General features: G+C 45.9%; 53 protein-coding genes, 1 tRNA gene, 1 rRNA gene, 1 pseudogene and 1 riboswitch. Of the genes and pseudogenes, 18 read left to right on the top strand and 38 right to left on the bottom strand.

All coding sequences use genetic code 11. The features are described 5' to 3' along the window. A 16S ribosomal RNA gene (locus tag ABMY42_RS24385) occupies positions 1-64 on the bottom strand; the annotation flags it as partial. Between the two features lie 597 nt (positions 65-661). On the opposite strand from ABMY42_RS24385, the gene ABMY42_RS24390 reads away from it, so the two are divergent. Beyond that, positions 662-1,117: an RNA-binding protein gene (locus ABMY42_RS24390; protein WP_005451980.1), complete on the top strand. Its 456-nt coding sequence runs from the start codon at positions 662-664 to the stop codon at positions 1,115-1,117. Here ABMY42_RS24390 and murI read toward each other — a convergent pair. The 3 genes from murI to ABMY42_RS24405 all read right to left on the bottom strand — a co-directional run bounded on the left by murI (position 1,080) and on the right by ABMY42_RS24405 (position 4,546). After that, positions 1,080-1,886, bottom strand: a complete 807-nt coding sequence (murI, locus tag ABMY42_RS24395; protein WP_005451981.1) for a glutamate racemase — start codon at positions 1,884-1,886, stop codon at positions 1,080-1,082. The two genes, ABMY42_RS24390 and murI, sit on opposite strands and share 38 nt — an antisense overlap. Before the next feature lie 40 nt (positions 1,887-1,926). Continuing rightward, entirely contained in the window at positions 1,927-2,610 is a 684-nt protein-coding gene (locus tag ABMY42_RS24400) for an ATPase (RefSeq protein ID WP_349266885.1), read from the bottom strand. An 82-nt stretch (positions 2,611-2,692) separates the two neighbouring features. Beyond that, positions 2,693-4,546 (bottom strand): TonB-dependent receptor, encoded by a 1,854-nt coding sequence (locus tag ABMY42_RS24405; protein ID WP_349266886.1) that lies wholly within the window; start codon positions 4,544-4,546, stop codon positions 2,693-2,695. A 57-nt stretch (positions 4,547-4,603) separates the two neighbouring features. Next, positions 4,604-4,805, bottom strand: a riboswitch (cobalamin riboswitch). Between the two features lie 184 nt (positions 4,806-4,989). On the opposite strand from ABMY42_RS24405, the gene trmA reads away from it, so the two are divergent. Continuing rightward, complete coding sequence (gene trmA / locus ABMY42_RS24410; protein WP_272759084.1) at positions 4,990-6,099, top strand: tRNA (uridine(54)-C5)-methyltransferase TrmA; 1,110 nt, start codon at positions 4,990-4,992, stop codon at positions 6,097-6,099. A gap of 65 nt (positions 6,100-6,164) precedes the next feature. Here the strand turns inward: trmA and ABMY42_RS24415 are convergent, their stop codons facing one another. Together ABMY42_RS24415 and fabR are read right to left on the bottom strand one after the other, a co-directional pair. Further along, positions 6,165-6,530, bottom strand: a complete 366-nt coding sequence (locus tag ABMY42_RS24415) for a YijD family membrane protein (protein WP_005430908.1) — start codon at positions 6,528-6,530, stop codon at positions 6,165-6,167. After that, positions 6,530-7,171, bottom strand: coding sequence for an HTH-type transcriptional repressor FabR (fabR, locus tag ABMY42_RS24420; protein WP_005430912.1), 642 nt, complete (start codon positions 7,169-7,171; stop codon positions 6,530-6,532). The genes ABMY42_RS24415 and fabR overlap by 1 nt, the downstream gene beginning before the upstream one ends. Before the next feature lie 261 nt (positions 7,172-7,432). On the opposite strand from fabR, the gene sthA reads away from it, so the two are divergent. Continuing rightward, positions 7,433-8,863, top strand: coding sequence for a Si-specific NAD(P)(+) transhydrogenase (gene sthA, locus ABMY42_RS24425; protein ID WP_012126563.1), 1,431 nt, complete (start codon positions 7,433-7,435; stop codon positions 8,861-8,863). A 68-nt stretch (positions 8,864-8,931) separates the two neighbouring features. Here sthA and dinF read toward each other — a convergent pair whose 3' ends face one another. The 3 genes from dinF to lexA form a co-directional block, all read right to left on the bottom strand. After that, a complete protein-coding gene (gene dinF / locus ABMY42_RS24430) occupies positions 8,932-10,275 on the bottom strand; it encodes an MATE family efflux transporter DinF (protein WP_050932463.1) in 1,344 nt (447 codons plus the stop codon). A 307-nt stretch (positions 10,276-10,582) separates the two neighbouring features. Next, complete coding sequence (locus ABMY42_RS24435) at positions 10,583-11,377, bottom strand: class I SAM-dependent methyltransferase (protein ID WP_005451992.1); 795 nt, start codon at positions 11,375-11,377, stop codon at positions 10,583-10,585. A 234-nt stretch (positions 11,378-11,611) separates the two neighbouring features. Beyond that, on the bottom strand, positions 11,612-12,232 hold the full coding sequence (lexA, locus tag ABMY42_RS24440; RefSeq protein WP_005438488.1) for a transcriptional repressor LexA: 621 nt from the start codon (positions 12,230-12,232) through the stop codon (positions 11,612-11,614). A gap of 368 nt (positions 12,233-12,600) precedes the next feature. Here lexA and plsB point away from each other — a divergent pair, with 368 nt between their 5' ends. After that, a complete protein-coding gene (plsB, locus tag ABMY42_RS24445) occupies positions 12,601-15,027 on the top strand; it encodes a glycerol-3-phosphate 1-O-acyltransferase PlsB (RefSeq protein ID WP_069686701.1) in 2,427 nt (808 codons plus the stop codon). An 84-nt stretch (positions 15,028-15,111) separates the two neighbouring features. On the opposite strand, the gene ubiA is transcribed toward plsB, so the two are convergent. Both ubiA and ABMY42_RS24455 read right to left on the bottom strand, forming a co-directional pair. Further along, positions 15,112-15,966, bottom strand: coding sequence for a 4-hydroxybenzoate octaprenyltransferase (ubiA, locus tag ABMY42_RS24450; protein WP_005451994.1), 855 nt, complete (start codon positions 15,964-15,966; stop codon positions 15,112-15,114). Beyond that, positions 15,967-16,506, bottom strand: coding sequence for a chorismate lyase (locus ABMY42_RS24455; protein ID WP_009695930.1), 540 nt, complete (start codon positions 16,504-16,506; stop codon positions 15,967-15,969). A 153-nt stretch (positions 16,507-16,659) separates the two neighbouring features. Between ABMY42_RS24455 and ABMY42_RS24460 the strand changes: the two genes are divergently transcribed. After that, a complete protein-coding gene (locus ABMY42_RS24460; RefSeq protein WP_005451996.1) occupies positions 16,660-17,070 on the top strand; it encodes a flagellar basal body-associated protein FliL in 411 nt (136 codons plus the stop codon). Between the two features lie 103 nt (positions 17,071-17,173). Here the strand turns inward: ABMY42_RS24460 and glpG are convergent, their stop codons facing one another. The 6 genes from glpG to ftsY form a co-directional block, all read right to left on the bottom strand. Then, the gene (glpG, locus tag ABMY42_RS24465; RefSeq protein ID WP_349266887.1) at positions 17,174-18,016 is read right to left on the bottom strand and encodes a rhomboid family intramembrane serine protease GlpG; all 843 of its coding nucleotides are present in this window, start codon (positions 18,014-18,016) and stop codon (positions 17,174-17,176) included. Then, on the bottom strand, positions 18,016-18,336 hold the full coding sequence (gene glpE / locus ABMY42_RS24470; RefSeq protein ID WP_009701354.1) for a thiosulfate sulfurtransferase GlpE: 321 nt from the start codon (positions 18,334-18,336) through the stop codon (positions 18,016-18,018). Before glpE ends, glpG begins: the two co-directional genes overlap by 1 nt. Before the next feature lie 412 nt (positions 18,337-18,748). Next, positions 18,749-19,606: an RNA polymerase sigma factor RpoH gene (gene rpoH / locus ABMY42_RS24475; RefSeq protein WP_005452003.1), complete on the bottom strand. Its 858-nt coding sequence runs from the start codon at positions 19,604-19,606 to the stop codon at positions 18,749-18,751. Positions 19,607-19,781: 175 nt separating this feature from the next. After that, entirely contained in the window at positions 19,782-20,750 is a 969-nt protein-coding gene (gene ftsX, locus ABMY42_RS24480) for a permease-like cell division protein FtsX (RefSeq protein ID WP_005452004.1), read from the bottom strand. Next, a complete protein-coding gene (gene ftsE, locus ABMY42_RS24485) occupies positions 20,740-21,414 on the bottom strand; it encodes a cell division ATP-binding protein FtsE (RefSeq protein WP_005452005.1) in 675 nt (224 codons plus the stop codon). Before ftsE ends, ftsX begins: the two co-directional genes overlap by 11 nt. A gap of 22 nt (positions 21,415-21,436) precedes the next feature. Then, positions 21,437-22,681 carry a signal recognition particle-docking protein FtsY gene (gene ftsY, locus ABMY42_RS24490; RefSeq protein ID WP_349266888.1) on the bottom strand — a complete coding sequence of 415 codons (1,245 nt, stop codon included), beginning with the start codon at positions 22,679-22,681 and terminating at the stop codon, positions 21,437-21,439. Positions 22,682-22,904: 223 nt separating this feature from the next. Between ftsY and rsmD the strand changes: the two genes are divergently transcribed. Continuing rightward, a complete protein-coding gene (gene rsmD / locus ABMY42_RS24495; protein ID WP_005452007.1) occupies positions 22,905-23,504 on the top strand; it encodes a 16S rRNA (guanine(966)-N(2))-methyltransferase RsmD in 600 nt (199 codons plus the stop codon). 25 nt (positions 23,505-23,529) lie between these two features. Continuing rightward, positions 23,530-23,796: a DUF1145 domain-containing protein gene (locus tag ABMY42_RS24500; RefSeq protein WP_005438504.1), complete on the top strand. Its 267-nt coding sequence runs from the start codon at positions 23,530-23,532 to the stop codon at positions 23,794-23,796. Positions 23,797-23,861: 65 nt separating this feature from the next. Here the strand turns inward: ABMY42_RS24500 and ABMY42_RS24505 are convergent, their stop codons facing one another. From ABMY42_RS24505 to ABMY42_RS24520, 4 genes are all read right to left on the bottom strand, one after another. After that, positions 23,862-24,446, bottom strand: a complete 585-nt coding sequence (locus ABMY42_RS24505) for a YhgN family NAAT transporter (protein WP_005452008.1) — start codon at positions 24,444-24,446, stop codon at positions 23,862-23,864. 112 nt (positions 24,447-24,558) lie between these two features. Beyond that, complete coding sequence (locus ABMY42_RS24510) at positions 24,559-24,780, bottom strand: YecH family metal-binding protein (RefSeq protein WP_005452009.1); 222 nt, start codon at positions 24,778-24,780, stop codon at positions 24,559-24,561. Positions 24,781-24,849: 69 nt separating this feature from the next. Next, entirely contained in the window at positions 24,850-25,470 is a 621-nt protein-coding gene (locus tag ABMY42_RS24515) for a lysoplasmalogenase (RefSeq protein ID WP_349266889.1), read from the bottom strand. 1,020 nt (positions 25,471-26,490) lie between these two features. Next, the gene (locus tag ABMY42_RS24520) at positions 26,491-26,856 is read right to left on the bottom strand and encodes a hypothetical protein (RefSeq protein WP_005430355.1); all 366 of its coding nucleotides are present in this window, start codon (positions 26,854-26,856) and stop codon (positions 26,491-26,493) included. 241 nt (positions 26,857-27,097) lie between these two features. On the opposite strand from ABMY42_RS24520, the gene ABMY42_RS24525 reads away from it, so the two are divergent. After that, complete coding sequence (locus ABMY42_RS24525) at positions 27,098-27,427, top strand: DUF2500 domain-containing protein (protein WP_009695938.1); 330 nt, start codon at positions 27,098-27,100, stop codon at positions 27,425-27,427. 1 nt (position 27,428) lies between these two features. Here the strand turns inward: ABMY42_RS24525 and ABMY42_RS24530 are convergent, their stop codons facing one another. Then, positions 27,429-28,442, bottom strand: coding sequence for an acyltransferase family protein (locus ABMY42_RS24530; protein WP_009695939.1), 1,014 nt, complete (start codon positions 28,440-28,442; stop codon positions 27,429-27,431). A gap of 250 nt (positions 28,443-28,692) precedes the next feature. Here ABMY42_RS24530 and ABMY42_RS24535 point away from each other — a divergent pair, with 250 nt between their 5' ends. Further along, complete coding sequence (locus ABMY42_RS24535) at positions 28,693-29,073, top strand: cystatin domain-containing protein (protein WP_050907158.1); 381 nt, start codon at positions 28,693-28,695, stop codon at positions 29,071-29,073. 89 nt (positions 29,074-29,162) lie between these two features. Here the strand turns inward: ABMY42_RS24535 and arsJ are convergent, their stop codons facing one another. From arsJ to rhtB, 6 genes are all read right to left on the bottom strand, one after another. Then, positions 29,163-30,380 carry an organoarsenical effux MFS transporter ArsJ gene (arsJ, locus tag ABMY42_RS24540; protein WP_050922090.1) on the bottom strand — a complete coding sequence of 406 codons (1,218 nt, stop codon included), beginning with the start codon at positions 30,378-30,380 and terminating at the stop codon, positions 29,163-29,165. A gap of 258 nt (positions 30,381-30,638) precedes the next feature. Continuing rightward, complete coding sequence (locus tag ABMY42_RS24545) at positions 30,639-31,133, bottom strand: cyclin-dependent kinase inhibitor 3 family protein (RefSeq protein ID WP_349266890.1); 495 nt, start codon at positions 31,131-31,133, stop codon at positions 30,639-30,641. An 11-nt stretch (positions 31,134-31,144) separates the two neighbouring features. Further along, positions 31,145-32,146, bottom strand: coding sequence for an ArsJ-associated glyceraldehyde-3-phosphate dehydrogenase (locus ABMY42_RS24550; protein ID WP_005430364.1), 1,002 nt, complete (start codon positions 32,144-32,146; stop codon positions 31,145-31,147). 27 nt (positions 32,147-32,173) lie between these two features. Continuing rightward, complete coding sequence (locus ABMY42_RS24555; RefSeq protein ID WP_005452016.1) at positions 32,174-32,509, bottom strand: metalloregulator ArsR/SmtB family transcription factor; 336 nt, start codon at positions 32,507-32,509, stop codon at positions 32,174-32,176. Between the two features lie 102 nt (positions 32,510-32,611). Then, positions 32,612-33,835, bottom strand: a complete 1,224-nt coding sequence (locus tag ABMY42_RS24560) for an EAL and HDOD domain-containing protein (RefSeq protein WP_005452018.1) — start codon at positions 33,833-33,835, stop codon at positions 32,612-32,614. A gap of 28 nt (positions 33,836-33,863) precedes the next feature. Then, positions 33,864-34,478, bottom strand: a complete 615-nt coding sequence (gene rhtB, locus ABMY42_RS24565) for a homoserine/homoserine lactone efflux protein (protein WP_005452019.1) — start codon at positions 34,476-34,478, stop codon at positions 33,864-33,866. A 65-nt stretch (positions 34,479-34,543) separates the two neighbouring features. Between rhtB and ABMY42_RS24570 the strand changes: the two genes are divergently transcribed. Both ABMY42_RS24570 and ABMY42_RS24575 read left to right on the top strand, forming a co-directional pair. After that, the gene (locus tag ABMY42_RS24570) at positions 34,544-35,533 is read left to right on the top strand and encodes an alpha/beta fold hydrolase (RefSeq protein WP_038897949.1); all 990 of its coding nucleotides are present in this window, start codon (positions 34,544-34,546) and stop codon (positions 35,531-35,533) included. A gap of 171 nt (positions 35,534-35,704) precedes the next feature. Further along, positions 35,705-36,529: a Cof-type HAD-IIB family hydrolase gene (locus ABMY42_RS24575; protein WP_050907157.1), complete on the top strand. Its 825-nt coding sequence runs from the start codon at positions 35,705-35,707 to the stop codon at positions 36,527-36,529. A 69-nt stretch (positions 36,530-36,598) separates the two neighbouring features. On the opposite strand, the gene ABMY42_RS24580 is transcribed toward ABMY42_RS24575, so the two are convergent. Then, positions 36,599-37,069, bottom strand: a complete 471-nt coding sequence (locus tag ABMY42_RS24580) for an EVE domain-containing protein (protein WP_005452022.1) — start codon at positions 37,067-37,069, stop codon at positions 36,599-36,601. A gap of 41 nt (positions 37,070-37,110) precedes the next feature. Between ABMY42_RS24580 and ABMY42_RS24585 the strand changes: the two genes are divergently transcribed. Together ABMY42_RS24585 and ABMY42_RS24590 are read left to right on the top strand one after the other, a co-directional pair. Next, a complete protein-coding gene (locus ABMY42_RS24585; protein ID WP_274790483.1) occupies positions 37,111-38,661 on the top strand; it encodes a hypothetical protein in 1,551 nt (516 codons plus the stop codon). Further along, positions 38,661-39,257, top strand: a complete 597-nt coding sequence (locus ABMY42_RS24590; protein WP_349266891.1) for a tRNA-uridine aminocarboxypropyltransferase — start codon at positions 38,661-38,663, stop codon at positions 39,255-39,257. Before ABMY42_RS24585 ends, ABMY42_RS24590 begins: the two co-directional genes overlap by 1 nt. Before the next feature lie 110 nt (positions 39,258-39,367). Here the strand turns inward: ABMY42_RS24590 and ABMY42_RS24595 are convergent, their stop codons facing one another. From ABMY42_RS24595 to ABMY42_RS24625, 7 genes and pseudogenes are all read right to left on the bottom strand, one after another. After that, complete coding sequence (locus ABMY42_RS24595) at positions 39,368-41,854, bottom strand: EAL domain-containing protein (RefSeq protein WP_349266892.1); 2,487 nt, start codon at positions 41,852-41,854, stop codon at positions 39,368-39,370. Between the two features lie 138 nt (positions 41,855-41,992). Further along, positions 41,993-42,709: a 5-amino-6-(5-phospho-D-ribitylamino)uracil phosphatase YigB gene (gene yigB / locus ABMY42_RS24600; RefSeq protein ID WP_349266893.1), complete on the bottom strand. Its 717-nt coding sequence runs from the start codon at positions 42,707-42,709 to the stop codon at positions 41,993-41,995. Between the two features lie 12 nt (positions 42,710-42,721). Beyond that, positions 42,722-43,663 carry a tyrosine recombinase XerC gene (gene xerC, locus ABMY42_RS24605; RefSeq protein WP_005430404.1) on the bottom strand — a complete coding sequence of 314 codons (942 nt, stop codon included), beginning with the start codon at positions 43,661-43,663 and terminating at the stop codon, positions 42,722-42,724. Next, positions 43,629-44,360 carry a DUF484 family protein gene (locus tag ABMY42_RS24610; RefSeq protein WP_005430403.1) on the bottom strand — a complete coding sequence of 244 codons (732 nt, stop codon included), beginning with the start codon at positions 44,358-44,360 and terminating at the stop codon, positions 43,629-43,631. The genes xerC and ABMY42_RS24610 overlap by 35 nt, the downstream gene beginning before the upstream one ends. Continuing rightward, a complete protein-coding gene (dapF, locus tag ABMY42_RS24615) occupies positions 44,354-45,184 on the bottom strand; it encodes a diaminopimelate epimerase (RefSeq protein ID WP_005430401.1) in 831 nt (276 codons plus the stop codon). The genes ABMY42_RS24610 and dapF overlap by 7 nt, the downstream gene beginning before the upstream one ends. Before the next feature lie 10 nt (positions 45,185-45,194). Beyond that, positions 45,195-46,448: a diaminopimelate decarboxylase gene (lysA, locus tag ABMY42_RS24620; RefSeq protein ID WP_349266894.1), complete on the bottom strand. Its 1,254-nt coding sequence runs from the start codon at positions 46,446-46,448 to the stop codon at positions 45,195-45,197. Between the two features lie 61 nt (positions 46,449-46,509). Continuing rightward, positions 46,510-46,721, bottom strand: a pseudogene (locus tag ABMY42_RS24625) (lipoprotein). On the opposite strand from ABMY42_RS24625, the gene cyaY reads away from it, so the two are divergent. Continuing rightward, entirely contained in the window at positions 46,701-47,015 is a 315-nt protein-coding gene (cyaY, locus tag ABMY42_RS24630) for an iron donor protein CyaY (protein ID WP_005438551.1), read from the top strand. The pseudogene ABMY42_RS24625 and the gene cyaY overlap by 21 nt on opposite strands. Before the next feature lie 75 nt (positions 47,016-47,090). Here cyaY and ABMY42_RS24635 read toward each other — a convergent pair whose 3' ends face one another. After that, positions 47,091-49,619, bottom strand: coding sequence for a class I adenylate cyclase (locus ABMY42_RS24635; RefSeq protein ID WP_005452031.1), 2,529 nt, complete (start codon positions 49,617-49,619; stop codon positions 47,091-47,093). A 348-nt stretch (positions 49,620-49,967) separates the two neighbouring features. On the opposite strand from ABMY42_RS24635, the gene hemC reads away from it, so the two are divergent. Genes hemC through ABMY42_RS24655 form a run of 4 tightly spaced genes read left to right on the top strand, consistent with a single transcriptional unit; the run spans position 49,968 to position 54,047 of the window. Beyond that, on the top strand, positions 49,968-50,906 hold the full coding sequence (hemC, locus tag ABMY42_RS24640; RefSeq protein WP_005438556.1) for a hydroxymethylbilane synthase: 939 nt from the start codon (positions 49,968-49,970) through the stop codon (positions 50,904-50,906). A 2-nt stretch (positions 50,907-50,908) separates the two neighbouring features. Beyond that, entirely contained in the window at positions 50,909-51,637 is a 729-nt protein-coding gene (locus ABMY42_RS24645; RefSeq protein WP_038897943.1) for a uroporphyrinogen-III synthase, read from the top strand. A gap of 17 nt (positions 51,638-51,654) precedes the next feature. Further along, positions 51,655-52,866: a uroporphyrinogen-III C-methyltransferase gene (locus tag ABMY42_RS24650; protein WP_005452033.1), complete on the top strand. Its 1,212-nt coding sequence runs from the start codon at positions 51,655-51,657 to the stop codon at positions 52,864-52,866. Then, complete coding sequence (locus ABMY42_RS24655) at positions 52,866-54,047, top strand: heme biosynthesis HemY N-terminal domain-containing protein (RefSeq protein WP_005452034.1); 1,182 nt, start codon at positions 52,866-52,868, stop codon at positions 54,045-54,047. Before ABMY42_RS24650 ends, ABMY42_RS24655 begins: the two co-directional genes overlap by 1 nt. A gap of 844 nt (positions 54,048-54,891) precedes the next feature. On the opposite strand, the gene ABMY42_RS24660 is transcribed toward ABMY42_RS24655, so the two are convergent. Beyond that, a tRNA-Ser gene (locus ABMY42_RS24660) sits at positions 54,892-54,982 on the bottom strand. Positions 54,983-55,010: the final 28 nt, after the last annotated feature.

Below are 55,010 nucleotides of genomic sequence, written 5' to 3' on the forward strand. Positions count from 1 at the left end.
CGACTTGCATGTGTTAGGCCTGCCGCCAGCGTTCAATCTGAGCCATGATCAAACTCTTCAATTTAAGATTTTGTTCGGCTCAATGAATACTGAACATTACATAAGTAATGTTTGAATTGACTGTGCTCTATTGGTTTTCACTTTTAAAAAGTGAAATAAAACAGCTCAAGGCTGCTTCCCAATTCGAATGGTCACTTCGTTTCATTGAAACCTAATTTGATACCGAAGTATCTAATTGGATTATCATCAACGAGTGCCCACACAGATTGATAGGTCTATATTTTTAAAGAACTTTTCTAACTAACTTGCCGCCTCAGCGCCTCGTCGTTAGGGGTGCGTATCTTACGCTTCCCGCTTTGAGAGTCAAGTATTTTTTCAAATTCTTTTTTCTCTCTTCCGACTCGCTGTGTGACTTTCGTCTCACTCCGTGTCGGTGGATGCGCAGTATAGGGAGTTGAGAAATTAGCGCAACCTTTTTTTGAAAAAAACTTTCTAAGCGGTTATTTATCCACCAAATGCGTTATATCTGCATATTTCTTCGTCACATTTGAGACATATCACAGCAATTGGTTGGAAAAACACCAACCATATACGTAAGATTCATGTGTCTATTTTGTTAATAGGCAGCCAATCTCTTTATCATCTATATGTAGTAATCAAAATGACGTCTAAAAAAAATCTGATCTTGTGTGCTGGGTTGGCGGTCATTGGGGGAATCATCTTCTCTCAGTTACCTGTGTCACCTGCCTTGAGCTTTGTTATCGGTGTTGTCGCTACTGCTTTTCTTTTTTCACTTTCTAGCAAAACACCTGTTCTTCAATCTTCGGATTCCGATCCTTCAACTAAAACGCTGTATGTCGGCAACCTTCCTTATAAGGCAAATGAAAGTCACGTTCGAGATTTGTTTGCTGAGTATGGTCAGGTCTATGCAGTACGCTTAATGAAAGATAAGCGCACTGGTAAAAGGAGAGGGTTTGGTTTTGTAGTGATGGCTGCGGCAGATGCAAAACCTGCTATCGCTAAACTTAACGAGAAGGAATATATGGAGCGTACACTTAAAGTGCGTATTGCTAACGATCCTAAACACCCTGATGGCGGTAAACCTGAACAGGATTAAACCCTAAGGTCGCCAAACAGGTATTCAGTGCATCTTCTTGCCAAGGAGGTGCACTGGCATAAATCTTCTTACTCCCTTCCTCTTGGCTTTCTTCCTTCATATCGCTGAGTAGTAATGCTTTCACTCGTCGAGCAATGGCTTCGCCAGAATCAATTAACGTAACCTCTCCACCTAACGCTTGATGGATTTCCTCTTTAATCAAAGGAAAATGAGTGCACCCCAATACAGCTACATCGACTTTATTACGTAATGGGAGAAGAATGCTTTCGAGCTCTGGAATAGAAATACTTTCGCCACGCAGCTTTTCTTCTGCCATATCCACTAAGCGAGTGGAACCTAATAGTTCGACAGGTTTGCCTTGAGCAAAGTCACGGATCAGTTCATGAGTATATTGACGAGTCACGGTCGCGGGCGTAGCAATAAGTCCTACACCCTGAGAAGCGAGTAATGAGGCCGGCTTGATCGCAGGCACCACTCCGACAACCGGAATGGATAGATTCGCACGCAATGATGGCAACACTATGGTACTTGCGGTATTGCAGGCGATGACTACTATGTCAGCTTGATGCTCTTCAACCAATGCTGCCACCAGCTTATTAACGCGAGTGATCAGCACATCTTGGTCTAGCTCGCCATATGGGTAAGCTTCGTTATCGAACAGATACAAGTAATCCATGTTTGGTAGAAGTCGGTGGATTTCTTGGAAGACCGATAGCCCTCCGACACCGGAATCAAACACTAGGACTTTTTTCTTACTTGATGCTCGCACGAGTCTTACCTGCAAATTAGAGACTCGGCGATCATACTGGTTAGATTTGTTTTGGCAATGCTTTGGCTCGGTATCTTTGATGACTGAATCGCTCCCCTGTTTCCACTTCAAGCTTAGCCAACTCTATATGTCCTTGAAATGATGAGGTTGATGTCACCAATGTATGGAATTCGCCATCTTCGCCACAGGGATCAATATGACCGGGTAATGACTCAATCAACGTTTTGTCATACCAACGTCCACACCACTCCGGCGGCAATACATTTCCATCGGTGGTAATCAACATGGTTTGAATTCCACGCTCGATAATTTCAAATGCCAATGCCTTGCTTTCTTCCCCCAACAAAGGGAATACACATTCCCAGCCGGCAGGTTCAATATAGCTGCGTCGATAATCAGCAATACCATTACAAAACATATCACCGAACGCGACAGCTTCTACATTCAGCCCACTGCTTTGTAGTGCATTAACGATCGTCGATTGATAAATGTCGTTATTCGGGAACACTTCAGGCAGTTCGATAGTAATGAGCGGAAGGCCAAGTAAGTCCGCCTGCATTTGCACGACCTCAAGCGGGGTTGCTTGAAAAGGGACTTCTTTATCAACATAAGTGGTGTACAAGCCAACTACCTGATAATGCGGATCTTCGTTTAGACGCTCCAACGTTAATGTAGAGTCTTTTCCGCTTGACCAGCTAATCACAACACGTTTTAGTTTAGTCATCGTCTTTCCTTGTTACCTATTTCCACCAGCGCTTTACTTACAAAAAGAAAGACCGCCGATATGGCGGTCTCGTTTAGCTTGATTAAAAGCGGTAGTCTGCCGAGACAAAGTACTGACGCCCTGGCGTCGCGTAACTAGTGTACATCTCGTAGTTTTTATCGAAAGCGTTGCTTAGCTTCGCATTAATATCCCAGTTTTGGTTCACGGCGTAAGAAGCAGTGAAGTTCCATAGGCTGTAGCTCGGTAGTCTGGTACTGCCATTAAAGCGTTCACCTTGGTACAGGTACTGCGAGCCCAACGTCCATTGATCAAACGTTGCGTAGGCGTTCCACTTAGCACCACGCTTGGAGCGGTACGCTAGCTGAGTATCTTTTGCCCCAGACTTATCGACAGGATCTTTATAATCTAAGTAAAACTCGTGAGAAACGATATCCGTGTCGAATTTCACCTCTAGTTCGACACCTTTGATCTCAGCTTCACCAACGTTTTGCATGCCAGAGCCTTTCCAAATCAACATGTTCTCAATTTGGTTGTAGTAACCCGTCACCGTCCAATCAACAATCGATACAGCACCTGATAGCGACAGCTCGGTATTTTCTGATTCTTCTGGTTTTAGGTTTGGCATTTCGTAGCCTGGGTAATACAAATCAACAAAGCTCGGCGCACGGAAAGCAGTACCATGACTCAGGGTTAACTCGTAACCTTCGTAAAAACTCCAACCCGCAGCGGTTTGCCATGTGGTGTTGTTACCAAATTGATTGTTGTCGTCATTACGTACGCTTGCTTCTAACGTCCATACGTCATAAACATATTGAGCAATGGCACTAACACCAAAGTTAGTTCTTGGGTTCTTCTCTGGATCATAGTCTTTAGCTGGTCCCCAACTGTTCGCCGCAATGTAGCCTTTTGCTAGCTTCTCAGTACGGTAATCCAAACCGCCACCAATACTCAGTTCTTCGTTAACGCTGTACGAGTTCAACCAAATCGCGTTGAACTGCTCAATAGCAACATGATCGCCAGTAGATTTGTTTTGACCTGATTTATGGTCGTAGTTGTCTTGTTGACCATAAGCCAATTTTAATTCAGATGAGTAAACCTCTTTGTTGTATTCCAGCGATAAGTCGGTACCTACATACTCTACTTCACCAGTTTTTTTCTCATGACCACTCCAAATACTACTGTTGTCGTAATCGTATTCATTGTTGTAAGCACTCACTCCAACGTAACCAGACAAGTTGTCAGAAAAGTTTTGTTGGTAACCCAACTTCAGGTTTAGCGTTTCGAAGCCATGCTCATCGCCATCATTCAATCCTGGCTGAGGCTTAACATTAAAACCATCGGTTTTCTCGTATCCTAAGACACCCTTAAAGTGTTTACCTTCACCCACAGGTTTAGAGACCACAAACGTGCCTTTTTTATGGTTATTTGAGCCATAACCTGCAGACACTCGACCTGAATCGTCATTAATAGGCGCACGAGTAATAATGTTGATTACGCCAGAGATCGCTTCTGAACCATAGATAGAGGCTCGTGCACCACGAATGTAATCGATACGTTCGACAGAGTTGATTGGAAATTGGTTAAAGTCGATACCACCCATGATTGCACGAGGCATACGCACCCCATCAACTAGAACGAGTACTTGAGACGAGCTACCACCTCGAACGTAGATAGATGCGGATTGACCACGCCCACCGTACTGAGCAACTTCAACACTCGGCAGTGTACGGAACACATCAAACAGACTATTTGCTTGCAGGCGTTTAATGTCTTCTTTGGTTACCGTAACGGTTTGTGCAAGAACAGCACCATCAATTTGCTTGAAGCGGTTTGCCGTAACCACAACCGTTTCATCTGCGGAAACTTCTTGGGCCTGTAAATAAAAGGTAGGTGAAAGCAGCGATGCACACGTGATCGCAAGAAATGTTTTTCTCATTGTATTGTCCTAAGTCGCGTAATTCCTACCGAGCCCTACTCGTGTTGAGCAGTCCAGTGCTGTGGCTCAGTTGCTGGCAGGTATTCGGACTTAAGAGCAAGGTTGTACCGCCTACTTACTCGACTTCCCACATAAACTAATGCAGTGTCTTGATGAGCGTTCGTTCTCTTTTACCGCTGCGCGTCAGTTCTGGATTCTCACCAGATTCCCATTTCAGCCATCTAGATTGCTAGATAGCACCAGCTTGGGGCAAATACTATTAAGCTATTGATTATTTGTCCAGCCAATATTACCTCTGACAATCGTAACGATTTGGTTCATTGGTGTATCAACTGACACAGAACACACTATCTTTAAATCAATTGGGGCACAAAACTGGACATCCTATTGAGATTGAATAAAATCTGCGCTCTTAAATTGAATGCACCATAAAAGGTAAGATCATGGCTACTCTTGATGTAAACCCACAACGCTACCAAGAACAACTGGCTGAAAAAGTCGAACGTCTGAACGATATGTTCGCGCCATACAACGTGCCAGAACTGGAAGTGTTTGAATCACCAGAGCAGCACTACCGCATGCGTGCTGAGTTCCGCGTTTGGCATGAGGGTGAAGACCTTTACTACATCATGTTCAATCAAGAAACTCGTGAGAAATACCGCGTTGACCAATTCCCAGCAGCAAGCCGTCTGATCAACGACCTGATGCCACTACTAGTTGAAGCGATGAAAGACAACGAATCGCTACGTCGCAAACTGTTCCAAGTGGACTTTCTGTCAACGCTTAGCGGTGAGATTCTGGTTTCACTGCTTTACCATCGCCAACTGGATGAAGAGTGGATTGAAAACGCGAAAGCCCTTAAGCAGCGTTTAAATGATGAAGGCTTCAACCTAAACATCATTGGTCGTGCTCGTAAAATGAAGATTGTCTTAGACCGTGACTACGTGATCGAGAAGCTAGACGTAAATGGTCAAAGCTACATCTACCAACAAGTAGAAAACAGCTTCACTCAACCAAACGGCAAAGTCGCTGAGAAGATGTTGGAATGGGCAGTCGACTGTACTCAAGAAAGCACTGGTGATCTCCTAGAGCTTTACTGTGGTAACGGTAACTTCTCTTTGGCGCTGGCACAAAACTTCGATCGCGTTCTTGCAACTGAATTAGCGAAGCCATCTGTGGTTTCTGCGCAATACAACATTGCAGCGAACGAGATTGATAACGTTCAAATCCTACGTCTATCTGCAGAAGAGTTTACTCAAGCAATCGAAGGTAAGCGTGAATTCCGCCGCCTACAAGATGCAGGTGTGGATCTGAAGAGCTACAACTGCAATACGATTTTTGTCGATCCGCCGCGTTCAGGTATGGATGTCGACACTTGTAAGATGGTGCAAGGTTACGAGCGCATCATGTACATCTCTTGTAACCCAGAGACACTAAAAGAGAACTTGGACATTCTATGCGAAACTCACAACATGACGCGTTTTGCTCTGTTTGACCAGTTCCCTTACACACATCACATGGAAGCAGGTGTACTGTTGGAACGTAAAGCGTAATCCACCAGCCTCAGACATAAAAAAAGCGAGCTCAATGGCTCGCTTTTTTGTTGGATTCGTTTTGCTTATTCAGCGGTAGTCTTCTTTTCCATAAAACCCAGTTTCTTACCGATCCACGCTAGGAGAATCATTGAAACTAGAATTGCGAAGAAGTTAGAGCCTGCTTCTGGGTATTGCGCTTTGATAAACGCAGAGTGACCAAATGCACCAACGAAGAAACACGCCAGGCCAACAAGTGGGATATCTTCTGATACTGGGTTGTTAAGGTATTCTTGGTACAGCGCCTGTACAGCTAGCACGAGTGCAATCAGAGGGAAGATTGAAAAAGACACTTCGCTCATGGTCAACCATGACAACAAAGCATCACCACACATACCTGCAACCAGTGCCAAAATCAGCGTTTTCTTTTCAGATTTATTTCCATTCGACATTATTCTATCCCGCCTTTTAATCGGTTACGTTCACGTTCTTTGCGATACCAATAGGCCCCTTTGGCTATCATTCGCAATTGCATAATCAATCGCTCGGCGAGTTCATCGCGCTCGCGTCGATCTAAATCTAAAGCTTCCGCACCAGAGCTAAACACCAAAGTAACCGACGCCTCTGCTTGAGTGAACGCCTCTTCTTTGGTCATACCGGTGCTCATTAAGTACTCAGTTAATTCTGCCGCAAAATGCTGAATTTCTCGAGCGACGGCAGTACGAAATTCAGAGGAAGTGCCGGAGCGCTCACGCAACAATAAGCGGAAAACGTTAGGACTACTTTCAATGAATTCCATAAAGGTTTCAACTGAAGTTCGAATCACACTGCCTTCTTTGACAATACGCTGACGCGCCTGACGCATCAGTTGTCGCAACAACAAACCACCTTCATCAACCATGGTTAAGCCTAGCTCGTCCATGTCTTTGAAGTGACGGTAAAAAGAAGTTGGTGCAATTCCTGCCTCTCGGGCAACCTCACGCAAGCTGAGATTGGAAAAGCTGCGATCCGCACTGAGTTGATTAAATGCCGCATCGATCAACGATCGACGTGTTTTTTCTTTTTGCTGCGCGCGGATTCCCATCGATTTCATTCTTTAACTTGCTCTTTTTCTATTGGGTACGAGAGCTTCAATATAACGCATATCGCCCCCACGTATAAAGCGACGTTATCTGCCGATAAGCGGCGAGCACGTTACTATCGCCATGCATCTAATTGCAATCACCTCACTTCAAATAGTAGACATACAGCATACCAATTAGTTCTTTTGGGCGATTCTGCGTGATCACTTCCACTCTCTAGCAGGCATTACGTGTTCCCAATAGAGTAAATGAGTTAAAATCCCGCTACAGCAATGTTAAGCAAATATAACAAGGAAGACATCATGGCGCATGCTAATCACTATGACGTGATCGTAATTGGTAGTGGCCCGGGCGGTGAAGGGGCGGCGATGGGATTGACCAAAGCCGGACTGAATGTTGCCATCGTAGAAAAGGAAAGCAGTGTTGGTGGCGGTTGTACGCACTGGGGAACCATACCATCCAAAGCATTGCGTCACGCAGTTAGCCGTATCATTGAATTCAATAGCAACCCGTTATTCTGCCGCAATAACACCAGCCTTCATGCAACATTTTCTGACATTTTAGGTCATGCAAAATCGGTAATAGATAAACAGACTCGACTTCGTCAGGGCTTTTATGATCGCAACTCATGCACACTGTTGTTTGGTACAGCCCGCTTTATCGATAACTACTCCATCGCCGTCATGCAAAGTGATGGTACGGAAGAAGTATACTCAGCAGATAAATTTGTTATCGCTACAGGCTCTCGTCCATACCAACCAAATGACGTTGACTTCTTACATGAACGCATCTACGACAGTGATTCCATCCTGAGCCTGAAGCACGACCCTCGCCACATCATTATTTACGGTGCAGGCGTGATTGGTTGTGAATACGCCTCAATCTTCCGCGGTTTAGGCGTGAAAACTGACCTGATTAACACTCGCGACCGCCTGCTCTCTTTCTTAGATAACGAAGTATCAGACGCATTGTCTTACCACTTCTGGAACAGTGGCGTGGTGATTCGTAACGATGAAACATTCGAGAAAATCGAAGGCACTGAAGATGGTGTTATCGTGCATCTTCAATCTGGCAAGAAGATGAAAGCCGATTGCCTACTGTATGCTAATGGTCGAACGGGTAACACAGACAAACTCAACTTACCTGCGGTTGGACTTGAGGGTGATTCACGCGGACAGCTCAAAGTAGATGGTAACTACCGTACAGAGGTAGAACACATCTACGCAGTCGGTGATGTAATTGGCTACCCTAGCCTAGCGAGTGCAGCGTATGACCAAGGTCGTTTCGTGGCACAAGCCATCACTAAAGGGCAAGCTGACGGTAATCTGATTGATGACATCCCAACGGGTATCTACACCATTCCAGAAATCAGCTCAGTGGGTAAAACCGAGCAAGAACTGACTGCGGCGAAAGTGCCTTACGAAGTGGGACGTTCTTCGTTCAAGCATCTAGCTCGTGCACAGATTGCAGGTAAAGACATCGGCAGTTTAAAAATCCTCTTCCATCGCGAAACCAAAGAGATTCTTGGTATTCACTGCTTTGGTGAGCGCGCTGCGGAAATCATCCACATCGGTCAGGCCATCATGGAACAAAAAGGCGAAGCCAATACGATTGAATACTTCGTCAATACCACCTTTAACTACCCGACGATGGCAGAAGCGTATCGCGTAGCGGCGCTAAACGGTTTGAACCGATTATTCTAATTCAATTGGGTTTCCATGATCCAAAAGCTAAAACAGCAGGTTTCGACCTGCTGTTTCTATTTGAGTGACTAGGCAAGAAAGCTTCCCTTACGCCATTGATAAAAGAAGATAGCGCCGAGTCCAATCCCTCGCATTGCCATGAAACTGGTCATCGCAAACCATAGTGCATGGTTTTGCCAGCCAGAGAACAAAAAGAAGATTGCAAAGAAGCAGCAAGTCGCCACGAACATACTGTTTCGCATGTCTTTACCTTTGGTGGCACCAACAAAAATGCCATCAAACAGGAAGCACCACATCGACGCCAATGGCATGACCACCAGCCACGGCAGATATACCGCCGCTTGCTGCTGCACCGCTTCAATCGAAGTGATCATGGCGATCAAGTGCGATCCCGCCAAACCAAATACCGCAGTCAAACCTAAACAGATGATAAGGCTCCAAAAGAAAGTACCAATCAGCGAAGCACTGAGCTGCGCTCGGTCTTTGGCGCCAATCGCTTTGCCAACCATGGCTTCCATGGCGTAAGCAAAACCGTCCATGCCATAGGAAATCATCATCAAGAAACTCATCAATACCGCATTGGCCGCAACCACATCATCACCAAAGCTCGCACCTTGGAAAGTCATAAAGCTAAACGTAGCTTGTAAACATAGCGAGCGTAAGAAGATATCGCGATTGAGTTTTACGAAACGCCCTAGCCCATGTTGAGTATCGGTTAGCAGGCTCTTAGGTGATGGCAACAGACGGGCACACCACGTCCTCCATACACACATCAAGCCAAACGCCATGCCAGAGTAATCAGCAATCACTGAGGCTAGCGCTGCCCCTTCAACTTTCCACCCCAAACCAATCACAAACAGTAAATCGAGCGCAATATTGGTCACGTTGGTGATGATCACCATCCACATTGGGGCTTTGGAGTTTTGCGTTCCGAGTAGCCAGCCCAACAACACAAAGTTCATCAGCGCAGCGGGGGCACTCCACACTCGGATAGAGAAATATTGCATGCCGTAATGCTTCACTTCAGCACTGGCATCACTCCAACCAAATATCAGATCCGCGATCGGATTATGGGCAATAAGGAAGACTAACGCAAACAGCAGTGCCATCAGTGAGCCTTGCATAAACACCAAAGCAAGTTGTTTTCGGTCTTCACCACCATAGGACTGCGCCGCTAATCCAGTGGTCGACATACGTAAAAAGCCAAGCAACCAAAACGTCACACTGATCATGGTACTACCAAGCGCAACACCACCTAGATACCAAGCGTGTTCAAGGTGACCGATCACCGCAGCGTCAACCAAGCCCAATAGTGGAACAGTAATATTCGACAGCACCATAGGGATAGCGAGCGCTAACACTTGGCGATGCACTTGAGGATTCGATAAAGGAGAGAAGATAGAGTTTGTCACAGGCACCTCGTTGTTTAGATCAGCGAGTGTACCTGAGTACTAAGGGTCTGTTGACCTTTAGAGCTTATTTTTGCAGCTGTTTGTGGGTTCTTACTATTCAATCAAAAAAGAGAAAAGTTTGAAATACAGTAACTCAGTACAAGAGAGCCACAAAGCTGCCCAAGGGTTCGGCTAAAAGCGCTTTACTCTTTGTTGATAGGTCATTGCTTAGAGTGACTAGGCGGCTAACCTATCGTCGCGATTAAAACGCTTTTATCTCGAACAAAATTTAACCGCAAAAGGTAAACAGACCCTCGAGCCTATCCAATTACCACTTGATGTGAACGAGAACTGGCGTGAGACGATGCTTCAACATTGGGATCTTATTCAGCCAGCGCTGCCATGCTTTCCAACGTGAGCAAAATCGGTCGAATGGCGAGAAGGCTTTGACCCATTGTGCCCATGGCAGCCAATGCAGTACTTGTTGTGCTGGTGCTTCAAAACCATGTGCATACGTATCTGAGCCGAGCTTCTGACCCCATTTACTTTCGGTTAAGTCACCTGCTAGTACCATGCACACTTCTGCCGATACAAAATAGCGACCCAGAGTTTGGATGAAAGTCGCAACACGCGATTCATCGCAATCGAGTAAAGCCATCTCACACAGAATCAATACTGGTGCTTTTTCAGGAATGCGCAGTTCATCTAACCAATTCATGTCTTCTACGCTGCCACAACGATGCTCGTAGCGTTCGTTTTTATGAAACAATCGCTGACGCCAAACCAGATTCTCGGTGACATCCAGTTCAATCCAGTGACAACGACCATTGTCCAAACGGTAGAAACGCGTATCTAAGCCCGCACCAACGTTAATGATCCAAGCGTCTGAGTGTTGTTGAAGAAAGTGACTAACCTGCTGATCGCACAGCTGAGTTAAAGTCACGTGCAGCAGCTGCTTCTGATCGACGTCGCCACTGATGCAATCTGGTGCCATCTTGCAGCTCAAGCACGCTTTTGCAGCGATCGGATCGTACACCAAACCGTTATCGACCAAGCTTTCGCGGCTACGCAAAAACAACGGTTTCAACAGATGATTGGGTACGTGATGTTGAGGCTTGGACATGGGCATTTCCTTGCGCCGAAAAGAAAATGGTTAAATGGAACTAGATGATAATAAATCTCAATATCACTTGCAAGTTTTAACGCAACAGCCAAACGCTCTGAATCAGTGCGAGCGTAACTATGCTCGGAAGAAAAGAAATATGCTTTGAAGAAAATAAAAGTTGGAATAGAAAGTGCAGAAAACACAAAGCCCAGCAGAACGCTGGGCTTTATTAGAATGCTTGAGGTAAGAAACCTACATCCAGTCAGTGTTACGGATGATGCCAACCGCCAGACCTTCAATCGTCAGGTGTTGCGATGTTAGGTCAACTTGGATTGGTGAAAACTCTTCATTCTCTGCATGCAGTAGAACAGTAGAACCTTTACGCTCTAAACGCTTCACCGTCACATCATCATCAACACGTGCAACCACAACTTGACCGTCGCGCACATCTTGAGTTTTGTGCACAGCCAGCAAGTCGCCGTCCATAATACCGATGTCTTTCATACTTTCGCCGTTTACGCGAAGTAAGAAATCTGCTTTTGGTTTGAACATCGCAGGGTCCACTTGGTAGTGAGACTCCACATGCTCTTGAGCCAGAATCGGCTCACCAGCAGCAACTTGACCAATCAAAGGCAGACCTTGATCGTCGTTTGCCGCATCTTCGAGTAGGATTCGAATCCCGCGAGATGCGCCTGGAATAATTTCAATCGCTTGTTTACGAGCAAGCGCTTTTAGGTGTTCTTCTGCGGCATTCGCAGAGCGGAAGCCAAGCTCACGCGCAATCTCTGCACGAGTTGGTGGCATTCCGGTGTCTTCGATTTTGCTTTTAATCAAATCGAAGACTTGTTGTTGGCGTGGCGTTAACGGCTTCATATGTCACCTGTCTTTTTATACAGTTAACTGTGAGTATATCCAGTAAATGAACAAATGAAAACCCAATTGGTTGTTTTTTAATTTATTTGCGCCAGTTTCAGATCCCACCCACAAACCTCAAGTGAACATGCGTTTTAAACGCGCAATAGCCAATTCGTCTAATGAAAGCAACAACCTAGGGGTTCGACTAATTTCCGCTCAATAAAATTAAAAGGTTTGACCAGTTTCTGGTATCCTTGCTGCGCTTAAAATTTATCGCCTAGGCTTATTTCTATAGCCGTATCTATTTCCTTTCCTATAGAAGAAGGGAAAGCGGACGCAGAAATAAGGTTAGGCTTGTTTGAATACCTATTGAGGCTGTGAACTTTATGTCTTCTGGACAATCATTTTCACGTTCATTACTAAAACTACCTTTATCGGTAATGGTAAAGGGCACCACAATCCCATCGAATCCGATTGACGATCTCAACATCGACCTAGCGAAACCGATTGTGTACGCCTTACCGTTCCGTTCGAACGTGGATTTGCTGACACTACAAAAACAAGCTTTGAGCCTTGGTCTCCCAGACCCGCTTAGCCCGCTAGAAATCAATGGCAAAAAACTGACTCGTTACGTGTTTATTGCCTCTCGTCCAACCGTGATGAGCAATGATAACGACGTACCGAGTGAGTCTGTTTCTCTGTTTACTGATTTACTTGAATTGCACAAGCTCGATAGCGAACTAGACGTGCAAATGATTCCAGCGACCGTACTTTGGGGTCGTAAGCCAGGTAAAGAAGAAAACCATAAGCCGTACCTGCAACCAATGAACGGTCCGCAAAAAGCAAAAGCGGTAATGGCAGCAGGTCGTGACTGTTTGGTGCGCTTTAGCCCAGTGGTTTCACTGCGTTACATGGCAGACTCTCACGGTACCGACAGCGCTATTGCACACAAGCTAGCGCGCGTTGCACGTATCCACTTCTCTCGTCAGAAGCTCGCGGCATCGGGTCCAAACCTGCCTCAACGCCAAGTGCTGTTTGCACGCTTAATGAAATCGCCAGCAATCGAAAAAGCGATTGAAGACGAAGCGCAAAGCAAAAACATTTCTATCGAGAAAGCACGCAAAGAAGCCCATGACATCATGGATGAGATTGCAGCGGACTTCTCTTATGGTTTGGTTAAAAACGGCGATCGTATTCTTGGCTGGTTGTGGACGAAGCTGTACCAAGGTCTACACATAAACAACGCTTCGACTGTTCGTCGCCTAGCGCAAGATGGTCATGAGATCGTGTACGTACCATGTCACCGCAGTCACATGGACTACCTACTGCTTTCTTACGTTCTATACCATGAAGGTATGGTGCCACCGCATATTGCTGCGGGTATCAACCTGAATTTCTTCCCTGCGGGTCCAATCTTCCGTCGTGGTGGTGCGTTCTTTATTCGTCGTAGCTTTAAAGGCAATAAGCTGTACTCCACGATTTTCCGTGAGTACCTATCAGAGCTGTTTGCCAAAGGTTACTCGGTTGAGTACTTCAGTGAAGGTGGTCGTTCACGTACTGGTCGTCTACTTCAAGCAAAAACCGGTATGTTGGCAATGACGATTCAAGCCATGCTACGCGGTCTAAACCGTCCAGTAACATTGGTGCCTGTTTACATCGGTTACGAGCACGTAATGGAAGTAGGTACTTACGCCAAAGAGCTTCGAGGTTCACGCAAAGAGAAAGAAAACGCGGGTCTTGTGCTGCGTACTCTGCGTAAGCTGCGCAATTTTGGTCTTGGTTACGTTAACTTCGGTGAGCCGATTCAGCTAAACCAATACCTGAATGAACACGCTCCTGAGTGGACGAAAGACATCGATCGCATGGGCGGCAGCAAACCGCAATGGATGAACCCTGTGGTGAACGGTCTGGCAAACAAGATGATGACGCACATTAACGACGCGGCAGCGACTAACGCGCTAACTCTATGTGCGACCGCGCTATTGGCGTCTCGTCAGCGTGCATTGTCTCGTGACTCTCTAATCAACCAGATCGAATGCTACTTGAAGCTACTTAAGAACAACCCATACTCAAACACTTCAACGGTTCCAACAGAAACGGCTGAAGAGTTGGTAGATCATGCGATCTCACTTGATAAGTTTGTGATTGAAACCGACACCATGGGTGACATCATTTCGTTGGATCGTAGCCAGTCGATTCTGATGACTTACTACCGCAACAACATCATTCACTTGTTCGCCCTACCATCATTGATTGCTCAGATGATTATTCGTCAGCGCAACGTGACGATTGAGAAAATTCAAGAAAACGTCGCTCAAATCTACCCATTCCTGAAAAAAGAGCTGTTCCTAAGCTACAAGGAAGAAGAGTTGAACGAGCTGGTCGTGAAGATCTTGAACGAGTTCATTGAGCAGAAGATGGTTTGCCAAGATGGTGACAAACTGGAAATTAACCAGTCAAACAACCAATCATTGGTTTTGTTGGGTCGTACTATCACTGAAACACTGCAACGCTACTCTATTGCGATGAACTTACTGGTAGCTGACCAAGAACTGGGTAAATCAGACCTTGAACAGCAGAGCCAAGACATTGCGCAGCGTTTGGGTCGTCTACACGGTATTAACGCGCCAGAGTTTTTCGACAAAGGTGTGTTTGCTGCAATGTTCAATACGTTGAAAGAGCAACAATACCTAGATAGCGACGGCAACTGCGATCTTGAGAAGACAAAGCAATTTGCCAAACTACTCTTTGCTTTGCTCTACCCAGAAGTGAAATTGACCATCGAAGAGAGTATCCACCAGCTGCAAGCATAATTGGCTTAAGCTCGATATTCATCTAGACAAAACATAAAAGGCATCCAATTGGATGCCTTTTTCTATCTGAACGTTTGTACTGAGTTACCAGAAAGCGATAAACAGACCGACCGCAATCACCATTCCCACATAGTTGTTGTTAAGAAAGGCTCTGAAGCACAAGTCGCGCTCTCGGTGGCGAATCAAGTGTTGCTGGTATACAAACAAAGAAGCCGCAACCAAAATCGTCCAATAGTAGCTTTGCCCAAGTTCGTAATGTTGACCAAGCAACACTAACATCGCCAAGGTAATCAACTGCAGAACACCAATCACCAGCTTATCGTGACGCCCGAACAAGATAGCCGTTGATTTGATACCAATCTTTAAATCATCATCACGGTCGACCATCGCATATTGAGTATCGTAAGCAATGGTCCACAAAGCATTAATCACAAACACAAACCACACAATCCAAGGCAATTCGCCTGTTTGTGCTGCCCATGCCATCGGAATCGCCCAACTAAAAGCCAAACCTAAAAACAGCTGAGGCAAATGGGTGTAACGCTTCATAAATGGATAAATGAACGCTAAAAAGATACCAGCAAAGGATAGCTTGATCGTCAGCGGGTTCATGGTCAGCACCAATAAGAAAGAGCTGATACCTAGAACTAAAAACAGACCAATCGCTTCTTTCGAGGTCACTTTACCTGAGGGTAAAGGACGCTGCTTGGTACGTTTCACATGACCATCAACTTTACGGTCAGCAAAATCGTTAATCACACAACCGGCGCTTCGCATTAGGAATACACCTAACACAAACACGATGAGTACATTCCAACTTGGCATGCCTTGGGCGGCAATTACAAGTGCCCAAACCGTCGGCCACAATAACAAGAGTGAGCCAATTGGGCGATCCATTCGCATCAGTTGCCAATATGCTTTGGCTTTTTCTGCGGACATTTACACCTTCTCCTTAGCGTAAACTGGTGAATTGGGTAAGAATAGCTCAGCAACCAGCATGGGTTTGTGATTCATCCACAGTCTTGAGCGTCGCGCTAAAAGGCGCCCCTGTGGCAAATTAACCCATCCCATTTGCAGAGCATCGCGCTCAACGTTATCGGCGCTGAACACAGTTAAGCCCAGCGGAATATCTCCTTGCTGAGCTAAGTCATACTGTTGATCGACCAAGGTTGAACGAGGAATGAGCGTGCGTCCAATGACCCAATCTGTATTGTCGCCACATAAAATCACCTCTCTCAGTAGGCAATCTTGCTCAGACAATAGCTGGCTCTCATCCTGTTTTAACGTCTTGGCAGTGACGATCTGATTGTGCAGCAATTCCACTGTTAAGCGTTGGCAGTGCTGACCTAAACGACGTGACAAAGAGCCCTTTTCTTCAAGCCAATGCTTGGCGAATTCGTTAGGGAATTCAAAATCTTCGGGGTTTTGCCACTCTACTTCCAATAAAGAAGTAAGATAGAGTGATGTCGGCTGATTCATACTAGTATTCAATTGGAGGCTTTATGCGTACAATAAAGCAACAACTTACCGTCTTATTGAAACTGTAAGTTCCGTTATTTGTTATAGACGGTCTATTGTATCAAGACTGAAGCGATTCGAATATCGCGATCCAGAGAAAGAAAAGTTAGAAATATGTACAAACGTTATATAGCCCAAATTATTTTCGCGCTAAGTCTGCTTATTTCAGCACCGAGTTGGGCTGAATCTGAAGAGGCAGCACCTAAGTTAGCCTACTTTACGCTCGAACCCGATTTAACTACGAACTTCTATACCAAGGGTAATAAACTGGGTTATGTACAGGTGCGTATCGATATCATGGTGATGAGTCAGCAAGACCTCGCCGTTGTCGAACACCACCAACCATTAATCCGAGATGCGGTGATTGAACTATTGGGTAAACAAACAGAAGATACGATTAAGTCTTTATCTGGTCGTGAGGATCTGCGCAAAACGTTGGTGAAAGAACTCAATGAAACCCTACTGCCAGAGACGGGTAAAACCATCATCGCTGATTTGCTGTTTACCAAATACCTTTACCAATAATATGAACAGTTAAAGCTGACGAGCTGCTCCTATTAAACGAAAGACAGATAAACAAAAGACCACCGATTGGTGGTCTTTTTGTTGGTGTCTGTAAATCATTAACTTAGGAGGTTTGTTGGTATTTCTGTTTACCAGAATCAAACAACGCTATCGCCATACCAGAAAGTAAGCCAACTAAGTGGGCCGTGTTGGCAATCGCCATAAATGGTTGAACATAGCCAAGAACCAACCACACCAGCATAAAGCCAATAATAGGTTTAGGAAGTGTTAAGCCAAGATGTGGACAACGGTAACCAAGGATCCACAAGTAACCAAGTAGCGCATAAACCACACCAGATAAACCGCCGAAGTTTGCTCCTTCAACATAAAACTGACCCGCGCCGGAGAGCGCAGCAGAAATAAGGAAGATTTGCAGTAACTTTCCAGAGCTTAAACGGCGCTCGATATCGCCTCCCAATTGCCACCACCACAAGAGGTTGAACACAATATGGGTAACAGAAAAGTGCAATAACGCATGGCTAACCCAGCGCCAGAGCTGCCATTGCTGCCCTTCGAACGCAGGAAAATGCAATAAAGCAAACACACCATCACCAAAGCCGAACATCTGCAAAAAGTAGATAACGGCACAGACAACCATGATCAGCAAGGTCACTGGGCCCGCCTTAGCTTTCACCATACCCATAATGCTCGGGCTGGAATAATGAAATTTGCTCTTACGAGTATCGGCAACGTCCCACGAAGCGGCGCTATATTTCGACGCTGATGGATTGGCTAAGAATTGTTTTAGCTCGGCTTCGACTTCAATTTCATGCTGCGCATCCGTCAGCCAAAGTACAAACTGTCCTTCACCTTCCGGCATCATCTGAATATCAATCTTGCGTGATGCCATGTAATCAATGAAGGCTTGCGCCATACGTGGATTATTTAACGTTACCAATCTCTTCATTAACTTCTCACTATCGGTAGTTCTGCTCGTTGCCAGGCTTCAAAGCCGCCATCCACACTGTACACCTGTTCGAAGCCTTGGTTAACCAAATATTGTGCCGCACCTTGGCTACTGATGCCGTGGTAACACATCACTAGGATTGGTTGTTCGAATTCCACATCGTTCATGAAAGGAACGATCGAATCATTAGTCAGATGAAAAGCGGATTCTGCATGCGCGACAGCAAAAGATTGAGGGTCACGAATATCTACAAGTTTTGCTTCACCTTGTTCGAGCAATGCCTGAGCGCCTTGAACATCGATATGTTGAAACTGGTCCATTTACTTTCTCTATGTCGTTTTCGTTATTGACGCCATTGTAACCTATCCAAAGCCAAACTTAGACACAGAGATAGTCAGGTCATTGAAAGCTGTACACATTCGCACCGTTTGTGGATAAATCTGTGAATTGCGTTGATAAAGTATATTTGGATCATTTGATCCACAAGATGTAGTAATGATCTTGATCTAACTGTGTGTATATTTACAACTATCCCCAAGTGAAAAACCACGCCTAAGCCTTATTTAGTCCGGCTTTCGAACAGTTGATGAATAATTACTTCACAGAGTTATACACAGGTAGCACAGATAAATTAGATCGCAAACACTATCGATTTTCGATCGAAAACAAAAAAGCCGAGATCACATGATCTCGGCTTTCTATGAAAATCTTACTTTAGATTAGAAGCGAAAGTTAGAACTCACCGACAGCAAGTTTCAGTTTCTTCATCGCGTTCTTTTCTAGCTGACGAATACGCTCGGCAGATACACCAAACTCATCCGCTAGATCTTGAAGTGTTGCTTTCTCGTCATCCAACCAACGAGAACGGACAATACGTTGACTACGCTCATCCAAACTCGCAAGAGCGTGACCTAAACGATTATTAGTATGCGTTTCCCAGTTAGCAGCTTCAATATTATCTGCTACATCAGACGATTTGTCCTCTAGGTACAACATTGGCGCTGTGTACGAGTTTACATTGTCGTCGTCATCCATTGGCATATCGAACGTTGAGTCCACTGCCGCTAGACGCGATTCCATTTCACGTACTTCTGAAGGCTCGACACCTAGCTCACGGGCTACGGTTTCAACTTCACCGTTGTTGAACCAACCTAGACGCTTTTTCGACTTACGTAGATTGAAGAACAGCTTACGTTGCGCTTTGGTTGTCGCGATCTTAACAATACGCCAGTTACGCAATACGTATTCATGGATTTCAGCTTTGATCCAGTGAACAGCGAAAGAAACCAAACGTACACCCACTTCAGGGTTAAAACGCTTAACCGCTTTCATAAGACCGATGTTGCCCTCTTGTACTAGATCAGCCATTGGCAAACCGTAGCCTGAGTAGCCACGAGCAACGTGAACAACGAATCGTAGGTGTGACAAGATAAGGCCTTTCGCCGCGTCAATTTCACCCTTGTAGTGTAATCGTTCTGCAAGCTCACGCTCTTCGTCTGCAGTTAGCATTGGGTAGCTGTTTACAGAACGGATATAGCTATCAAGGCTATCTTGCGTGACTAGAGCCATCGGATACGCTTCTTTTGTCATTCAATTCCTCATCAATCTCTGATCTGGAGCATTACATTGCAATTTAGCTTGGCCATCTTGAACTTAAAATGAACAAGTTTCAAGAAGGGCGAGTAATTATCCATAAACAAATTGTCTAAACAAGAGGTAAAAATTAGCTTGTGCTAATAAATTCCAAGTATAAGACCTTTATCACCTAAACTGGTTCAATTTCTTTTAGATGACGCTGCGCGGATACTCGTGCGGCGATACAACCCAGCAAACTACCAGTGATAATTAACAGCAGAGATTCATCCCAACTCAGACCAATCAAGCGGAACTGACTGTCGTATAGTGAAGCCAATTGCTCAACGGCATTGTTCATCACCACAGTAATCAATGCGGTGACTAACCAAGCAATGCTCGCCCCCAGCACACCGAACCACATACCCGTGTACAGGTAAGGACGCAGAATGAAACCGTCGGTCGCACCAATCAGCTTCATGGTTTGAATCTCTTCTTTGTTCGCCAGCACATTAAAGCGCAATGTATTGCCGACGATTAAAAATACAGCACCTAACATCAGTATTGTCAGGGTGATGACAATAATGCCAGCAAGGGTTTTGATGGCATCAAGACGCGCCAGCCAATCTTCATCGAGCCTAACGTCAGTAACGTCTTGTTGCTCACGGACTTGCTTGGCTATCGACTGAATATCACTCTTTACTTCTGAATCAGGTGTGATCACCAACACGCCTGGTAGTGCGTAACCACTCAACAGACTCAACGCTTGGTCAAAGCCAGCGTATTGGCTTAAATCAGATAGACCTTGTTGCGGCGAAATATATTCCACCTCTTTTACCAAAGGCCACGTTTCGATTTGGTCTTTTAACACCATCACACGCGCATCAGGCATGCCTTCTACTAAGTAAGCACTAACTTGCGATGGTGAAGCGACGTCTTGTGCTGCGCTCGCCACGTTTTTACCCAGCAAGTACAAGCAAGCTGGCATCGCTAATGCCACTGAAATAACAGCTAAGGTAAGAATGTTACCTAAAGGACGACGCCATAACGCGCCAAAAGAAGATTTTGCTTGTTTTGCATGGACAGAGAAAAAACCATCGGTATTTGCACGCTTGGCACTGCGACCTTTCCCTTTCTTCTGGGTGCGCTTGTTACCTACCATAGTCTTCTACCTCACTTAGGAAGCCTTGGTTCAATTCAAAATGGCGATATTGTGGGCGAGTGTTTACTAACCCGATATCGTGCGTCGCAAGGAGAATCGTTACGCCAGCACGGTTAAATTCTTCAAACAATCGTAACACACGGTTAGACAGCTCTGGATCAAGGTTACCAGTTGGCTCATCGGCCACCAGTAGAGTTGGTCGGTTTACGACAGCGCGTGCAATACCAACACGTTGTTGTTCACCACCCGAAAGTTGACTTGGCAAACAACGGGCTTTATCTAACAAGCCCGTTTTATCCAACGCCGCAGAAACACGGCGTTTGATTTCGTTTTCAGAAATCGATTCGATGCGCATCGGCAGTGCAACGTTGTCGAACACACTGCGATCCATCAATAGACGGTGATCTTGGAAAACAATCCCGATATTGCGACGCAAGAAGGGAATGTCTTTGTTTGGGATACGAGTGATATCGTGACCATTGAAATGGATTTTGCCATCGGTTGGTCGCTCTATCGCACATATCAGTTTCAACAAGGTACTTTTACCTGCCCCGGAATGCCCACCTAAAAACGCCATTTCTCCGCGTCGAAGGTGAAAATCGACTTTCTGTAAGGCTTGTCGACCACCTCGGTAAGCTTTGCTCACTTGCTGAAATTTGATCACCGTTGATTTCCTCTAACTCTTGTTACTCTTCACGACTAAACAGAGCGTCAATGAACTCTTGAGTTTCAAATGGACGCAAGTCTTCGATGCCTTCGCCTACACCAATGTAGCGAATTGGGATTTCGAACTGATCAGCGATAGCGAAGATCACGCCACCTTTCGCTGTACCATCCAGCTTAGTCAATGTAATCCCGGTTAGAGGGGCAACATCACTGAAAAGTTTCGCTTGGCTAATTGCATTTTGACCTGTACCTGCATCTAGCGTCAGCATGATCTCGTGTGGCGCTGAGTCATCAATCTTCTTCATTACACGTACAATCTTACGCAGCTCTTCCATTAGGTTCGCTTTGTTTTGTAGACGACCTGCAGTATCGGCAATCACGACATCGACGCCACGCGCTTTTGCCGCTTCAATCGCATCATAGATAACCGAGGCACTGTCCGCGCCAGTATGCTGAGCAATCACAGGAACGTTGTTACGCTCACCCCATACTTGTAGCTGCTCAACCGCTGCCGCACGGAAGGTATCACCCGCCGCAAGCATGACTTTCTTACCTTGGTTTTGGAATTGCTTCGCCAGCTTACCTATTGTGGTGGTTTTACCGACACCGTTCACGCCAACCATTAAGATAACGTAAGGGGTTTTGCTGCTGTCGATTTCGAGAGGCTGTTCTACTTTCGCAAGGATTTCTGCCATCTCTTCTTTCAGCAGGCCGTAAAGTGCTTCACCATCTTTAAGATCACCGCGAGAGGCTTTTTCAGTCAGATTGTTGATGATTTTTGTGGTGGTTTCCATGCCTACATCAGCAATCAACAGTTGTTCTTCTAGCTCTTCGAAAAGGTCATCATCGATCTTCTTACCGCTGAACAAACCAAAGAAACCCGCACCGATGTTTGCTTTTGTGCGGCTTAGGCTACGCTTCAGGCGAGCAAAGAAGCTCTCGGTTGGTTTTTCTTGTTCTTGAACGCGAGGTGCAACTGGTACTTGTGGCTCTTCTGCTTCTGCTTCTGCTTCTGCTTCTGCTTCTGCTTCTGCTTCTGCTTCTGCTTCTGCTTCTGCTGGGGCAGCCTCGGCTTTCTCCGGCTCCACTTCAACCGCTGTTTTTTCTTCTGCTTGCTCGGCAACGTCTTCTGTTGGTTGTTGCTCGGCGGCAGGAGCTTCCGCTGCTTCTTCTTTTACTGATTCTTCAGTTGTCGGTTTTTGGCTTTGCTCTTCATCACCAAAACCTAGCCACGAAAGTAATCCGCGCTTCTTTTTTTCCGTCATCTGGGGCTATCCTAGATTGTCTTCTTATCTATTAATGACTCTTTTCTGACAAGAATATTAACTTTACAGAAAAGGCGAATGACAAAGTTGTGAAAACTTTCCAATTAGGTAAATCTAATCTTATTAGTGTTACACTCTGTCATCTTGAATATTCTGGGCTGTATCCAAGCTCAAAGCTTGGGCGATTGGGTATAGTATCACTTTATTAGCGGTCAAAAAATCTATGGTAAGACGTCGCCAGCAAAACTCATCACAAAAAACGCCAACAACGGGCTTTGTACGCATTATTAGTGGGTTATGGAGAGGTAGAAAGCTCCCTGTTCATGATGCAGAGGGCTTACGCCCAACCACGGATCGCGTAAAAGAAACCCTGTTTAACTGGTTAGCTCAAGATGTACCGCAGGCGAAGTGTCTCGACTTGTTTGCGGGCTCAGGCGGTTTAGGCTTTGAATCAGCTTCACGCCAAGCTGACCAAGTAACTATGATTGAGCTAAATCCACAAGCATTTCAGCAACTGCAAAAGAACGTAACTTCCTTGAATGCCAACAACATTCAAGTAGTGAACACTGATGCAATTAGCTTTTTGCAGCAACCAGGGACACCTCACCACGTAGTATTCATCGATCCGCCATTCCGCAAAGGATTATTGGATGAAACCGTGACCTTGCTAGAGCAAAACGGCTGGCTTGCTGAAGATGCGATGATTTATATTGAAACTGAAAAAGAGCTGAACATTGCTGGGCTACCAGAGAGCTGGCACCTACACCGCGAGAAAACCGCAGGTCAAGTGAGCTACCGTTTATACGAACGCTCACCAGCTTAAAGCCTCGATTTAAAAGGATAGTTAAATGAAAGCATTATTGATACTGGCTAAAGCGGCCATCGCCTTTGTCTGGTTCGTGTTGATCCTCAACTTCTTTATGCCATTCCCTGGTAAAGCAGCGATTGCGTTGTACATCATGACCGCTTTCTTGTTCATCATGCACGGTTTGCAAATGGCGATCTTCATTGGTGCATTTGGCGACAAGATTAAGATGAGCGCATGGGAAAAGTACTCCATTTTGATTTTTGGTATTTTTGCTCTGCTCGATATTCGTCGTAAGCACATGATGTAATAAGACAGAGAAACGAAAGCCGCTCATAAGAGCGGCTTTTTTGTATTTATCATCTCGGTAATGGCTCAGCCCATGTAGCTCTTCACCCCATCAAGGAACATTTGGGTAGATATCATCACTAGCAGTAGTCCCATCAATCGCTCAACGGCTTTTAAGCCACGCTCTCCTAGGATACGGTGGAAGAAGCTGTAGAACATCAAAATAAAGAAAGTCGCGCCCCAAGCAATTAACACGGCGGCAGACAGCTCCATAATCTTATCGGGGTGCTGAGAAGAAAGTAAAAGCAGCGCTGCAATCACCGAAGGTCCCGCAATCATCGGGATAGCCATTGGTACAATAAACGGCTCTTCGCCGGCAGCCAATCCAGTAATGCTGCCAGCACTTGGGAAAATCATCTTAATGGCGATGATAAACAGAATGATACCACCAGAAATACTCAAGGTTTCAGGCTGAACATGAAGGAAGCTCATGATGCTCTGCCCTGCAAATAAGAACAGCATCAAAATCATCAAGGCAAACACTAACTCACGGATCAGTACTTTGCGACGACGCTTTGCATCGAGATGTTTGAGAATGGATAGCACAATCGGCAAGTTGCCGAGCGGGTCCATAATAAGAAACAGCATGGTCGCTGCAGAAAGAATGTCCATGTTCTGACCTCGACAGGAAAATTGGCGGCCAGTATAACAAAGTGACTACATGAATATATGTTTGAAGGCGAAATGCATTTATCGCCTTCACAGAACAACGCTTAACCGCCGCTTAGTGATTGCAAACGCGCGCCATGTTTACGACAAACTTACCTTCTAGCTCGCGTACTTTTTCTCGCTTTAGCAAAAACTCTAGCAATGCATCTAAGTCTAGATCATTCAGCTTACAGGTATGAAAGCGTGCCTCAGAACCAAAGTGACCCGCAAGCTCATCACGGTTCATTGGGGTTTCACGAAGTAGGTTCAGTAGATTGTGAGCATGAATTTCAGTCATTATTGACTCCGGTCATCAAGTTGAATTCGTCCAGTTTACTGAAAAAAAGACGAGGTACTTTGACCTGAGTTAGTAAATGATAGAGGCAACAATTAACGCATGAGCAAAAAAGTAGCTGCCACTCACCCAGACATAGGCGCGTTTCATCGGCTTACGATAACCATGTATTGCATAAGCTAAGGCGGAATAAATCATCACTAAGGTGCCGCTAAACCCGAGCGCATTAGCAAAGCTCGGCACTTGTAACCACACCTCTCCCGCAGCCCAAGCCAGTTGAACCAGCATAATGCCCATAATCACGACCGGAAAGACCATGGAATCCAATTGTGGCAATAGTAGGAAAAACGCGACGATACTTGCAGCGAGAAGCAGAGCTAACAACCACCAAACGATGTCACCATTGAGCTGAACCCAAAATGATTTGCTATAGCAGATTTGTGCTAGGAGATAACCCGCGAAATAAAGAGGTTTGCGAGATTTAAATGAATGAAGAGTGTCAGCAAACATCGAAACCACTAAACCACCAACGATCCAATATGTGTGTGGTGCTAAAGAACCTTCGGTCAGTGCCAAAATCAGCAGCAATAGCAGAGTAAAGATTTTAAATGTGAGAGACTGCGTTGGATTGGCTTGTTTCGCCCCCAACACGGAATACATCCCCGATAGCCCTATCGCTAACCAACTCCACATGCCGATACACCTTTCACGTAATCTCGCCGCTAGTCTAGGTAGACCAATCTTGATGTAAAGATGCAATCAGTGAAAGTTGGATCTCGATAGCGAATCGCAACATTTTGTAGCCGCAACTTACTCAATTAATGGTTATCGTTTTTCTCGCAATCATTGAGGTGAATGATTTAGTCAAAGCAATCAACGGCGCCGAAATAAATTCGCTGACTTTCAATAAATTGAAAAACAAACCGCCAATTTGTTCGCCATGCAACCGTTATGGATAAATAACCGACACAAAAACCAAATCCACCACCTCTGACCACTCAGAAAGCTAAAAACACCGTTCCATAACAAGACTCGTAACTACCAGAGTAGTAAAACCTCAGGTTAAAAGTTCAAACAACTACACCTAACCACTTGATATAAAAAAGAATAGTTAACAAAAGCGATAAAAACCTAACCTTAGCTATTGTAGATTATAGCTAAAGCCTTTTGATACTGTAGTTTTCTCATTAGATAGGAAAAATAAGACGAAATGGACGTCCATAAGTGTTCACTTCATTAGCACAAAACCTAATTTTCTCAACTTTTGAGAAATTCAGCAAAAATAGTCAACCAACATCACCACCCAGACAAGAAACACTATTTCATCATAAGATCACTCATATTTAACACATTAAAATCATACACTTAAAAACAAAAAGAAGAGAAAAACAACAAGTCGAACACTTAAAGAACAGCACAAAAAACACAGTTTTATTAGTCAATTTAGGGTAAAAACACTTAAGTTAAGTGCGAGTTTTGAAAACTTTTCCGCTTTGAAGTTGATCAAAGCTCAAAAACAGTGCTATATTATTTACATCGAGTTCATCAATGATTTTAGGGGTAGTGTTATGATTTCTTCTTCTCAAAAACAAGGGCTGGTAATGATTGCAGTGGTTGTTGGTTTAATGACACTGCCAATGATGTACTAAGTTACTGTTTAAAATAAAAAAGGGACGCTTTCGCGTCCCTTTTTTATTATTCAAATTTTATCGTCTACAAATGCTTAACCAGAATGTCCCAATGCATGTAGTAGAAACCAAGTGCAGCGAGCGTAATCAAGGCCATTAACAAAATCGCCGCTCGCCAAATAAAGCGTGAACTTCGTGGTGTCAGCTCCTTTTCGCATGCATCGCACGCAGCTAAGAAACCTTTTCGATCGTCCAGCTTGTAATCCTCTTCGTGAACAACCTTGTTTCTTACGGTCGCAATAAACCGCAACTTAGCAACAACGTCATGCGGCAAGCGCTCTTCACAACTAGTGATAAGCTGATGTAACCCTTTCCCTTCCGCGTGGTATTGCGTACGCAGAAGTTTCTCGATCGTTCGGGTACGCATGACTACTTTCTCAATATCTGACATCGTAACCCTCCTTACTTGACCCTTCCTTCGTCAGTCATTTCATTCTTCTATAAATTTAGAACTTTTTCGAGCCAAAAGGTGCAAATTTCCTTTTAAATTGTGCTCTTGAACGCATATAAAATGTGAAGTGCGCCGAATAAAATCTACGACGCTTTTACTAGATCACGAATAATTTATCTCAACTCATAGTTTAATCAGGGAGTTCTGTAAAATAGGTGCCAATGAAACATTGGAGGTTATCATGCCAATCTCACTTATTTTGGCTTTGTTCGCTCTGATTGCGCTCGGCGCATGGGCGTTTTTCCGCTTCTACAGCAAACATTACTTTGGCGAAGATGCACCTGAGCAAAGTGCTCAAGTGACCATCTTAGACAAACAAGCAATAGAAGTACCGGATGCAGAGCCAGGTCAAGACGATCAAGAATATTGGATTTATGTACAACGCGGTTCGATTGGACCAAAACGCGAATTTCAAATCGGTGTGCACTATTACCACGCACTCAATCCGGGTGATAAAGGCACACTGACTTACCGTGGCGATAAGTTCTTACATTTCGCCTTAAAGCGCTAATCTACGGTAGCAACCAGCGAGTCTTGGCGGACTTGGAGAACAGATAGCTCATCGCCAAGGCTCCAGCACCACTCAATACAATCCACACAGGAATCACCCATGCAGGGTGACCTTGATACCAACCGAATGCTTTCATCGGCCATAAGAAGATTGGGTGAAGAAGATAAATACCTAAACTGTGCTGGCTAATAAAACTCACCACTTTTTGCGCTTTCGGTGCCAAGCCCTCTCCAAAGTAACGACACAACATAAAAATCATCGATGCTGCGAGAATCACATTCAATGTTTTGTATGAGAACCAGCGCCCTACTGTGTATTTGTCTGCTTCTAAACTGTTGGTCACAACCATAGTAAACGTCACTGCTAATGCCACCAACCCAAACGCAGTAAACGCCGTCACAACGGAACGGTTTAATGGAATTTTCTTAAACAACACATAGCCTAACGGTAAATACCCCATGTAAAGCCAATATTGATTACTCCATGGTCCATCAATTTTGAATAGGAATAAGGTGCTCGTGAACAACCAAAACGCTAAATAGGTGTAAATAACGTTGTCATCGACATTGCGAACCATCCATTGAAACAACGGAATCACAAAATAGAGTGGAATAAAGTAGTAGAAAAAACCAAGGTGATAATAAGTTGCATGATACGGACTGTTACTCACCACTTCTTTTACCGTGGCAAAATCAAAACCTTGCGCTGTCCAACCCGATAAATACGCGTAAAACATCGACCAAACCAAAAAAGGCACCAGCACTTTGCCTAAACGTCGTTTGACGTAGTATTTGGCATCAAAAGGACGCGTATCGCTGAGCATCAATGCACCAGTTATCAAAATAAACACTGGCACCGCCCAACGCGTCACGCTGTTCACTCCGACTGCCGTCGCCCATTGATCGAATGGAATCACGCCCAATTCATTACGATATGGCGCTAACACGTGAATAGCGATCACTGCCACAGCAGCGACACAACGTAATAAGTCGAAAAACAGAACCCTTTCTCTCATACCCTTTCCTAGTTTGTGTAACTTCACGTCTATAGCATAGGGTAATTTTCGCTCAGTTAAATAGTTAACAATCTGTTTTTGCTTATTTTTAACTCAGCTATGAAGCTCTAATAACATTGATTTGCACAATAGTTAGCGACAAATCCTATTGTACAAATAGGATCACCAGCCCTAAGCTTTCTTGGATATGAAACAGATTTAGCCGTTTCTTTCCATTAGGATGCTGGACAGATTATTAAGAGAGGTCTTTATGAAGAAAACATTATTAGCATCACTGGTTTGTGTAGTGGCTTTAGCTGGATGTAATCAAAAGGAAGAGACCGTGGCACCAACACAATCGCAATCGGAAGCGAACCCTATCTGCAGCACGGAAAATCTTGCTGGCGGCTGGTCACAAGGTGAAGTAACACCTGAGGCTCAGCAAACGCTCGACTTTGTTCTTGGGCAGATGAATACCGCTGCTAAACTAAAAGAAATCTTGAGCGTACGAACTCAAGTCGTGAATGGCATTAACTACGCGATTGAATTCGAAATGGACAATGGTGAAGTCTGGAACACCATCGTTTACCGTTCGTTAAAAGGTGATATGGAAATGACGCAACCGGCACAACAAGGTCGCCTTTGCCCATAACCAAGATTTACTGATTTGCGATACTGAATCGTAAATACAAAAATGGCTCCCAATATGGAGCCATTTTTATTTCTAACTCGTAAATCGATTTAAGCCGTAGCTACTTTGGTTTTTGGTAGCTTGATAGAAATGACCGTTGTCAGCGCTAAGAAGGCAAAGGACACCCACAAACATGCAGCAAGCCCTGCTTCTTGGTAAATCCAACCAGAAAGAACCGTACCGATCAAACGTCCCATCGCATTCGCCATGTAGTAGAAACCGACATCCAATGAAACACCGTCGCCTTTTGCGTAGCTGACGATTAGATAAGAGTGCAAAGATGAGTTCACCGCAAATACGGCACCAAAAATCATCAAGCCCACCACAATAACCAGTTCTGGTTGCCAGCCAATCTGCACGCCGTAAGCAATTGCACCAGTGATAACAGCAAGGATACCAGCCCAAATTAATGCCGCGCTGCCATCTGGCACTCGACCTTGCGCTTTACCGGTAATACGAGGTGCAAAGCCTTGAACGAATCCGTAAGCAATGACCCAAGCTGCCAGGAAGCCGCCCACCATCAGGTGATCCCAACCAAATACGCTGCCAAGGTAAATCGGCAGTGCAACAACAAACCACACATCACGAGCACCAAATAGGAACATACGCGCTGCAGAAAGGATGTTCACCGATTCTGACTTAGAGAAAATCTGACGAAATTTAGGTTTGCTCTTCGCCTTACCCATATCCGCTTCTAACCAAACTAAACTGCACACGAAGACAATCGCCAGCACACTTGCCATGATGATCATCGAAGTTTGGAAACCAAACGCTGATAGCAATAAACCACCAACAAAGAAACCCGCACCTTTCAGTGCATTCTTCGAGCCCGTTAAGATCGCAACCCACTTATAAAGTGCACCTTGTTGCTCGTCTGGCACTAAAGTTTTGATCGCACTCTTGGCACTCATCTTATTTAAGTCTTTGGCAATACCCGAAATTGCCTGCGCCGCCATTACCCAAGGAATGGTCAACCAAGCATTGGGCACTGCCAGCATCAGCAAGGCGAAAATCTGCATCCCTAAGCCGACGTTCATGGTTTTGTTCAAACCAAGTCGAGCACCTAGCCAGCCGCCAACCAAGTTGGTCACTACGCCAAAAAGTTCATAGAAAAGGAACAGCGAAGCAATGGCTAAGCTTGAGTAACCTAAGTCATGGAAGTAAAGCACCACCAGCATACGTAGTGCACCATCCGTCACGGTAAAGTTCCAATAGTTGAACGTCACAAGCATATACTGACGGATACTTTTGCTTAGTTTTGAAATCATAACGACCTCAGATGTACAGCATTTAGAGTATTTAGATCATGATGTTCCAAATACTCTATGACCTGAACACCAACATTGAGTCATCTCAATACTGGCGCTAAATAGTGAAACAAGAACTGATGAGATATCTAAATATTATTCATTAACAAACAATAAGTTAAATATAAAACCAATAAACAAGAATCACATAAATTGGTAAGCCATTACGGCATAAAGAGAGCTTTTGGATCATGATGTACCAAAAGCCCTATAAGCTGATCAAGCGTTTTGAGCTACACGCTCGATGTACTCAACTTGTACAGGCTTTGTGAAAGCACCAGGACGTAGCGCTTGCACTTCACGCACGATGTCTTCTAGCGCCCAATCTTTCTCTAGCAATAGGTGTGCAGCGAACAAACCTGTGCGACCAGAGCCACCCATGCAGTGCATTGCAACCTTGCCATCTTGAGCTAGAATCGCGTGCAGTTCAGGACTCGCTTGTGACCATTTAGCAGCGAACTCTTCGTCCGGAGCACAGTCATCTTCAATCTCAATTTGGAACCATTTCATGCCCAATTGTTGGGTTAATTCGCCCAACGCAGACACGTCTTTAGACGCTAATTCAACATCATCAAGGGCAGTAACAATTGCTTCTACGCCTTGCGCTTTTAGCTGCTCTAGCGAAGCTTGCAGTTCAACACCTTTGGTGCCTGGACATGGAGTCAGTACCAACGCGCCCGCTTCTAAATCTAATTGCCATGTAGGATGAGACATCTTAAAGCTCCTTATGCCATACCAACGTTACGAACCAATTCTGCAGTACGCGTCGCGTAACCCATTTCGTTATCGTACCAAGCGTAAATCTTCACCATACGAGAACCTACTACCATGGTTGATTGCGCATCAACGATAGTTGAACGTTGGTCGCCTTTGTAATCAATAGAAACCAATGGACGCTCTTCAAAACCAAGGATGCCTTTTAGCTCGCCTTCAGAAGCTTCTTTCAGTAGTGCGTTAACCTCTTCTGCTGTGGTATCACGTTTCACATCAAAAATGATGTCAGTGAGTGAGGCGTTTGCTAGAGGAACACGAACCGCGTGACCGTTAATCTTGTCTTTCAACTCAGGGAAGATTTCAACAATCGCTTTCGCACTGCCCGTTGTGGTTGGGATTAGGCTCATGCCACATGCACGCGCACGACGTAGGTCTTTGTGCGGCGCATCCAGAATCGTTTGTGTGTTAGTTAAATCGTGAATCGTTGTGAATGACGATTGTTCAATGCCCAGTTTTTCGTGAATCACTTTCACAACAGGTGCAATACAGTTCGTTGTACAAGACGCTGCGGTTACGATGCGGTGCTGCGCAGGGTCGAAGATGTGGTCGTTCACACCCACTACGATGTTAGCTACGCCGTCTTCTTTTACTGGTGCGCTAACAACAACACGTTTTACGCCTTGCTCTAGGTATTTGTTTAGGAATGAGGTTTTGCGATGAACGCCCGTTGCTTCAATCACAACATCACATTGACCCCAGTTCACAGCATCGATATCACGCTCTTGTGAAGTCGTGATGCGCTTACCGTTGATCACCATGTCTGTGCCTTCAACTTGCACTGCATGGTTCCAACGACCTTGAACTGAATCGAACTCAAGTAAGTGACCCAGAGTCGCCGCATCACCCGCTACATCGTTGATGTGTACGAACTCTAGTTCTGGCCAATCAAACGCTGCGCGTAATGCCAAACGACCAATTCGACCGAAACCGTTAATACCTACTTTAATCGTCATAATCTTCTACCTTTAAGCTTTCGCTGGTTAACAGCACGCTGCGCGAGCTTTGTCGTGCAAACGTGAAATATCTTCTTGGTACTCTTGCTTCAAGCAGTTCGAGGCTACCAAGTCATCAATCAATTTTTGCATCCATCCCGGTAATTGATCTGACAGCTCGTAGTACACCCATTGCCCCTGACGTTTATCAACCAAAATACCATTTGATCTTAGCTGAGCCAGATGGCGAGAAATCTTTGGTTGGCTTTGTTGTAGCGCATGGGCTAAATCACCAACACAAGTTTCCCCTTCACGAACCACCAGCATTAAGCAACGCACACGAGTCTCGTCGGAAAGAAGTTTGAAAAACTGATGTGGAAGCATACTTACATACCTATATATGGATATGCGTATATAGTTATTTAAAAATAGAATAACGTCAAGCGATCGTGCTCGACTGTAATAAAAGTTTAATATTTGATCAGATTAGGCGCCAGAAAAGGTCTGGCTCCAGCGAACGGCTTCGCCAAGTTCAGACTTAACATCATCCACAGAAAGTCCGAGTTGCTGGGAGAATTGCTCCACGCCTGCCCAATCGGCACGCTCGTAGCATTCCTCAATTGCCAACAACGCGCCGTATTCACCTTGGCGATGCAACAAGGCTTGCTGCACGGAAGGGCTTAAAGGCAGCTGTCCCACTAAAGATTCCACAGACAAATCAAGCATGGCGTCGAGAATCGATAACAAGCCAACCATAAAACCCTGCTCGTTGAGATGCGCAAAAGGTTGATAGCGCGACATAGCTTCGCAGAATTGAGCGCGTTGCAAAGATAAGTTGTACAACTCGCGCGGCTTCTGCCCGGAGATATATGACGCAACCACCAGTGAGACAAACATTTTGAGCTTTTCTTGTCCAAGGTAAATCAAAGCTTGGCGGAATGAAGTGATGGTCACTTCTAACGTGGTCGATTGTGTATTCACAAAACGCAGTAACTTGTACGACAGCGTGACATCTTGAGTAATGATGTTTTCAATCCGGTCAAAGTCTGGATCGGGGACACACACTTCTCGAAATAGCTTGAGCGCCAACACTTGCTCGGGACTCACGTATTTAGTCTGCATCACTTCAGGCTTGCTGAAGAAGTAGCCTTGGAAGAATTTAAAGCCTGCCTCTTTGGTCGCTTCAAACTCAGCTTCGGTTTCTACTCGCTCAGCTAAGAAATGGTATTTGGTGCGCTTTTTAGTGTGCTTCTTAACTAAGTCGCATGCCTTTTTTAGCCCCATCGCCATGATATCGAGTTTCACGATATGGACATACGGTAAGAAACGACGCCATTCGTCAGTCAACGTGAAGTCATCAAGCGCGATCAAATAGCCTTCACGGTACAGTTCGCGAATGGCTTCAAGCAGCTCATCGGTTGGTTGGCAGGTTTCGAGTACCTCAACCACGATTTTGTTTTTCGGCAAGCTTCTTGGCAGCCGACGCAGCAAACTTTGGTGAGGAAAATTGATGAAGCATCGTGAAGATGCAATCAGAGGATTGGTTCCGACAGAGAGAAAGTTCTCTACTATCAATCGGTATGTCGCCCTGTTTGAATCGATGTGCGCAGGATAGGCATTACTTTCACCATCGCGGAACAACAACTCATATCCCAGCGTCTGTCTTTTACGGTTAAAGATTGGCTGGCGGGCGACATATGCGTTTTTCATTCGAAATTATTGTGCTTTTTATAACTTGTTACTTAGCTGCCGCTAATAATGCACCACATCCCATGAACATTGAACCGAATACTTTATTAATTTTGCCCATGATCTTATCTGAGCGAATAAAGCGTCCCATTTGTGCGGCCAAACTGGTGTAGCCCAGCATCACAAACGCGTCAATGGTCACCGTCGTCACGCCCAATACCAACAGCTGAGTTAGTTGGTCTTTCGCTGGATCGATAAATTGTGGAAACAGTGCCACCAAGAATACGATCGATTTCGGGTTAGTCAGGTTGATAAGAATGGCTTTGTACAACAGAGAAGTACCTGACATGGTTTGGTGACTTTCGGTCGCAACCAAGCCGGATGTATCACGCCACTTTTGAATGCCGAGCCACACAAGGTAAGCTGCACCAACCCATTTGATCACAGTAAATGCCGTTGCCGATTGCGCGACTAAAGCACCAATGCCAGCGCCAACCAAAGCAATATGAATTGCCAAACCAATCTGTAAACCAACGATAGCACCCAATGACTTGCGCGTGCCGTAACTCAAACCATTACTGATTGAGTTGACGGTGCCAGATCCCGGAGCCAGACTAAAAACGATTGCAGTTACCACATAGGCTAACCAAACATGGGTATCCATTGCATTTCCTCAATAATTCTTCGATGATACATCGCGTAAACAACGTATCTTCAGGTAATCGACTAATGGCTATTAACCATTCACCTTTGACTTATACTCAAGAGACCTTATTTGAGCAAGCAATAGGTGGTCCGATCGCAGCACTTTGGCAAGAACGCCAAGAAGGCTTTGTAAAAGGGACAGAGAAAAAGAAAATCTACTGGTGCAAACTCACCAATCCCGAACACACCAAAGCCGTACTGATCGTCAACGGTCGCATTGAAGCCTCCTGGAAATACCAAGAACTGTTCTACGACCTATATCGACAAGGTTATGACGTGTATTCGTTTGACCACCGAGGACAAGGTTTATCAGATCGCCTGCTACCAGACTCAGACATGGGTCACGTCTATAACTTTAATGATTATATTGACGATATGGAATTGGTACTGCAGCAACTCAATTTGAGTGGATACCAGCAGCGCTTTGTCATTTCCCACTCGATGGGCGGTGCAATTGCAACACGTTACCTGCAAACTCACCCAGACCACAACTTTGACGGTTTGATTCTGAGTGCTCCGATGTTTGGTATCAACCTTCCTTGGTATCTCAGCCCTATCGCGATTCCAGTCACGCAAATCCTTGCAGCGGTTTCCCCGCAACCAAGCTATGCGCCAGGTCATAAGGAATACTACCCAAAGCCGTTTGAAGATAACCCACTTAGCCAAAGCTACGATCGTTATCACTGGTTCCGTGGTTTATACCGCGATAAACCAGAGCTACAAGTGGGCGGTCCAAGCACACGCTGGGTATGGCAAGGCTTGATGGCAGCCAAGCAATGTATTTTGCTGACACGCCAAATTAAAGTTCCGGTTTTATTGGTTCAATCAGGTAACGATCGCATCGTGAGTAACGCCGCGCAGCAACGCTTTATCGATAAGCTAAGTAAGACTAACCCCAATGCCAGCCTAGTTTCTATTGCTGGCGCAGAGCACGAAATCTTGTTTGAAAAAGACCAGTATCGCAACCAAGCACTTGATGCGGTTTTTGCCTTCATGCGTGAGCACAGCCAATAAATCAGATTAAAGAGGAAATACGAGCTCAGCGATTTACCCTCTTTTTCCTCCTTATTTTGGCGTAGACTTCATCATGTTCCCCGCACTCGGAGCAGTACGATCTAGTCAATCTACTGCGCTCCGTGTGCAATCAACCTGTTCTACTCTATCCGAACCGTTTACGAGGGCTTCATGAGCACATCGCTACCTTGCAAAGAGATCACTAAAATCGTTGCCTCAGATCTGGATGGCACTTTACTCGCACCAAACCACCAGCTAAGCGCTTACTCGAAAGAGACGCTCAAAGCGCTGCATGAACAAGGCTACACATTTGTCTTTGCAACGGGTCGCCACCACGTAGACGTCGCAAGCATTCGTCGCACGGTAGGTATTCCGGCTTATATGATTACTTCGAACGGAGCACGTGTGCACGACCAGAATGATCAAGAGATGTACAGCCAGAACGTACCTGAAGATTTGGTTCAACCAGTGATCGACACGATCAAAACGGATCCTGAAATACTTATCCACATGTATCAAAACGACGACTGGTTGTTGAACAAAGATGACGATGAGTTACGCGAATTCCATGAAGAGTTCACTTATAAGTTGTACGATCAAGACAACGCACCAACTGATGGCATTGCGAAAATCTTCTTCACTCACCCAGCAAAAGATCACGACCATCTTGTGACCTTCGAAACTAAGTTACGTGAGCAATTTGGCGATCGACTAAACATCGCATTCTCAACACCTTGGTGTTTGGAAGTGATGAGCGCTGGTGTGTCTAAAGGTGATGCGTTGAAGGCAGTCGCGGAGTCTATTGGGCTAACATTGGAAAACACCATCGCCTTTGGTGATGGCATGAACGACGTAGAAATGCTATCCATGGCGGGTAAAGGATTGGTGATGGGCACATCTCACGAGAAAGTGATGAAAGCACTACCAAACAATGAAGTAATCGGCAGCAACGTTGACGATGCGGTTGCACACTACCTACAAGATCATCTGCTATAACCTGTATTGGCTATCAACAACAGGTTATCGGCAAAATCACAAAGGGCTGCACTATGCAGCCCTTTTCTTTTATCGCTGACTCGGCAACTTCTCTTTACCGAGGATTGCTTGCCACTCTTCTTCGCTCACAGGCATGATCGATAAGCGATTGCCGCGTTTCACCAATGGCATGTTTTCTAGTTCTGGCATCGCCTTCATGACCGACAACGGAATCAAGCGTTCAGTCTTACGCACAAACTCAATATCCACCATAATCCAACGCGGATTTTCTGGGTCGGATTTCGGGTCGTAATAATCGCTCTCAAGGTCAAACTGGAAGTGATCGGGATACGCTTCACGGGTCACTTTGGCAATACCAGCCACACCCACGTTCTTGCAAGAGGAATGGTAAATCAGCACCAAATCACCCAATTTGACTTGGTCACGCATCATATTACGCGCCTGATAATTACGAACTCCCTCCCAACATGAAACCTTTTGGGTTCGAAGCGTGTCAATAGAAAAGGTATCTGGTTCTGTTTTAAATAACCAATATGCCATAATGCCATCCGATGCAGATTAAGTAATGAGGAAGATATAACATGAAGGCTTTGAAAAACCCAGTGGCATTAGCCACACTGCTGGTCCTGCAAGCATGTAGCATGCAACCGCAGCAGTCCGATGCAGACACCCCAACCACTCCGCCTGCATCCTTAGATAAGCCGGAAACCATCTTACCTCAAACCTTTATGCTGCGTGGTGAAGTAGTGATTGGGCATGAAAGCCAGTACATCACACCTTGTGGCAGCGACAAACAATACTGGCTGCAACTGTCACCGCAACAAATCCAACGTGCAGTAGCCATCACCAATGAACCTTATCAAACCATGTATGGTGAAGTGATTGGTCATCTCAACCCGCCGGGCATCGACGGTTTCTCTGCAGATTTCGATGCTAACTTTGTGGTTGAGCAGGTGAACTTCCTCACCACAGAAAATCCGCATCGCTGCAAACAAACCAGTAAACCCACTCGCGTATTTGGTAATGAACCTTCGTGGGCTGCCAACTTTGAAGGCAATACGCTCAAGTTCCAGCAAATGGGCAAGTCGACACAAACACTCGAGATTAAAAGCAGCAAACTGCAACCTCGTCAGCGTACTTACCAGTTGGATGACGGTGAACTGCGCATGACCGAGAACTTGTGTTCAGACACCATGAGCAACTCTCTCTACGGCTGGAAAGCAACACTAGAGCATGGCGATAAAACCTATCAAGGCTGTGGTATGACAGCCAACGTAGATTCAACATTAGAATGGGTGAACACTTACGTCGCGACGTCGACCCAGTCACAAGGCTTCGAAGTGCAAATGACACTCAACAGCGACCACAGTGCCATCACCAAATACAGCTATTCAGACGGACAACCGCCATTGGTTGAACGCGGCTACTGGCAACAACTGAGCCCATCGCAAGTACAAGTATTGATGACTCACCACCAGCAACAACGCTTAATGACCGAGCGCCTATTTACTCGCGAAGGCAACCAGCTGAAAGCAGTCAAAGAGAAAGTGGGCAATTTGGTTTATCCCATTGCCGATGGCGGCTTAGTGCTATACCCAGCAACAGTGCGTAACTCAGGCATTGAGCAAGAAGCGCCTGAACGCGGTAGTGCGCCAATTGCAGCTGCGGACATTCCATCCAGTGCCGAATTTAATTCAAAAGTGGATGCGGCGGTACGTAACTACTTTTTCATTAATCAAACCAACCCAAGCAATAACCAATACCGTTGGCTGACTTACGATCTGAATGGCGATGGTGATGAAGAATTACTGGTGCAACTTGATTGGTGTGGCTCTGGCGGTTGTACTCTGCTGATATTCGAAAACCACGAGAAAGAGTGGCGTTTCAATAGCCGTATGACGCTAGTGCAAAGCCCAATTATGCTTGGTCAACAAACCTCGCACGGCTGGCGTGACCTGATTTTCAATGTCAGCGGCGGTGGTGCAACACCGGGGCAACACGTGATGCAATACACAGGCGTGAGCTACCCAATCAACCCAAGCTTGGCACCAAAAGCGAGCAAAGAACAAGTCAGCGGCGTGCGTCTGTTCTCAGATGGTATCAGCCCTGTTCGTGATGGAGTGCGCTTGTAATGGCGCAGCCTTGTCCACATTGTGGCTTCCAGTTCAACTGCATCTGTTCCCTGCTACCGAAGTTAAGCAGTGAACACTCGCTGATGCTGTTAATGCACCCTAATGAACTGACTCGCGATACCAACACTGGCAAACTGCTCGCCCAGTGCCAACTGAGTATCACCCAAGTCGTTTGGGACCGAAAAACGCCACCAGCAGAGTTGTTAGAAACGCTAGCGAATCCAAGCCTGCTGCCAGTACTGCTATTCCCAAGTGAAGAGAGCCTGACGCTTGAACAAGTGCAACAGCAAAGTAACGAGCAAAGCAGACGACCGCTGTACATCATTCTTGATGCAACTTGGCAAGAGGCGCGCAAGATGATCAATAAAAGCCGATGGCTAGAAGGTATCGCGATGATGGGCTTAACCACTCAAGTCGATTCTCAGTATCAACTGCGTCGCAACCAACAAGAAGGTAACCTATGTACCTTTGAAGTAGCTGCGCAATTGCTCGGACAACTTGGTGAAGAGCAAAACCAGCAACAAATGTTAGCGTTCTTCAAGCAATACCTTCCTCGTTTCCAAGCCGAGAAAAGTGGTCACGAGCTCAAAGCCTAACATTCTTAAGAATCAAAAAAACGCAGCTCTAACGCTGCGTTTTTTATTGAATGCTGTTTCACGTGAAACAAAACTTTGGAGCTCTTAAGCTCAATTAGAGCAAAGCCACATTAAAACAAGCGTGTCGGTTCACCCAAATAATAACCTTGCAGATAGTCCACCCCCATGTCCTGAGCAATGTCGCACACCTCTTTGTTGTGCACAAACTCCGCGACAGTCTTAGCGTTAAACACCTGACACAAACGCACCAACTGCGAGGCAATCTTGCGCTGCTTTTGGTCTTTGTCGATATAGCGAATCAAACTGCCATCGAGCTTAATCACTTCCGGCTCTAACTTGAGGATCTCATCAATATTGGAGTAACCCGAGCCAAAGTCGTCGACAATGATGCGTGCGCCCAGGCTTCTAAAGTGGCTGCACACCTCAATCATCCGTCCGTAGTCTTTGATTTGCTCTGATTCCAACACTTCCAAACCAATCCGTCTTGGGTCGTTAAGTTGGGTAATGGCATGTTCAAGCAACATCAAGGTTTTATCACTGAGTAAATCCTGAGGTGACAAGTTAATTGAGAAGTCACCATGCTGGTCTTTCATGTAGTTGAGCGTTGAGCGAATCATGTGACGACTCAAACGCGTGTACAAATGCGTATCAGAGATAATCGGCAAGAAACGCCCCGGCGCTATGATGCTACCATCCTCTTCCATAATACGCACCAAACACTCTTGGCTCGCGGGACGATGGTTGTAAGCGTGTACAATTGGCTGACTGTAGGTAATGATGTTCTGCTTGAGGATGGCGCGACTCACACAGCTTAGCCAACCCAACTGCTCTTTTCGCACATCTTCATTGACCTCAATATCTTTGGCATTACAGATGTGAGTATTACTGCGCACCCCAGCTCTTCGCGCCTCGATGCCTTTTAGTAGTAGCTCATCTGGCGATGCCGTTGGAAAATCACGACGGCTAACTAAGCCACCGCACAATGAAATCGAAAGGTAATCAATGTCCCGTAAGCCACTTGGCTCAAAGTTGGTTTGCTCTACTGCGTCAGCAAAGCGAGTAAAGTGTTGCTTTATCGCTTCACTACTGGTGTCAGCTTTGAATAAGAACGCCCACTCACCAACACCAATGCTATAAAGTTGTAGCGCAGCAGGTTTACCAAGGCGTTTACGCAGGCGATTGCTAAAGTGCATCGACAAGTCTTTCAACAGTTGGTCGCCAACGCGATAACCGTACTTTTCGTTGATATGGCTAAAGTTAAGCAGTTTGAGCGTTAGTAAATGTTCATCGGCATCGATGCTGATCAAGCGCTCTTGCAGCGCAACGCGATTTTGTAATCCTGTACGACTATCTCGACGGAAGCTCTGTTCTAGCTTTTTCGCTTGACGATCGAGTTGATACCCCATATGAGCGTTCATGTTATTTAGATCGCCAATCGCATTGCGGATCAGGCTAAACAAGGGAGAGATAGAAGTGCTCACTTCTTGCTGTGGCATGTTAAGCGCAGTAACTTCATCCCCTTCACGCATCGCCAAGTAAGTCAGGCTATGGTGCAGAATTTCTTGTTGGTGATTCTCCCCGTACAACTCACCCATGCAGTAACTGCCCGACGTGTGGGAAATGTCCGTGAAGGCGCGAACTTCGTCACTGCTATCAATAAAATCAAGTCGCGATGCGCAGTTATAAATCATCACTGCTTCAGGTTGATGCATGGAAAGCTCCACCACCCCATGGCGAACTTGCTCAAGCGTTAACGAAGGATGGTTGTAACAGAACTGAACTTCATCACCCAAACACCAAGGACGGTCGAAGCTCATGCTGCCGTCGGGATGGATTTCCGTCACGGCACACACCTCTTTTCGCCCAATGGATTCTCGATAAAGTGGGAAATTCAGCAGTTGATTGAGCGATAGGTCGTGCCCGTCAGCAAGGTAATGTTTGTACACTTCCAACGCTTTACGCTCGCCCAAGCGATACAAGCGCGTCCCTTTGGCGTGAGTAACCTTATGCGGCATACCAATCGGGTTCCACTCAGAATACGCGCTCGTCCATGTTTTCAAAGTATTGCTGTGCAAGGCAACCGCGACAACCGCTTCATCATAAACTTGGTCTTGATGCAGAACCCAACAACCGTCATCGATGGTTTGAGCCAAACCGCCAGAAACCTTCGGACCGTCGGCATCAAATACGCGATACACCGGATAATCACGGCGTTCGATTTGGACAGAAAAGCTAATAATGGCTTTGGAGTTATCTTGCAGTTGTAAAGCTTGCTTGAGATCGTAGCCATCGATATCTGGCGAGAAGGAATAATGTTGTACCGCAGACGTGAGCGTGGTTTGTTCAAACTCCATCACACACACTAAGCAGCCATGGTTGATGATTTCACCTTCCAAGATAACGTGACGAGTGCTGTGACCGATGATGTGCGTGTTGGGTAATCTTTCGAGTATTGCCCGTGCGAGCGAGACAGCGGAGTCGCGTGATTGGGTGGATAAGAGTTGCACCAGATAACGTTTATCTGCACAACACTGAGAAGTGACTAAAAAGTCATTAAGCTGATCCACATTTTGAACCAGTTGAGAGAATGCTCGCATTTACCCTACCACTGCCGTCATCAAGCCACACCACATGAAAGTGGTTTTATTATTTTACTTTGATGAGAGTAATTTACGTGGCTTTAGACGGCTTTTCTAGAGTCAGAATGAAGATTGAATGGATTAATGCGAAAGTGATTACAAAAGCGCGAGTAACGACTGCAAGTTATTGATTTCAATGTCAGGTAACGTTCGCGTTTTTGCCTGAGTAATGACATTTTTATTCATGTCATTAAACCAGCATGCGGCAAAACTCGCGAGTTTTGCACCTTGAACATCCGTCACCAGATGATCGCCGACATGAAGAATGTGCTCACTAGGCAAATCCAGAAACTGCTGCGCTTTGGTGAACATATCCGGCGCAGGTTTCGCGCTGCCATCCGGCCCTGCTTTCAGCACTTGCTGGAAATAAGGCGTAAGACCAATTCGATCTAAATCCACATTACCGTTAGTGATTGCTACCAGCGGGATTTCTTGCCCGAGTTCAGCAAGTACATCGAGGCTTTGCTGTGGTACTTCAAAACGGTTACGCCGGTCTAAAGCAACCTCGACTGCGGCTTGCGCAGCGGTATGCGCCGCTTCGTTATCGTATCCAACTTGAGAGAAGGCTTGCTTAAGTTGTACTAAGCGCCACAAAGTGACGTCACTCTTCAGCTCAGGTTGTTGCTGCACGACACGTTGCTTGAGTGCAAACCAATCGGCTTTATCCATGTGAGCGACCGCCGGATGATGGAGTTTAAGCCAAGACAACAACTCACGCTCCATACGAACTATCACTGGATAGTTATCATAGAGGGTGTCATCAAGGTCAAACGTCATCGCCTTTACAGGCGCAATACGGCGGTAGAATTTCATGAGATTCCTTGGTTAGTCCGACTTATCGTCGTTTCTCTTACGGGCTCTTGGATGCGCCTGATCATAAGCTTGTGCTAAATGTTGGAAATCCAAGTGGGTGTAGATTTGGGTAGTGGAAATGTTTTCGTGCCCCAATAGCTCTTGCACCGCACGTAAGTTATTGCTCGATTCCAACATGTGCGTCGCAAACGAGTGACGCAGTTTGTGCGGGCTAATGTGACTCGCGACGGACTGTTTCTGCCCCCATTCCGCCATACGCTTTTGCACACTGCGATGTGAGATTCGTGTACCCAGCTTAGAAACAAACAGTGCCGGTTCACCCGGCGCGGCTAGATCACCACGCACACGCAGCCACTTGCCAACCCATTCGGTTGCCATACCAGAGAATGGCACTTTACGTTCTTTATCGCCTTTACCAATCACTCGTAATTCGCCACTGCGCAGCTGAACATCACGCACGTCTACGCTCACCAGTTCTGCCAAACGCAGACCAGCGCCGTACATTAGCTCCATCATGGCACGATCGCGTACCGCTAACGGGTCGTCCTCGTTCACTTCGAGCAATTGGTTTACTTCATCCACATCGAGGTTCTTTGGTAGTGGACGTTTCTTACGTGGCGCCGAAACCCCTTTGGCTGGGTTAGCTGACATTTCTCCACGTAGGATCAGGAAATCGAAAAAGCTGCGTAGAGAAGATAAGCGCGTCGCTAAGCTGCTGGCTTTCATGCCTTCACGCATGCCTTTACCTGCCAATTGACGAACCCAACCAGCATCGACTTGAGACCAATCTTTCAACCCCATCTCAGCCAAGTGGTGAGCCATGGTTTCCAATTGTTGTTTGTAGTTGCGTTGGGTGTGCAGGCTAAGCCCCTTTTCGCTTCGCAGGAATTCGTAGAAGCGTTCAAGAGGCTTTTGAAGACTATTTGGCAGAGGAGTGTTGGGAGTTGTCGTCATCGTGACTTTGCCATACCAATGTTTGAGCGAGATGTGCCACTACTAAGGATAGGTGACGCAAAAACAAGGTATCCATATCTGGTTGGAAATGACCGCCATCTTCGCTAGAAAACGCCAGTACGCCAAGCGTCTGCTTTTTCACAAGCGGTAACACCACATAGGAACCCATTTCTGGAACGTCCATATCTCCAAACAACGCTTCGCGATCCACTTTACGCAGACGACCTAAATACGCCTCTTTGCCATTTAAGTGGTTGGTAGCAAAACGTTGGTAGCTTTCCTTACTCAATTGAGTCGCAGCATCACACTGGCTCAATAGACGCACATACGCCTTCAAGCCAAGGTCTTTGGCTTTCAGCTCAATGGCGTTGATGACTTGCTTAAAGTCGCCGCACTTAAGGATTTGTCCTTGCAGATCCATGAACTCGTAGAAGGTGCGATCATTGTTCGCCGCTAAAGACATCAGTGTGGTGATCTCTTCTTCTAGCTCTTCAATTCGTTGACGTTGGCGGTTCATTTGAATGTGAACTAACGAGACCGTGCCTAAATCTGCATGAGGCATAGAAAGGCGATCAACCAATTCTGGGCGTTGAACGAAGAAGTCAGGATGATCTTTTAAATACTGAGCAACGACTTCTGCGGTCAGCGCATCCGCTTCAACTTCTGGGATTTGGTTTTCTTGTTCTTCAACTAGCACGACAATTGACCATCAAATACGTGAGTTGCTGGACCGGTCATAAACAATGGTTTGCCTGGACCTTGCCAAGATATGCGTAGGTCACCACCAGGAAGTGAAACTTTCACGTTTTCATCCAATAGACCTTGCAGGATGCCCACCGCAACTGCGCCACAGGCACCGCTGCCGCAAGCTTGTGTTTCACCCGCACCACGCTCATACACGCGTAGGCGGATGTGATTGCGATTCACAACTTGCATAAAGCCCGCGTTCACACGCTCAGGGAAGCGTTCGTGTGATTCTAATAGCGGTCCGAGTGTTTCCACTTCTGCCGTATCCACATCGTCGACCACAGTCACCACGTGCGGGTTACCCATGCTCACTGCGCCACAGAACAGGGTCTTATCGCCTGCACGCATGATGTAGGTTTTCTCTTTCTGCTTCGCTTTGAAAGGGATCTTGTTCGGCTCGAATTCAGGTACGCCCATGTTCACCGTGACTTCACCATCATCTTCAACATCAAGAATCATCTTACCTTTCTTGGTGCTAACGCTGATGCTGTACTTATTAGTCAAACCTTTCAAACGGACGAAACGCGCGAAACAGCGAGCGCCATTACCACACTGCTCAACTTCACTACCATCGGCATTAAAAATGCGGTAGTGGAAATCGGTTTCTGGATCATAAGGCGCTTCAACCACGAGCAATTGGTCAAAACCGACGCCCGTGTGACGATCCGCCAAACGACGGATCAAATCTTGCGAGAAAAACACGTTCTGGGTAATGCAGTCGACGACCATAAAGTCGTTGCCCAAACCGTGCATTTTGGAAAAGTGGAAATGCATTTGTTGTGTGTTACTCCGGTAGAATCTGTTCCAGCTGCCACAAACTGGTCAGCTCCTCACGCTGGCGAACAAGGTGGCTTTGGTTGCCATCCACCATCACTTCCGCCGCTCGGGTACGAGTATTGTAGTTCGAAGACATCACAAAACCATAGGCGCCAGCAGAGCGAACCGCGAGTAGATCACCTTCTTGCAGTACTAGTGCTCGATCTTTGCCCAAGAAATCGCCCGTTTCACAGATAGGTCCGACTAAGTCGTAAGTCTGTGCTTCACCTTCGCGTGGTGAAACTGGGACAATATCTTGCCATGCTTGATACAGCGCAGGACGCATTAAGTCGTTCATCGCCGCATCGATAATCGCAAAGTTTTTGTGCTCAGTGTGTTTTAGGAATTCCACACGCGTCAACAAGATACCAGCGTTAGCTGCAATTGCACGACCTGGTTCGAAAATCAGTTCAAGATCTTGATGGTTCTCAAGACGACCTAACAGTGCTTTCGCGTAATCAGAAGGCTGTGGTGGCAATTCATCACGATATACCACACCCAGACCACCACCAACGTCCAGATGACGAATGTTGATGCCTTGTGCTTTCAGATCATCAATCAGAGCCAAGAGGCGATCTGTCGCGTCGATGAAAGGTTCAATCTCAGTCAACTGAGAACCAATGTGGCAGTCGATACCTTGCACGTTGAGATTTGGTAGGCTCTGAGCAAATTTATATACTGCCGGAGCACGGTCAAAAGCGATACCAAACTTGTTGTCGCGCAGACCAGTCGAGATATAAGGGTGTGTTTTTGCGTCTACGTCAGGGTTAATTCGTAGAGAAATCGGTGCAACCACACCTAACTCACCTGCGACTTTGTTCAAGCGCTCAAGTTCAGGTTCTGATTCCACGTTGAAGCATTTGATGCCCAGCCCCAGTGCGCGTTTCATCTCTGCTGGCGTTTTACCAACACCCGAGAACACCACCTTCTTCGCATCACCGCCAGCCGCGATAACGCGTTCAAGCTCACCACCCGATACAATATCGAAACCTGAACCCAAACGAGCCAGTGCATTCAATACGCCAAGGTTAGAGTTTGCTTTTACTGCGTAACAAACAAGATGAGGATGCTGACCCACAGCGCTATCAAACGCATTCCAGTGACGCTCTAGCGTTGCTCGTGAGTAAACATAAAGAGGAGTGCCATGTTGCTCGGCGAGAGCTTGGAGTGAGACGTCTTCGGCCCAAAGCTGGCCATCATCCTGATAGTTGAAGTAATCCAAAATTTGCTTCCCTTAATTAATTCGACTGCTAAACCCTGTTTTCACCCGAAGGTGTGGCTGATTATTGTGACTGCTCGTTTTGTTGAGCGTCATCTGGGATATAAAGTGAACCTGATTGACCACAACCAGCAAGGGTCGCTGCAACCATCACAAACAACACCGTAAGTAATTTTTTCATTTTGCATATCGTGATTATTAAACCAATGCCCCCTATAATCGCACCACACTCAGGAAAAGCAATAGGATAGACGGATGAACGATACTGAATTTCATCAACTGGTGGATGCGCAGATGCAACTCATCGAAGAATCCATCGATGATTCAGGTGCAGACATTGATTACGAAGTCACTGGCAACGTAATGACATTAGAGTTTGAAGACCGCAGCCAAATCATCATTAACCGCCAAGAGCCAATGCATGAGATCTGGTTAGCATCGAAGTCTGGTGGCTTCCACTTTAAGCTAGTCGATAACAAATGGACTTGCTCTAAAACGGGCATGGAACTGTTTGAAATGGTGAAAGAAGAGTGCGAAAAGCACGCTGGCGAAACGATCGATTGGGCATAAGCCAAATGGGTCTTCGTGGCGACCAGTCACCTAAACGACAAAAGAGCACCAAGGTGCTCTTTTTTGTTGTTCGTTTTACGCATTAACCGCTTTGGTTGGGCGAGTCGGCGTACAGCCATCATTGCGGTAAGGGATAATGTAGGTGTTCCCTTCTTCCGGATGAATAATTTGGTAGTACTGCGGCAAGTTAAAGTTAATAAACTTCGACGATACACGACTGTCATCTTTCACCGAGGTGTAGAAGCTGTTCACTGACGCAATCATTTCATCTTTCGAACCACTGAATTGATGATAAACCTCAACTTGGTTTGACTCATCCAGTACGTAGATATTGAAACCATCGTCAGTGTCTTCAAAGAAAAACTGCACCAAACCTTCACTGGCAAAGCCATCCACTACTTCTGGTAGTTGGTACTCTTGTTCACGATCCAGCATCAACAGCGGTGAACCTTTCAGCTTGTTGGTTGAAATACTGCGGTAGAAATCGACCGAGTTTTCTAGCTTCTGAACCGATACACCACGACGCTCAAAGAACAGACCGTAAGTTTGGTTAGCGAGGCGCATGGCTTTAAAGCGACGGCGTTTCTCTTGCTCAACCGGCTTCAAACGTAAGTCGATACACTCTGCCAATAGCTGATACACCATATTGCGCATCACGCCACGCATGTTCTTCGCGTAGCAGAATACATCCACCGACTCTGGCGGAATCGCATCTTGGTGCATTTTGCCAAGAATGGTCTTCAATGCATCCAACATCGCGGTTTCACCTTTGAAGTGCAGGGTACGCACTTCGTGCCATGAGTTGCGATAAACCAAATCGACACTGCCGACCAAGTTAATTTGCTCAGGGCCAAAGCTGAAGATATCGGTGTTTTTCACATCCACTTTGAGTGAGCGACCAGACAACTCTGCCGTCGGGTCATTTTCAAAGTTGATGAACATCGCCATCTGACTAATTTCACACGGGCTACCCAGCGCTTGCATGGTTGGGCGACGTTTACGTAACGAGAAGGTGTTACGTAGGTCACTCACCATTTGGTAGAACTTATCGATGTCTAACTGCGCCTCACGAACAACGGCATGCAGGCGAGTAGATTCCGTAATCAAACCGTTGAAGAACGCCCAAGAAACCAACTTACTCAAGTACTCATGATGCTCAAGACAAGGCTGACCAAGAATGCGGTGCGCAATCAGTGGTTGCTTGTACAAGTACCAACCTGATTTGTTCACCCCCCCCTCTTTTACTTCAATGAAGCTCAAGTCGGGTTCGTGCAAATCTGGCGAGATCTGAGGGTTAAGCAAAGTAACTTTACCCGGCAGCACTTCGAATGCCGCGTACAGCTTACGAGCAAGAATACTGATGTCTTGCGGGCTGATCGCTGAAGTAATGTCGTTACGACGCGCAAACTGAATCAAGTTACGGTAGCTTTGCATCAAAGCATCCAACAGTGCATGGTGCACCACTTTCACTTGTTCTACTTTCCAGTTACGGCGATCGTCGAGCTCTGCCAATACCACTTCATCCCAATCCCATTTCGCAATCATGTCGCTCAAGGCTTCACGACGCCAAGCTACAGAGCCTACATCAGGTTCACGAGACAGTTTTTCATGGGTTTTAAGGTAGAAACAGCGACGAACTAAATCCAAACGTGTGTCGTCTTGGATTCGCTCTAGGTAACGTGTTACTTTCTCTAGCATCAAGTAGTACGCATCCATGCCGTACAAGTCAGGCTCGTGGGCAAAGAAGCGACGTTTGGTGTCGATACTGAGAAGTTGTGTGTGCGGGTATTCCCACGAGTAAGCTTCAAGCAAGATCGCTTTCAACACGGATTTGTAAGGGGAATCGATACTCTTGTACAGCTGCCACAAGTTCGAGCCGAAATACTCTTCAGCAGGAATGCGGTTAAGCTGACCAAAGTTGATCCACTCATCACAGTTGATGTAGCCATCTTTACAAAGCTGTGCAACGTACTCGTCGTAACACTCTTCCATTTCTGGTGGCACGATTTGCCACAACAAACGCTGTCCAGCTAGACGTACCGCAGAACGGTAGAATTCATCCAGCAGTAATAGATGCTGAGAAGAACCACAGTTATCGCCGGTCATCTCTTCTGAACGGTTGCTACGAAAACGCTCTTCATCCATTAAGAAGAAGTTCGCTTCTACACCTTGGCTTTGTGCCCAATCGGTGATCAGCAAGCATTTGTTGGTCAGCAGTTCACGTTGGTCGTTATCCATCTCCGGTGAGATACACACCCAAATATCCAAATCACTTGAAGTACTTTGACCAATAGAAGAGGTACTGCCCATGGTATACAAACCTAAGATCGCAGGTTGCTCTGCTGTCTTAAGCGGTTGACCGATTGTCAGTTGGGTATCATCAAGGAATTGTTGCTGGAGATCGTTCAGCTCTAGACCAAACACACCATAAGGTACGTCTGCATCGTAGTAGCCGGGAATAACAGGATGGTTGTAGTTCAACAAGGCAGGAATCAAGTGGAAGACTTGCTGGCTTTGCGAATCCATAAGCGCCAGCGCACGGTCGATCCGTTGCTGGTTCAGGTTATCTAATCGCTGAATAAGTTTTTGGGTGTAAGCCTGCAAGGGAAGTTCCTTGGTTGAACAATCACGAAAATCTGCTGATGTTTTAAACCAAAACGGTGTAAAAACGTGATCAATTTAACACTTTCATCAGGGTTGGTAAAGATTTCCACCCGCAAATAGTTGTGGTCTGAAAACCCCACACTAGTCGCAAAAATCGATAGCGCAGTAGTGTCGCTTGTATTCACCTATAACTAATAATAGTCCTTAGCCTAAATGAGAATCCAGTCACACTATTTTCATAACGTCATGTAATTCGATTCATGACACCAAGAGAAGCCTAACTAACATTAAGACTTTCACGCGTTGAGTGGTAGGATTAGGCAAAACTAAAACAGCATTGAGAAGACCATGACACAATCTACGCCAATTCGCATTGCAACTCGAAAAAGCCCTCTTGCCCTATGGCAAGCTCACTATGTAAAAGACGCACTTCAAGCCGCTCATCCAGGTCTGGAAGTTGAGCTGGTTACTATGGTGACCAAAGGCGACATCATTTTGGATACGCCGCTAGCAAAAGTCGGTGGTAAAGGCTTGTTTGTGAAAGAGCTAGAAGTGGCAATGCTTGAAGGTCGTGCGGACCTTGCGGTGCACTCAATGAAAGATGTACCAGTAGACTTCCCTGAAGGTCTTGGCTTGGTGACGATTTGTGAGCGTGAAGACCCACGTGATGCATTCGTTTCTAACACTTACAACAACATTGATGAGCTGCCACAAGGCGCAGTTGTAGGTACTTGTAGCCTGCGCCGTCAGTGTCAGTTAAAAGAATACCGCCCAGACCTAGTTATCAAAGAGCTGCGTGGCAACGTAGGTACTCGTCTAGGTAAGCTAGATGCAGGTGAATACGACGCGATCATTCTTGCTGCTGCAGGTCTGAAACGCCTTGAGCTAGAAGAGCGCATCCGTAGCTTTATCGAGCCAGAGCAATCACTACCAGCAGTAGGTCAAGGCGCGGTGGGTATTGAGTGCCGTGTGGATGACGAGCGTCTACTTAAACTGCTTGAGCCACTAAACCACCAAGATACAGCAGATCGCGTACGCTGTGAGCGCGCGATGAACCTCACCCTTGAAGGTGGCTGTCAGGTGCCTATCGGCAGTTACTCACTGCTTGATGGTGACAACATCTGGCTACGCGCACTGGTTGGTGAACCAGACGGCAGCCTAATTGTGCGTGGTGAAATTCGCGGTCACCGCAACGATGCCGAAGCACTCGGTGTTCAACTGGCTAACGAGCTACTTGAAAACGGTGCGCGCGACATCCTAACCAAACTGTACGCAGACCACGAATAATCATGGCAGTGTTGGTCACTCGTCCGGGAGAGCAAGGCATGGCGCTTTGCTCTCTGCTCGAAAGGCACGGCAAAACTGCAATTTATCATCCTCTGATCGACATCGTCGCCGATCTCAGCGACACACAACTCTCCAAATACATTGAAACCGCTCAAATCATCATTGCTGTTAGCCAACATGCGGTGCAATGCGCAGAGCAAATCTTGCAGAACCACGCTAAATCATGGTCTAAGCAGGCTGTATACCTTGCCGTTGGTCAAAAAACAGCACACTATTTGAGCAAATGTACCCAACAGAAAGTACACTATCCACAAGTCAGTGATAGTGAACACTTGTTGCAGCTTCCCGAGCTAAACAATGTAGAAAAACAAACAGTTCTGATCCTTCGTGGCAACGGTGGTAGAGAGCTGATAAAAGATGCATTGGTGAGACGTGGAGCAAAAGTTCACTATAGTGAGACTTATAAGAGAGAATTTATCCCATTCGATCCAGTAAGCTGTGTCTCACTATGGAAAACCCAACAAATCGACCAGATTATCGTCACCAGTGGTGAACAACTGGATTATTTGTGCAGCCAATTGACGTCAGAGCAATTGACTTGGCTTAATCAACAAGAGTTGTATATCCCCAGTCAGCGAATCGCTGACATCGCAATTCAACGGGGCTTCACTCAGGTCAGGTGCACAGGAAGCGCATCCAACCAAGAATTACTGGCTGCTCTCCAGCCCTAGCTACACAGGATATAGGCATGACAAGTAAAAATAACGACCAAAAGAATAACGATAAAAACCTTTCCGAAGAAACCACATCGGCACCGCTAGCTGAAAAAGACACGCCTAAGAAGGAATCTGAGCCAAGCAAGGCAGAATCAAAGCCTGCTGAGCCAACTAAACCAGCAGAACCAAACAAAGTTGAATTTGAAGAGAAGCAAGGCAAACGCGGCGTCAAGCTGGGTACTGTTGCTATCGTCTTATCACTGATTTTTGGTGGCGGTCTCACTTACAAAATGCTTGAGCAGCAATCTGAATACCAAACTCAGATCGCTCAACTGCAAAGCCAACTGGAACAAGCTCAATCAGCAATGAAGCAAGAGCTTAGCCAAGTAAAAGAAGAAACTATTGAAAAAGCGACCACTGTCACTCACAAAGCAGAAGTGGTACTGGGTCAGCAACAAAAGAGCATCGAAAGCCTGCAACTGGCTGTCGCTGATGTGAAAGGTCGTCGTCCAAACGACTGGCTACTGGCAGAAGCTGACTACCTAGTAAAACTGGCAGGTCGTAAATTGTTCCTAGAGCACGACGTAGAAAGTGCTACTCAATTGATGGAAAGCGCGGACCAACGTATCGCAGCGCTGAACGACCCAAGCTTGGTCGGTCTGCGTAAAGCCATGGCAAATGACATTACTAAGCTGCGTGTTGTTCCTTTGGTAGACCGTGATGGCTTGGTATTGCGCCTCACTGCCCTACAGCAGCAAGTCGACAAACTGCCACTTGCGAATGCTTTGCTACCAGAAGCGGCAGCGGTAGAGAAGCAACAAGTGTCTGAAGACATTGCAAACTGGCAAGATAACCTGATGACGTCATTAAAAGACTTCTCAGAAAACTTCATCACCTTCCGCACTCGTGACGGCAACGTAATCCCTCTATTGTCACCACAACAACACTTCTACTTGAAAGAAAACATCAAAGCGAAGTTAGAGACGGCAATCAAAGCGGTTTACCAAGAGCAAGGTGAAATCTACACCACCTCTTTAGAAACAGCAGACAAGTGGGCAATGGCATTCTTCAACCAAGATGACAACTCGGTGAAAGAATTCAACAAAACACTGAGCCAACTGAGCAAGCAAGACATTCAAGTTGAATACCCTGCGAAGCTAGAAAGCCAAAACCAACTCTCTGACGTGATTCGGGAGCGCCTACGTCGTGAAGTGACCACAATGACAGGTACGGAGGATAAGTAATGGTTCGTCTTATTTTCCTATTTGTTGTTCTTGGTGCCGGCTTATTTGTTGGCACTCAATTCTCAGGTCAGCAAGGTTATGTCCTGATCTCTATTGCCAACAAAACCATTGAGATGAGTGTAACCACCTTAGTGATCTTCGTGATTGCGACCTTGGCGGCACTGTTCTTCTTAGAATACGTGGTCAAGAAAGTGGTTTACGCAAGCTCAAGCACATGGAATTACTTTAGCGTGCGCAAAATGCGTCGCTCTCGTCGCTACACCAACGAAGGCATCATCAAGCTACTTGAAGGTGACTGGAAAGGCGCAGAGAAGAAAGTAACACGCTGGGCAAATCATCACGACATGCCTCTCCTGTGTTACCTAGTGGCTTCAGAAGCAGCACAAGGTCAAGGTGACAAAGCGAAGCGTGACCAGTATCTAGAGCTAGCAAGCCAGCAAGAAAATGCGCACCTAGCAGTAGAACTGACTCGTGCAAAACAGTTCATTCGTGATAACGAATTCGAATCTGCATTCGATACACTGCAAGCGCTGAAAGGTCAGTACGCGAATAACTCGATTGTTCTTAACCTGCTAAAAACCACTTACATGCAGCTTAAGCTATGGCAACCGCTGATCGATCTGATGCCTCAGCTAAGCAAAGCAAAACTGGTAACGGAAGAGGAGCAAGCGGAACTGATTCAGAAAGCACAATGCGGCTTGCTACACGAAGTGGCTCAGCAGCAAGGCAGTGAAGGTCTTATCTCACACTGGAACGGGCTGCCACGTAAGGTAAAACAAGACGCTCATTTGATCGGCTGTTTTGCTCACGAGCTCATCTCACGTAAAGCAGATAACGAGGCATTCACAGTAATCAAAGAAGCACTGAAGAAGAGCCCAACACCAGAGCTGTACCAGTTACTGCCAGAGCTAAACTTACCGGATAGCCACCCAGTCATCGTATTCTTGGAAGGTGTCTTGAAGCGTGAACCAGAAAACGCAGCGGCGCAAAGTGCATTAGCGCACTTCTTCTTCCGCCAAGAAAAATGGCAAGAAGCGCAAGAGCACTTTGAGGTTGCGCTAAAACTTCGCTCAGACGTTTCTGACTATGCTTACCTAGCCGATACACTAGAGAAGCAAAACCTAACAAAAGCGGCTCACGAGGTCTCTCGTAAAGCGCTAACGCTAGTTCAAAACAACTAAGCGGTTCCGAAAGTAGAAAGCCGACAGATTACTGTCGGCTTTTTTATTGCCTGCAATTCTTCATGCCCTATCATCGTACGACTGACTCCCCCAAGAGCAGGGTTCTCTCTACTGACTGCACCTGATTAGAAATAATCATCAAAGCTTATGTCGTTCATTCCAAGCTGCTCTTCTTCGTGTCACTAAGAACCACGTGAAGCAACCGCGATCACTTTCTGCAAGACATAGCGACTGGTTTTAAATGGTTAGGAGGGAAAACCTCCTTCAGAACACAGTAAAGCGTAGTGATGGCCAAAGAAGTAACTAGGAGTAATATTATGCACTTATTCGATGTGAGAACCCCATATAGCGCTTGGGTAACGTTTGTTGTAAAAGCTAAAGCAAAGTCATATTCATCATCAGAGGAGGCTCAGAAGCGCTAATACGCATTGAATGCTGCTGCGAGTAGAAACGCTCTTTTGCTGATGCAATAGAGATAGGAATGGCAAGGAGAAAGCTCAATCACTTTCTCTGGAGGACAGTTTCTATAACCCTACGAGGCGAAGATGGCAGAAAGCCTCAAGGTACGCGTAGCACAAGACTTCTCAATAGACGAAGAGTAAAGGCGCTTAGTTTGGAGCGTGTTCGGTTGGGAGGTTGATTCAGACGCCTCAAAGCTACTTCCCAAGAATCAGAAACGACAAAAGCCCGTTGTTTTCTCAACAGGCTTTCTTTGTAGTGACTGAGTTCGAGGACGACTAATCCTAAGTCGCGACTGACTTGAGATTTGATGCAAATCCCGTCTAATTCTCAAACGTCAGAAATGACGAAAGCCCGTTGATTTCTCAACGGGCTTTCTATGTAGTGGCGGAGAGATAGGGATTTGAACCCTAGATACGCTATTAACGTATGCCGGTTTTCAAGACCGGTGCTTTCAACCACTCAGCCATCTCTCCACAAATTGTTACTAAAATTTAGTCTTAC

Source organism: Vibrio sp. SSH13-20, assembly GCF_040104475.1.
In the GTDB taxonomy this organism is placed as follows: domain Bacteria; phylum Pseudomonadota; class Gammaproteobacteria; order Enterobacterales; family Vibrionaceae; genus Vibrio; species Vibrio harveyi.

Coding starts and splice junctions, on each gene's coding strand:
- ABMY42_RS24390 (WP_005451980.1), top strand. CDS start 662: ATGACGTCTAAAAAAAATCTGATCTTGTGTGCTGGGTTGGCGGTCATT.
- ABMY42_RS24400 (WP_349266885.1), bottom strand. CDS start 2,610: ATGACTAAACTAAAACGTGTTGTGATTAGCTGGTCAAGCGGAAAAGAC.
- ABMY42_RS24405 (WP_349266886.1), bottom strand. CDS start 4,546: ATGAGAAAAACATTTCTTGCGATCACGTGTGCATCGCTGCTTTCACCT.
- trmA (WP_272759084.1), top strand. CDS start 4,990: ATGGCTACTCTTGATGTAAACCCACAACGCTACCAAGAACAACTGGCT.
- ABMY42_RS24415 (WP_005430908.1), bottom strand. CDS start 6,530: ATGTCGAATGGAAATAAATCTGAAAAGAAAACGCTGATTTTGGCACTG.
- fabR (WP_005430912.1), bottom strand. CDS start 7,171: ATGAAATCGATGGGAATCCGCGCGCAGCAAAAAGAAAAAACACGTCGA.
- sthA (WP_012126563.1), top strand. CDS start 7,433: ATGTTAAGCAAATATAACAAGGAAGACATCATGGCGCATGCTAATCAC.
- ABMY42_RS24435 (WP_005451992.1), bottom strand. CDS start 11,377: ATGTCCAAGCCTCAACATCACGTACCCAATCATCTGTTGAAACCGTTG.
- lexA (WP_005438488.1), bottom strand. CDS start 12,232: ATGAAGCCGTTAACGCCACGCCAACAACAAGTCTTCGATTTGATTAAA.
- plsB (WP_069686701.1), top strand. CDS start 12,601: ATGTCTTCTGGACAATCATTTTCACGTTCATTACTAAAACTACCTTTA.
- ubiA (WP_005451994.1), bottom strand. CDS start 15,966: ATGTCCGCAGAAAAAGCCAAAGCATATTGGCAACTGATGCGAATGGAT.
- ABMY42_RS24455 (WP_009695930.1), bottom strand. CDS start 16,506: ATGAATCAGCCGACATCACTCTATCTTACTTCTTTATTGGAAGTAGAG.
- ABMY42_RS24460 (WP_005451996.1), top strand. CDS start 16,660: ATGTACAAACGTTATATAGCCCAAATTATTTTCGCGCTAAGTCTGCTT.
- glpG (WP_349266887.1), bottom strand. CDS start 18,016: ATGAAGAGATTGGTAACGTTAAATAATCCACGTATGGCGCAAGCCTTC.
- glpE (WP_009701354.1), bottom strand. CDS start 18,336: ATGGACCAGTTTCAACATATCGATGTTCAAGGCGCTCAGGCATTGCTC.
- rpoH (WP_005452003.1), bottom strand. CDS start 19,606: ATGACAAAAGAAGCGTATCCGATGGCTCTAGTCACGCAAGATAGCCTT.
- ftsX (WP_005452004.1), bottom strand. CDS start 20,750: ATGGTAGGTAACAAGCGCACCCAGAAGAAAGGGAAAGGTCGCAGTGCC.
- ftsY (WP_349266888.1), bottom strand. CDS start 22,681: ATGACGGAAAAAAAGAAGCGCGGATTACTTTCGTGGCTAGGTTTTGGT.
- rsmD (WP_005452007.1), top strand. CDS start 22,905: ATGGTAAGACGTCGCCAGCAAAACTCATCACAAAAAACGCCAACAACG.
- ABMY42_RS24500 (WP_005438504.1), top strand. CDS start 23,530: ATGAAAGCATTATTGATACTGGCTAAAGCGGCCATCGCCTTTGTCTGG.
- ABMY42_RS24505 (WP_005452008.1), bottom strand. CDS start 24,446: ATGGACATTCTTTCTGCAGCGACCATGCTGTTTCTTATTATGGACCCG.
- ABMY42_RS24510 (WP_005452009.1), bottom strand. CDS start 24,780: ATGACTGAAATTCATGCTCACAATCTACTGAACCTACTTCGTGAAACC.
- ABMY42_RS24515 (WP_349266889.1), bottom strand. CDS start 25,470: ATGTGGAGTTGGTTAGCGATAGGGCTATCGGGGATGTATTCCGTGTTG.
- ABMY42_RS24520 (WP_005430355.1), bottom strand. CDS start 26,856: ATGTCAGATATTGAGAAAGTAGTCATGCGTACCCGAACGATCGAGAAA.
- ABMY42_RS24525 (WP_009695938.1), top strand. CDS start 27,098: ATGCCAATCTCACTTATTTTGGCTTTGTTCGCTCTGATTGCGCTCGGC.
- ABMY42_RS24530 (WP_009695939.1), bottom strand. CDS start 28,442: ATGAGAGAAAGGGTTCTGTTTTTCGACTTATTACGTTGTGTCGCTGCT.
- ABMY42_RS24535 (WP_050907158.1), top strand. CDS start 28,693: ATGAAGAAAACATTATTAGCATCACTGGTTTGTGTAGTGGCTTTAGCT.
- arsJ (WP_050922090.1), bottom strand. CDS start 30,380: ATGATTTCAAAACTAAGCAAAAGTATCCGTCAGTATATGCTTGTGACG.
- ABMY42_RS24545 (WP_349266890.1), bottom strand. CDS start 31,133: ATGTCTCATCCTACATGGCAATTAGATTTAGAAGCGGGCGCGTTGGTA.
- ABMY42_RS24550 (WP_005430364.1), bottom strand. CDS start 32,146: ATGACGATTAAAGTAGGTATTAACGGTTTCGGTCGAATTGGTCGTTTG.
- ABMY42_RS24555 (WP_005452016.1), bottom strand. CDS start 32,509: ATGCTTCCACATCAGTTTTTCAAACTTCTTTCCGACGAGACTCGTGTG.
- ABMY42_RS24560 (WP_005452018.1), bottom strand. CDS start 33,835: ATGAAAAACGCATATGTCGCCCGCCAGCCAATCTTTAACCGTAAAAGA.
- rhtB (WP_005452019.1), bottom strand. CDS start 34,478: ATGGATACCCATGTTTGGTTAGCCTATGTGGTAACTGCAATCGTTTTT.
- ABMY42_RS24570 (WP_038897949.1), top strand. CDS start 34,544: ATGGCTATTAACCATTCACCTTTGACTTATACTCAAGAGACCTTATTT.
- ABMY42_RS24575 (WP_050907157.1), top strand. CDS start 35,705: ATGAGCACATCGCTACCTTGCAAAGAGATCACTAAAATCGTTGCCTCA.
- ABMY42_RS24580 (WP_005452022.1), bottom strand. CDS start 37,069: ATGGCATATTGGTTATTTAAAACAGAACCAGATACCTTTTCTATTGAC.
- ABMY42_RS24585 (WP_274790483.1), top strand. CDS start 37,111: ATGAAGGCTTTGAAAAACCCAGTGGCATTAGCCACACTGCTGGTCCTG.
- ABMY42_RS24590 (WP_349266891.1), top strand. CDS start 38,661: ATGGCGCAGCCTTGTCCACATTGTGGCTTCCAGTTCAACTGCATCTGT.
- ABMY42_RS24595 (WP_349266892.1), bottom strand. CDS start 41,854: ATGCGAGCATTCTCTCAACTGGTTCAAAATGTGGATCAGCTTAATGAC.
- yigB (WP_349266893.1), bottom strand. CDS start 42,709: ATGAAATTCTACCGCCGTATTGCGCCTGTAAAGGCGATGACGTTTGAC.
- xerC (WP_005430404.1), bottom strand. CDS start 43,663: ATGACGACAACTCCCAACACTCCTCTGCCAAATAGTCTTCAAAAGCCT.
- dapF (WP_005430401.1), bottom strand. CDS start 45,184: ATGCATTTCCACTTTTCCAAAATGCACGGTTTGGGCAACGACTTTATG.
- cyaY (WP_005438551.1), top strand. CDS start 46,701: ATGAACGATACTGAATTTCATCAACTGGTGGATGCGCAGATGCAACTC.
- hemC (WP_005438556.1), top strand. CDS start 49,968: ATGACACAATCTACGCCAATTCGCATTGCAACTCGAAAAAGCCCTCTT.
- ABMY42_RS24645 (WP_038897943.1), top strand. CDS start 50,909: ATGGCAGTGTTGGTCACTCGTCCGGGAGAGCAAGGCATGGCGCTTTGC.
- ABMY42_RS24650 (WP_005452033.1), top strand. CDS start 51,655: ATGACAAGTAAAAATAACGACCAAAAGAATAACGATAAAAACCTTTCC.
- ABMY42_RS24655 (WP_005452034.1), top strand. CDS start 52,866: ATGGTTCGTCTTATTTTCCTATTTGTTGTTCTTGGTGCCGGCTTATTT.